This is a genomic window from Mesocricetibacter intestinalis (assembly GCF_004363295.1).
GTDB lineage: Bacteria > Pseudomonadota > Gammaproteobacteria > Enterobacterales > Pasteurellaceae > Mesocricetibacter > Mesocricetibacter intestinalis.
On record NZ_SNYQ01000005.1, the window covers coordinates 57,672 to 115,342 of the forward strand.

General features: G+C 47.0%; 52 protein-coding genes and 1 other RNA gene (2 of these 53 cut by a window edge). 32 read left to right on the forward strand and 21 right to left on the reverse strand.

Annotation, left to right across the window (positions count from 1 at the left end):
- Nucleotides 1–113, forward strand: partial view of a ClpXP protease specificity-enhancing factor gene (locus EDC45_RS07130; protein ID WP_133544928.1) — the 3' portion only. The gene continues 355 nt to the left of window position 1, outside the view; the window shows 113 of its 468 coding nt (coding positions 356–468); the start codon falls outside the window, past its left edge; it ends in the stop codon at nt 111–113.
- A gap of 132 nt (nt 114–245) precedes the next feature.
- Here EDC45_RS07130 and moeB read toward each other — a convergent pair whose 3' ends face one another.
- Both moeB and moeA read right to left on the reverse strand, forming a co-directional pair.
- Complete coding sequence (moeB, locus tag EDC45_RS07135) at nt 246–971, reverse strand: molybdopterin-synthase adenylyltransferase MoeB (protein WP_133544930.1); 726 nt, start codon at nt 969–971, stop codon at nt 246–248.
- A gap of 2 nt (nt 972–973) precedes the next feature.
- Nucleotides 974–2,203, reverse strand: a complete 1,230-nt coding sequence (moeA, locus tag EDC45_RS07140; RefSeq protein WP_133544932.1) for a molybdopterin molybdotransferase MoeA — start codon at nt 2,201–2,203, stop codon at nt 974–976.
- A 212-nt stretch (nt 2,204–2,415) separates the two neighbouring features.
- On the opposite strand from moeA, the gene bioD reads away from it, so the two are divergent.
- Nucleotides 2,416–3,150: a dethiobiotin synthase gene (gene bioD / locus EDC45_RS07145; RefSeq protein WP_133544934.1), complete on the forward strand. Its 735-nt coding sequence runs from the start codon at nt 2,416–2,418 to the stop codon at nt 3,148–3,150.
- A gap of 85 nt (nt 3,151–3,235) precedes the next feature.
- Here the strand turns inward: bioD and EDC45_RS07150 are convergent, their stop codons facing one another.
- On the reverse strand, nt 3,236–3,559 hold the full coding sequence (locus EDC45_RS07150; protein WP_133544936.1) for an HI1450 family dsDNA-mimic protein: 324 nt from the start codon (nt 3,557–3,559) through the stop codon (nt 3,236–3,238).
- Between the two features lie 314 nt (nt 3,560–3,873).
- On the opposite strand from EDC45_RS07150, the gene dapD reads away from it, so the two are divergent.
- From dapD to EDC45_RS07170, 4 genes are all read left to right on the forward strand, one after another.
- The gene (gene dapD, locus EDC45_RS07155) at nt 3,874–4,701 is read left to right on the forward strand and encodes a 2,3,4,5-tetrahydropyridine-2,6-dicarboxylate N-succinyltransferase (RefSeq protein ID WP_133544938.1); all 828 of its coding nucleotides are present in this window, start codon (nt 3,874–3,876) and stop codon (nt 4,699–4,701) included.
- Nucleotides 4,702–4,973: 272 nt separating this feature from the next.
- Nucleotides 4,974–5,630, forward strand: a complete 657-nt coding sequence (locus EDC45_RS07160; protein ID WP_133544940.1) for a hypothetical protein — start codon at nt 4,974–4,976, stop codon at nt 5,628–5,630.
- Nucleotides 5,631–5,731: 101 nt separating this feature from the next.
- Nucleotides 5,732–5,998, forward strand: coding sequence for a YcgL domain-containing protein (locus EDC45_RS07165; protein ID WP_133544942.1), 267 nt, complete (start codon nt 5,732–5,734; stop codon nt 5,996–5,998).
- Nucleotides 5,999–6,162: 164 nt separating this feature from the next.
- Nucleotides 6,163–7,377, forward strand: coding sequence for an aromatic amino acid transporter (locus tag EDC45_RS07170; RefSeq protein WP_133544944.1), 1,215 nt, complete (start codon nt 6,163–6,165; stop codon nt 7,375–7,377).
- 35 nt (nt 7,378–7,412) lie between these two features.
- Here the strand turns inward: EDC45_RS07170 and EDC45_RS07175 are convergent, their stop codons facing one another.
- Nucleotides 7,413–8,324: an AraC family transcriptional regulator gene (locus EDC45_RS07175; protein WP_133544946.1), complete on the reverse strand. Its 912-nt coding sequence runs from the start codon at nt 8,322–8,324 to the stop codon at nt 7,413–7,415.
- A 54-nt stretch (nt 8,325–8,378) separates the two neighbouring features.
- Nucleotides 8,379–9,005: a DUF417 family protein gene (locus EDC45_RS07180; RefSeq protein ID WP_133544948.1), complete on the reverse strand. Its 627-nt coding sequence runs from the start codon at nt 9,003–9,005 to the stop codon at nt 8,379–8,381.
- Between the two features lie 375 nt (nt 9,006–9,380).
- Between EDC45_RS07180 and EDC45_RS07185 the strand changes: the two genes are divergently transcribed.
- From EDC45_RS07185 to torD, 6 genes are all read left to right on the forward strand, one after another.
- Nucleotides 9,381–10,697, forward strand: a complete 1,317-nt coding sequence (locus tag EDC45_RS07185; protein ID WP_133544950.1) for an FAD-containing oxidoreductase — start codon at nt 9,381–9,383, stop codon at nt 10,695–10,697.
- Between the two features lie 140 nt (nt 10,698–10,837).
- Nucleotides 10,838–11,299, forward strand: coding sequence for a DUF411 domain-containing protein (locus tag EDC45_RS07190; protein WP_133544952.1), 462 nt, complete (start codon nt 10,838–10,840; stop codon nt 11,297–11,299).
- Nucleotides 11,299–12,849 carry a multicopper oxidase CueO gene (gene cueO, locus EDC45_RS07195; protein WP_133544954.1) on the forward strand — a complete coding sequence of 517 codons (1,551 nt, stop codon included), beginning with the start codon at nt 11,299–11,301 and terminating at the stop codon, nt 12,847–12,849. The genes EDC45_RS07190 and cueO overlap by 1 nt, the downstream gene beginning before the upstream one ends.
- A gap of 378 nt (nt 12,850–13,227) precedes the next feature.
- Entirely contained in the window at nt 13,228–13,839 is a 612-nt protein-coding gene (locus EDC45_RS07200; RefSeq protein ID WP_133544956.1) for a pentahemic C cytochrome, read from the forward strand.
- Nucleotides 13,840–13,987: 148 nt separating this feature from the next.
- Complete coding sequence (gene torA / locus EDC45_RS07205) at nt 13,988–16,456, forward strand: trimethylamine-N-oxide reductase TorA (protein WP_133544958.1); 2,469 nt, start codon at nt 13,988–13,990, stop codon at nt 16,454–16,456.
- Nucleotides 16,456–17,040: a molecular chaperone TorD gene (gene torD, locus EDC45_RS07210; RefSeq protein ID WP_133544960.1), complete on the forward strand. Its 585-nt coding sequence runs from the start codon at nt 16,456–16,458 to the stop codon at nt 17,038–17,040. Before torA ends, torD begins: the two co-directional genes overlap by 1 nt.
- Nucleotides 17,041–17,081: 41 nt before the next feature.
- On the opposite strand, the gene EDC45_RS07215 is transcribed toward torD, so the two are convergent.
- From EDC45_RS07215 to tesB, 6 genes are all read right to left on the reverse strand, one after another.
- Nucleotides 17,082–17,921, reverse strand: a complete 840-nt coding sequence (locus EDC45_RS07215; RefSeq protein ID WP_133544962.1) for an ATP-grasp domain-containing protein — start codon at nt 17,919–17,921, stop codon at nt 17,082–17,084.
- A gap of 49 nt (nt 17,922–17,970) precedes the next feature.
- Nucleotides 17,971–18,405, reverse strand: a complete 435-nt coding sequence (locus tag EDC45_RS07220) for a pseudoazurin (RefSeq protein ID WP_133544964.1) — start codon at nt 18,403–18,405, stop codon at nt 17,971–17,973.
- On the reverse strand, nt 18,402–19,196 hold the full coding sequence (locus tag EDC45_RS07225; protein WP_133544966.1) for an ABC transporter ATP-binding protein: 795 nt from the start codon (nt 19,194–19,196) through the stop codon (nt 18,402–18,404). The genes EDC45_RS07220 and EDC45_RS07225 overlap by 4 nt, the downstream gene beginning before the upstream one ends.
- Nucleotides 19,197–19,200: 4 nt before the next feature.
- Entirely contained in the window at nt 19,201–20,241 is a 1,041-nt protein-coding gene (locus EDC45_RS07230; protein ID WP_133544968.1) for a FecCD family ABC transporter permease, read from the reverse strand.
- Entirely contained in the window at nt 20,241–21,356 is a 1,116-nt protein-coding gene (locus EDC45_RS07235) for an ABC transporter substrate-binding protein (protein ID WP_133544970.1), read from the reverse strand. The genes EDC45_RS07230 and EDC45_RS07235 overlap by 1 nt, the downstream gene beginning before the upstream one ends.
- A gap of 234 nt (nt 21,357–21,590) precedes the next feature.
- The gene (gene tesB / locus EDC45_RS07240; RefSeq protein WP_133544972.1) at nt 21,591–22,454 is read right to left on the reverse strand and encodes an acyl-CoA thioesterase II; all 864 of its coding nucleotides are present in this window, start codon (nt 22,452–22,454) and stop codon (nt 21,591–21,593) included.
- A gap of 133 nt (nt 22,455–22,587) precedes the next feature.
- Here tesB and ffs point away from each other — a divergent pair.
- Nucleotides 22,588–22,686: signal recognition particle sRNA small type (ffs, locus tag EDC45_RS07245), an RNA gene on the forward strand.
- A 33-nt stretch (nt 22,687–22,719) separates the two neighbouring features.
- Here the strand turns inward: ffs and cydC are convergent.
- From cydC to EDC45_RS07270, 5 genes are all read right to left on the reverse strand, one after another.
- Entirely contained in the window at nt 22,720–24,468 is a 1,749-nt protein-coding gene (gene cydC / locus EDC45_RS07250; protein WP_133544974.1) for a heme ABC transporter ATP-binding protein/permease CydC, read from the reverse strand.
- On the reverse strand, nt 24,468–26,231 hold the full coding sequence (cydD, locus tag EDC45_RS07255) for a heme ABC transporter permease/ATP-binding protein CydD (RefSeq protein WP_133544976.1): 1,764 nt from the start codon (nt 26,229–26,231) through the stop codon (nt 24,468–24,470). The genes cydC and cydD overlap by 1 nt, the downstream gene beginning before the upstream one ends.
- An 86-nt stretch (nt 26,232–26,317) precedes the next feature.
- Nucleotides 26,318–27,280 carry a thioredoxin-disulfide reductase gene (trxB, locus tag EDC45_RS07260; protein WP_133544978.1) on the reverse strand — a complete coding sequence of 321 codons (963 nt, stop codon included), beginning with the start codon at nt 27,278–27,280 and terminating at the stop codon, nt 26,318–26,320.
- A gap of 77 nt (nt 27,281–27,357) precedes the next feature.
- Complete coding sequence (locus EDC45_RS07265; protein WP_133544980.1) at nt 27,358–28,215, reverse strand: thioredoxin family protein; 858 nt, start codon at nt 28,213–28,215, stop codon at nt 27,358–27,360.
- Nucleotides 28,216–28,319: 104 nt separating this feature from the next.
- Nucleotides 28,320–29,678, reverse strand: a complete 1,359-nt coding sequence (locus EDC45_RS07270) for an MFS transporter (RefSeq protein ID WP_133544982.1) — start codon at nt 29,676–29,678, stop codon at nt 28,320–28,322.
- 283 nt (nt 29,679–29,961) lie between these two features.
- On the opposite strand from EDC45_RS07270, the gene EDC45_RS07275 reads away from it, so the two are divergent.
- From EDC45_RS07275 to dapB, 18 genes are all read left to right on the forward strand, one after another.
- A complete protein-coding gene (locus EDC45_RS07275) occupies nt 29,962–31,185 on the forward strand; it encodes an ABC transporter substrate-binding protein (protein ID WP_133544984.1) in 1,224 nt (407 codons plus the stop codon).
- A 2-nt stretch (nt 31,186–31,187) separates the two neighbouring features.
- A complete protein-coding gene (locus EDC45_RS07280) occupies nt 31,188–33,095 on the forward strand; it encodes an ATP-binding protein (protein WP_133544986.1) in 1,908 nt (635 codons plus the stop codon).
- 2 nt (nt 33,096–33,097) lie between these two features.
- Nucleotides 33,098–34,345 (forward strand): sigma-54-dependent transcriptional regulator, encoded by a 1,248-nt coding sequence (locus EDC45_RS07285; protein ID WP_133544988.1) that lies wholly within the window; start codon nt 33,098–33,100, stop codon nt 34,343–34,345.
- A 313-nt stretch (nt 34,346–34,658) separates the two neighbouring features.
- Nucleotides 34,659–37,193, forward strand: coding sequence for a CRISPR-associated helicase Cas3' (cas3, locus tag EDC45_RS07290; protein WP_133544990.1), 2,535 nt, complete (start codon nt 34,659–34,661; stop codon nt 37,191–37,193).
- A gap of 10 nt (nt 37,194–37,203) precedes the next feature.
- The gene (cas5c, locus tag EDC45_RS07295; protein WP_133544992.1) at nt 37,204–37,941 is read left to right on the forward strand and encodes a type I-C CRISPR-associated protein Cas5c; all 738 of its coding nucleotides are present in this window, start codon (nt 37,204–37,206) and stop codon (nt 37,939–37,941) included.
- Nucleotides 37,938–39,998 carry a type I-C CRISPR-associated protein Cas8c/Csd1 gene (gene cas8c / locus EDC45_RS07300; protein ID WP_133544994.1) on the forward strand — a complete coding sequence of 687 codons (2,061 nt, stop codon included), beginning with the start codon at nt 37,938–37,940 and terminating at the stop codon, nt 39,996–39,998. The genes cas5c and cas8c overlap by 4 nt, the downstream gene beginning before the upstream one ends.
- Nucleotides 39,999–40,023: 25 nt before the next feature.
- On the forward strand, nt 40,024–40,872 hold the full coding sequence (cas7c, locus tag EDC45_RS07305; RefSeq protein WP_133544996.1) for a type I-C CRISPR-associated protein Cas7/Csd2: 849 nt from the start codon (nt 40,024–40,026) through the stop codon (nt 40,870–40,872).
- Nucleotides 40,873–41,541 (forward strand): CRISPR-associated protein Cas4, encoded by a 669-nt coding sequence (gene cas4 / locus EDC45_RS07310; RefSeq protein WP_243728776.1) that lies wholly within the window; start codon nt 40,873–40,875, stop codon nt 41,539–41,541.
- Between the two features lie 17 nt (nt 41,542–41,558).
- The gene (locus EDC45_RS07315; RefSeq protein ID WP_208107256.1) at nt 41,559–42,104 is read left to right on the forward strand and encodes a DUF1643 domain-containing protein; all 546 of its coding nucleotides are present in this window, start codon (nt 41,559–41,561) and stop codon (nt 42,102–42,104) included.
- Complete coding sequence (cas1c, locus tag EDC45_RS07320) at nt 42,104–43,117, forward strand: type I-C CRISPR-associated endonuclease Cas1c (protein ID WP_133544998.1); 1,014 nt, start codon at nt 42,104–42,106, stop codon at nt 43,115–43,117. The genes EDC45_RS07315 and cas1c overlap by 1 nt, the downstream gene beginning before the upstream one ends.
- Nucleotides 43,118–43,165: 48 nt before the next feature.
- Nucleotides 43,166–43,459, forward strand: a complete 294-nt coding sequence (gene cas2, locus EDC45_RS07325; protein WP_133545000.1) for a CRISPR-associated endonuclease Cas2 — start codon at nt 43,166–43,168, stop codon at nt 43,457–43,459.
- A gap of 1,817 nt (nt 43,460–45,276) precedes the next feature.
- Nucleotides 45,277–46,359, forward strand: a complete 1,083-nt coding sequence (gene selD, locus EDC45_RS07330) for a selenide, water dikinase SelD (RefSeq protein WP_133545002.1) — start codon at nt 45,277–45,279, stop codon at nt 46,357–46,359.
- A gap of 184 nt (nt 46,360–46,543) precedes the next feature.
- The gene (gene ribH, locus EDC45_RS07335; RefSeq protein WP_133545004.1) at nt 46,544–47,017 is read left to right on the forward strand and encodes a 6,7-dimethyl-8-ribityllumazine synthase; all 474 of its coding nucleotides are present in this window, start codon (nt 46,544–46,546) and stop codon (nt 47,015–47,017) included.
- Nucleotides 47,018–47,029: 12 nt separating this feature from the next.
- Complete coding sequence (nusB, locus tag EDC45_RS07340) at nt 47,030–47,467, forward strand: transcription antitermination factor NusB (RefSeq protein ID WP_133545006.1); 438 nt, start codon at nt 47,030–47,032, stop codon at nt 47,465–47,467.
- 15 nt (nt 47,468–47,482) lie between these two features.
- On the forward strand, nt 47,483–48,481 hold the full coding sequence (gene thiL, locus EDC45_RS07345) for a thiamine-phosphate kinase (RefSeq protein ID WP_133545008.1): 999 nt from the start codon (nt 47,483–47,485) through the stop codon (nt 48,479–48,481).
- Nucleotides 48,482–48,490: 9 nt separating this feature from the next.
- Complete coding sequence (locus tag EDC45_RS07350; RefSeq protein WP_133545009.1) at nt 48,491–48,988, forward strand: phosphatidylglycerophosphatase A family protein; 498 nt, start codon at nt 48,491–48,493, stop codon at nt 48,986–48,988.
- A gap of 24 nt (nt 48,989–49,012) precedes the next feature.
- Nucleotides 49,013–49,645: a homoserine/threonine efflux transporter gene (locus tag EDC45_RS07355; RefSeq protein ID WP_133545010.1), complete on the forward strand. Its 633-nt coding sequence runs from the start codon at nt 49,013–49,015 to the stop codon at nt 49,643–49,645.
- A gap of 18 nt (nt 49,646–49,663) precedes the next feature.
- The gene (gene dapB, locus EDC45_RS07360) at nt 49,664–50,476 is read left to right on the forward strand and encodes a 4-hydroxy-tetrahydrodipicolinate reductase (protein ID WP_133545011.1); all 813 of its coding nucleotides are present in this window, start codon (nt 49,664–49,666) and stop codon (nt 50,474–50,476) included.
- 95 nt (nt 50,477–50,571) lie between these two features.
- Here the strand turns inward: dapB and yfaE are convergent, their stop codons facing one another.
- The 5 genes from yfaE to EDC45_RS07385 form a co-directional block, all read right to left on the reverse strand.
- Nucleotides 50,572–50,829: a class I ribonucleotide reductase maintenance protein YfaE gene (yfaE, locus tag EDC45_RS07365; RefSeq protein ID WP_133545012.1), complete on the reverse strand. Its 258-nt coding sequence runs from the start codon at nt 50,827–50,829 to the stop codon at nt 50,572–50,574.
- Nucleotides 50,830–50,899: 70 nt separating this feature from the next.
- Nucleotides 50,900–52,030, reverse strand: a complete 1,131-nt coding sequence (nrdB, locus tag EDC45_RS07370) for a class Ia ribonucleoside-diphosphate reductase subunit beta (RefSeq protein ID WP_133545013.1) — start codon at nt 52,028–52,030, stop codon at nt 50,900–50,902.
- A 296-nt stretch (nt 52,031–52,326) separates the two neighbouring features.
- Nucleotides 52,327–54,597 carry a class 1a ribonucleoside-diphosphate reductase subunit alpha gene (gene nrdA, locus EDC45_RS07375; RefSeq protein ID WP_133545014.1) on the reverse strand — a complete coding sequence of 757 codons (2,271 nt, stop codon included), beginning with the start codon at nt 54,595–54,597 and terminating at the stop codon, nt 52,327–52,329.
- A gap of 393 nt (nt 54,598–54,990) precedes the next feature.
- Nucleotides 54,991–56,370: a DegQ family serine endoprotease gene (locus EDC45_RS07380; RefSeq protein ID WP_133545016.1), complete on the reverse strand. Its 1,380-nt coding sequence runs from the start codon at nt 56,368–56,370 to the stop codon at nt 54,991–54,993.
- A gap of 174 nt (nt 56,371–56,544) precedes the next feature.
- Complete coding sequence (locus EDC45_RS07385) at nt 56,545–56,973, reverse strand: Z-ring associated ZapG family protein (protein WP_133545018.1); 429 nt, start codon at nt 56,971–56,973, stop codon at nt 56,545–56,547.
- Nucleotides 56,974–57,296: 323 nt separating this feature from the next.
- Between EDC45_RS07385 and rplM the strand changes: the two genes are divergently transcribed.
- Nucleotides 57,297–57,671, forward strand: partial view of a 50S ribosomal protein L13 gene (gene rplM, locus EDC45_RS07390; RefSeq protein ID WP_133545020.1) — the 5' portion only. It continues 54 nt past the right edge of the window; only the first 375 of its 429 coding nucleotides appear in the window; its start codon is at nt 57,297–57,299; its stop codon lies beyond the right edge, outside the window.

Here is a 57,671-nt window from a genome sequence, read left to right on the forward strand (position 1 = left end):
AGCCATTAGGATTTGAAAATATTACGAATAAGAAAACTTCCGCCTCCAAACCAACAGCGGCTAAAGGGACGACGGAAGCTAAATCCGCTTCTCATTTGCGCATTATTAAGTAAGCAAATCATCAGATACAAAAATGCGATATCATCGGGATATCGCATTTTTTTTGCGGTGTTCCGGGTGGGGAAAAGAGCGGTGGTTTGGCGCCAACTTTTTCCTTTCAGCCAAGGGAGATCCGCTGTAACCATCTATCCCGGGGGTAATTTAATTTCCCGGAAGCTCATATTCATCCCATCGATCATCAGTAAACGTCCGCATAAATTCTCACCGATTTTTAACCGCACTTTGATTGCCTCCAAAGCTTGAATGGAACCGACGATACCCACAATCGGCGAGAGTACGCCCGCCTCCACGCAGCTTAAAACGTTTTCACCGAATAGACGGCTTAGGCTGGCATAGGTGGGGGTTCCCTGCGCATAAGTGAAAACCGAAACCTGCCCCTCCATGCGAATAGCGGCTCCGGAAATCAGAGGAACCTTGGTTTGTTGACAGACTTGATCCAGCTGATTACGGGTTTCCACATTATCAGTGCAATCCAATACCACATTCACCCGGCCGATTATTTCGGTAAGTTCCGGAGCGGATAAATGGCGGTTGATCGGTTGAAGCTCAATATGCGGGTTTAAGGCACGCAGAGAAATTGCCGCGGATTCCACTTTCGGCATATCCAGGCGGCTGTCATTATGTAATACCTGGCGCTGTAGGTTTGAGAGGGAAACCTTATCAAAATCCAGCAGAATCAGCCGGCCGATCCCCGCCGCCGCCAGGTATTGTGCGGCGGCACAGCCCAACCCGCCTAAGCCGACAATCAGCATTGTGCTGTCTTTTAGTGTTTCCTGCCCTTCAAAATCCACGCTTTTCAGAATAATTTGGCGGTTGTAGCGCAACTCTTCCTGATAGGTTAATTCGCTCATACTTAATCCAATAATTGATTAAAAGGCTCAATGGTTACCTCTTCGCCTGCGGCGACATTGCCTCGCTCGCGTCCCAGCACGATAAAGCAGTTACTGTGCATAAAGGCGGAAAATAAATGGGAACCTTGCTGTCCTACGGCACGGACTTCAATTTGTCCTTGCTCGTTACATTGATAATAGCCGCGCTGGAAATCCAAACGGCCGGGGCTTTTTTTCAGTGGACTGAGGCTTCGGGCGGAAAGCCGCTGCGGGCGGCGGTAGCTGCTATGGCCGCTCAGTTTGGCAATGGCCGGGCATACCAGCTGATAAAAGGTAACCAGGGCAGAAACCGGATTGCCTGGTAAACCGCAGAACCAGGCCTGTTGTAATTTTCCGAAAGCAAAGGGTTTACCCGGTTTTATCGCCAGGCGCCAAAAATCTATTCGTCCCAGTTTTTCCAGTACGGTTCTGGTAAAATCCGCTTCGCCTACGGATACGCCGCCGCTACTGATAACTAAATCCGCTTGGGCTTGGGCCTGAGTAAATACCTGTTCAAATTCGGCCGGGTTATCGGCCAAAATACCGAAATCCAGAATTTCACAATTGAGTTTTTCCAGCATCAGTCTGATGCAGAAGCGATTGGTATCGTAAATCTGACCCGCTTCCAACGGCATTCCGACCGGTACCAGTTCATCACCGCTGGATAGCAGAGCCACCTTCAGACGTGGGAAAACCGCCACCCGAGCAATCCCCAAAGAAGCCAGTAGCGGCAGGGAAACGGCGTTCAGGCGCGTCCCGCGCTGCAATACGATAGCACCTTTTTTAATATCTTCGCCGATACGGCGGATATTTTGTCCGGCTTTAGGTAAGGCGGCAAAGGTCAGGCTGCCGTCTTCATTGACACAAACATCTTCCTGCATGACTACCGCATCGGCACCCTCCGGAATCATGGCGCCGGTCATAATTCTGATTGCGCTTAGGGGCGGCCAATGTCCCTTGAAGGGGGCGCCGGCAAATGACTTTCCGGCCAGCGGAAGCTTAAGGGATTGAGCCAGATCCGACAGGCGCACCGCATAGCCGTCCATCGCGGAATTGTCAAAGGAAGGTACGTTAATCGGTGAAATAATATCTTCCGCACAAATGCGATTTTGCGCCTCCGTTAGGGCGAGGATCTCGGCATTTGCCGGATCGGGACAAGGCAATGAGCGGACTAAGTTATCCAGGGCCTGCTCAAAGGAAAGTAAGTTATGCATGGAATCTCCTTTAGGAGTAGAAAATAAGTTTCGGAATAAGGGAAAGGGCTGCGCTCGGTTAATTTACGCCGGTAACGCCGCTGTTTCGTTATCGTTAAATATTCGGCGCTAAGTATATATAAATTTCCGGCGAATTACCAAAAACTTGCGTTAGCTCAATGTGTACGAGGGGAAAATATTTTAGACTTCACAAACTTTAAGGAGAGAATTTTATGAGTGCTTTTTTTGTTACCGGTACCGATACCAGTGTAGGGAAAACCGTGAGTTGCCGGGCCATTATTCAAGCGATGCAGAACGCCGGTATAAAGATCGTGGGCTATAAGCCGATTGCCTGCGGGCAAGATGAGCCTGTTTATGTCGATGTGCTTGAAGAACAGCAAGACGATTATGGTAAAGCGGATAATCGCGATGTGTTAGTACTGCTTAATTCGAGCAACGAAAAAGTAACTTATCAGGATATTAACAGCTATACCTTTGATCATACGATGCCGATGCTGAGTATGGGGAATAATGCGGCGCGGATTCGTATTGAGAAAATCAACGGCGATTTAAAGCGTTTGACCTCCGCTTACCAATCCGTTCTGGTAGAGGGATCCTTCGGCTGGCTGACTCCCATGAATAAGGATTATACCTTTGCCGAGTGGGTGGCTGCGCAGAATATGCCGGTGGTTCTGGTGGTGGGCATTAAAGAGGGCTGTATTAATCATGCCTTGCTCAGCGTACAGTCTATTGAGAATATGGGACTACCGCTGCTCGGTTGGGTGGCAAACCGGATAAACCCGGGATTAAGCCATTATTCGCAGATTATTGAAGAACTCAGCATGAGAATAGATGCGCCGCTACTGGGACAGATTCCCTATCTGCATAAACCTGAAGAGCAGGATTTGGCCCGTTATATCACGGATATCGAGCGCTTAACCTATATGAAAACGGAATTGTTAAAATAAGCCGATATTCCGGCAGCCCGCTCGATTACAGCCTTCGCTCCTTATTTTTACCGAGCGGAGCATAAAAGAGCGGTGCTTTTTATCGCTATTTTTTCCAGATAATATGATATTCGCGCTCTTCTTCCCGGTGGGAAATTAAGAATTTAGCGAAAATATCGTCCATTTGATCCTGCTCGTTGACCAGTCCAATCCAGACTTCCGCATATTCCTGCGGATCGATTAGCACACCGATTTCCTGATCCCAGTCATCGGCGGTTTCCACCAGTTCTACCGCACCATTTTGTTCAAACTGAAGATTGAACAGCAGAATATCGGCGGGATCCAGATTTTCCGGTGCCATTTCAAGAAAAATATCATAAGCGATATCGATCGCCGTATCAGGGTTGAGTTTTTGCTTAGAATCGGTCATTGTTTCGTGTTAAATAAGTAAAGGAATCGGCATCATAACTTAAAACCGTCCCTAATAAAACTTTTTCCGGGCTTGAATGGGGATTAATCCGCAAAGGGAAGCGGGCGGATTAAGTCTTCGGGGACTTTAATTATCCGAAAGTGCGGTGGAAAAGAAAGGATTTTTTATTTCATACCTATTATCACGAATCAAAGGAAGGAAAGCGAAGGGGAAAATCTCGCGCGGCGCCCATCGGGCAGAAAACAGATGAGTTTTTATCGAATTTATGATAAAACTACTAGCGTTTTTTTATTTAATATAGGAATGAAACTTATATGTCAGATTTACAATCAATCATTGAAGCGGCATTCGAACGTCGCGCCGAAATTACCCCTAAAAATGTGGATACCGAAACCAAAGCGGCTATTGAACAGGTAATTGAAGGGCTGGATAGCGGTAAATATCGTGTGGCGGAAAAAATTAACGGTGATTGGGTTACCCATCAATGGTTGAAGAAAGCCGTATTATTATCCTTCCGTATTAATGACAACCACCTAATTGCCGGTGCGGAAACCAATTATTACGATAAAGTTGCGATGAAATTTGCCGATTATGACGAAGCCCGTTTCCAGCGGGAAGGGTTTCGCGTAGTTCCTCCGGCGGCGGTACGTAAGGGTGCCTATATTGCTAAAAATACCGTATTGATGCCTTCCTATGTGAATATCGGTGCTTATGTAGACGAAGGTACTATGGTAGATACCTGGGCAACAGTAGGATCATGTGCGCAAATCGGTAAGAACGTTCATTTATCCGGCGGTGTAGGTATTGGCGGCGTACTGGAACCCTTACAGGCCAACCCGACCATTATCGGCGATAATTGCTTTATCGGCGCCCGCTCCGAAGTGGTGGAAGGGGTGATCGTCGAAGACGGTTGTGTAATTTCCATGGGCGTGTTTATCGGCCAATCGACCAAAATTTATGATCGTGAAACCGGCGAAATTTTTTACGGTCGCGTACCTGCAGGTTCCGTTGTGGTTTCAGGCTCATTACCTTCAAAAGACGGAAAATACAGTCTTTATTGCGCGGTGATCGTGAAAAAAGTCGATGCGAAAACTCTGGGTAAAGTGGGCATTAACGAATTATTGCGTAGTATTGAGGAATAAGGGGATTAACAGGCTAAATTCCATCTAGGCGGTGAATTTACGCCTGTTTGATCTTTATGCGTTTAAAATCAATCGTTCTCTGTAATATAGATTGAAAATCAATGGGTTAAATAATGTGTAAGCCTATTCTGCGGTTTTTTGTAAGGATTTATCGTTAAAAGTAAATAAAAAATGATTCCTTTTAATGGCGTCTTAGCATAAACTTAGCCCGCCGAACACATTAGTTGTTTTAGCATTTTCATATTTATACATTACTCATTTAGGAGCAACCAATGAAAAAATCAGTATTAGCAGCATTAGTGTTAGGAACAACATTAGCATTGACTGCATGTGATCAAGCCAAAGAGCAAACATCTCAGAAAGTTGAAGAAGCAAAAGCAAGTGTCGCTAAAGCGCAGGATGCGGTTGCTGATGCAGCGAAAGATGTTAAAGACGCCACTGTGGAAAAAGCAAAAGAAATGAAAGACGCTACTGTGGCTAAAGCGGAAGAATTAAAACAAGCCGCTTCCGAAAAAGCAGCGGAAGCTAAAGAAGCTGCGGTAGAAGCAAAAGATGCGGCAGCAGCGAAAGCGGAAGAATTAAAACAGGCCGCTTCCGAAAAAGCGGCGGAAGCTAAAGAAGCTGCAGTAGAAGCGAAAGATGCGGCAGCAGCTAAAATGGAAGAGCTAAAACAGTCCGCTTCCGAAAAAGCGGCGGAAGCTAAAGAAGCTGCGGTAGAAGCGAAAGATGCGGCAGCAGCTAAAATGGAAGAGTTAAAACAGTCCGCTTCCGAAAAAGCGGCGGAAACTAAAGAAGCTGCGGTAGAAACTAAAGATGCAGCAGCTGAGAAAGCGGCTGAAGTCAGAGACGCGGCGGCAGAAAAAGTAAGCCAAGCAGCTGATGCGGTTTCTGAAAAAGCGCAGGAAGTAAAAGAAGAAGCTGCTAAATAATAGGAGCGGATTAGGTTTTACTTAGTCCTTATCTTCCAAACGCACGACCGCCTTAATTAACAGGCGGTCGTTTTTTATTGTAAGGAATGAGAGAAAAAGCGATGTTATGCGCAATTTATAAAAGCAAGAAAAAGGCCGGAGCTTATTTATACGTTCCGCAGCGAGATAATTTTGAAGAGGTGCCTGAAAGCCTGATGCAGGCTTTCGGTCGTCCGTATTTCGTTATGTTGTTTAATTTAGCCGGGCATAAACAACTGATTCGCATCAGCAATCGAGAGGTTATGGAACGGCTGCGGGAACAGGGCTTTTACCTGCAGTTGCCGCAACAGGAGGACGGTTTGTTCAATTCCTTAACCGCCATTCGCTGATTTTAGAAAAAGTGAGTTTTCCGAAAAGCGTATCGGAACGATGGTGGGAAGGTTCCAATCGCCTATTTTTTGTAAATAATTAGAAACAGGCGTAAAAATAAAATTACATTCAGTAAAAAATAAGCTACAATGCCGGAACCTTTAATTGTAAGTTGAGGAAGACTATGAATAAGACCTTAGGCAGCACCTTAATCGTTGCGGGCACCACTATCGGCGGAGGTATGCTTGCCATGCCTTTAACTTCCGCCGGCATCGGTTTCGGTTTTACCGTATTTTTACTGATTGCATTATGGCTATTGCTTTCTTTTGCCGCTCTGTTGTTTGTGGAACTGTATCAAAATGCCGAGGCGGATGCGGGTATCGGCACCCTGGCGGAAAAATACTACGGCACCTTCGGTCGGGTACTCGCCACGGCGGTATTATTGATTTTTTTATATGCGCTGGTCGCCGCCTATGTCGCGGGCGGAAGCTCCCTGCTTTCCGTGCTGCTACCGACCATTCAAGATAAGCAGACCACTTCCCGGGTCGCCGGCGTGCTATTCACCTTGTTTTTCGGTTCCTTTATCGTGTTGGGAACCAGCAGCGTAGATAAAGCCAATCGTATTCTTTTCTTTACAAAATTTCTGTTTTTTATTTTGGTGCTGTTTTTATTATTACCAAAGGTTCAGGTGGATAATTTGTTTGAAATGCCGATTGATAATGCACTTATTATTGCGGCAAGCCCGATTTTCTTTACCGCCTTCGGCTTTCACGGTTCTATTCCGAGCTTGAATAAATATCTGGACGGAAATATCGGCGCCTTGCGGATTTCCATTCTGGCGGGCAGCCTAATCCCTTTAATCGCCTATATTATTTGGCAGTTGGCCACTCACGGCGTACTTAGTCAGGGAGCGTTTCTGGAAATTCTGAAACAGGATCCGACCCTGAACGGCCTGATTACCGCAACCAGTGCGATTACCGGCAGTGAATATATAGGTGTTGCGGTACGTATTTTCTCTGCATTGGCATTGATCACTTCCTTTCTGGGAGTGGCGCTCGGCTTATTCGAATGTTTGGAAGACTTACTGAAACGGGTGCATTTGCCTACCAACAGAATCTCTCTCGGCATTCTAACCTTTTTACCGCCGATGTTGTTCGCATTGTTCTATCCGGAAGGATTTATTCTCGCTTTAGGTTATGCGGGACAAATGTTTGCCTTTTATGCCATTGTGTTGCCGATAGCCATGGTCTGGAAATTGCGTCGGCAATATCCGGATCTGCCTTACCGGGTTATGGGCGGTAAACCAATGTTGGTTGCCGTGCTGATTATCGGTATCGGCATTGTTATGGTTCCTTTCTTGGTTCAGGCGGGTTATCTGCCGGGCGTATTCAGCGGATAACCTCGGTATTTGTGAGGTTAGCGCCGAATTCCCACTTATTCGCTTTCCTCCGGCTGCTGTTTACGGTATTGGCCGGGGGTGAGCTGATAATACTTTTTGAAGGCTTTGCCGAAATTGGTTTCGGATTGAAATCCGCAGTTTAATGCGATTGCCAGAATGGACTGTTGGGAATGGCGCAGTAAACGAGCCGCTTTTTGCAAACGGATATGATTGACAAAACCATGGGGGCTGATCCCTATTTGCTGGCTGAAAAGGCGCATTAGCTGCGCTCTGGAAACGCCGGCAGTTTGACAAAGCGCGGCGATATTCCAGTTTTTTTCCGGATTGCCGATAACGGCGGAAATTACATTAGATAATCGTTTATCGCGTAAGCCGTTGAGCAGACCGTTGAGTTGGGCTTTATCCTGTTTCAGGTAGGTTCGGATCAATAAGGTTAGCAGTACGCTGAGCAGGGCATCGGTAATATTAGCGGAACCGAGCTGCGCGCTTAGGGCTTCCTTTTTCAGTATATTAAGCAGGGGTTGTAATGCGGCTTCCTGCAAATTCAATACCACCACTTCCGGCAGATTATTAAAGAGTTCGGAGTTTTTATCGTAGCTGAAGTTGGCGCAGAATAGGCTAATATCCGGTGTGCCGTAACCGGTTTTTTTTAGCGTGAAGGCGCCGTTGGCAAGGATTTCCGGCGGTGAAGCCTGATGATAGCCGGGGCGATGACTAAGGCTATGCCCTAATGAACGCGGAAAAAACACTATATCGCCGCTTTTTAGGCGCAGGGGTTTTTCCACACCGTCCATTTGCAGATAACCGTTACCCTGGGAAACGATATGCACCATTCCTTGGGCAAAGCGCTGTTCATGGCGGATATACCAAGCCTCTTGCAACAGACATTGCACATTGATGCTGCCTGATATCTGAGCAAGACGAATAAGATTATCAAGAATATCCATAGCTTGTATCTCATAAAAAAACAGGGAGCGAACCCCCTGTTATCGGTTGTATTCTTATCCGACGGATTTTCTGGCCAGAATTCGGTTTGCACATTCCGCCGCTGCGGTTAAGCCGCCCGCCATCATAATAATATCCTTGATAATCAAGCGCCCGGCAGCGGAAAGGTAAGGAAAGCCGTAATTTGGCGTCGGCAGATCACCGCCTAAATTGGGCACCCAGGTTTCGGGCGTGGTTATCAGGAAGGAAAGTGTAACTATAGACATACCAAAGGTCAATAATCCTCCGATTAGGCCGATATTAGGATTCCAGATCCCCATAAGCGTCAGAATGCCGATACTTACAATGACTACCCCCAGACCGTAAGAGAAGGTATAGGTTCCGTTTTGTTTATGCCAGTCGATATTTTTCTGCACCATTTTACCTTCGGGATTTTTATGTAAAACGTACTCTTTCACCATTTCACCCTTTTCATTCGGTGCATATTTATCGCTGTTATTATAAAAAAAGCTCATAAAAGGACTGTTGGCCACAAAGTGAGCGATACCGTCGGCTTCGTACTGAAAGGCCTTTAAGCCTCCGATCCAGGCCATTACGATAAAAATGGCGATACGGATAAAATTAATAAAATTACGTTGCCAAGGCGCGATAATCCGGGCGATAAATTCCAGTAAAGCTTGCATAGATGACTCCTTAAATTAATGATATGACGAATTCAACGAATTCAACATGATTCTAAGGGAATCCTCTTGTCGCCATTGGATAATTCGTATCAATTTCTCCATAAATCCGCTCATTGAAAGAGAAAGAATTTAAACCGAGTTAAATTTTGAGCGGGTATCGGCTTTGGGGGCTAAAAGTGCGGTCAAAAAATCGATATTTTTATTTATTGCGATATTTTTAGCTTATGAGCAAATCAAATTTTTTAGCGTAATACTAGAGTATTTTAATGAAAAAATGAGATCTTTTAACGGATTTAACCCTATAAAAATCTCTATAATAAGAGGGTATGAGTTCGAACATGAGCTAATTTTGTTCCAGTTTAAGAGGAAAATAATATGCAGCATTATGATTTAATCGTAATTGGTTTCGGTAAGGCCGGAAAAACCCTGGCGGCTAAGTTGGGTTCTCAGGGAAAAAAGGTGGCGATTATCGAAAAAAGCGACAAGATGTACGGCGGAACCTGTATTAATATCGGTTGTATTCCGACCAAAACCTTAATTGTTGCGGCGGAGCGGGGAGATGACTTTTCCACCGCCATGGCGACCAAAAACCAGGTAACCGACAGACTGCGCAATAAAAATTTGGCCGCATTCAGCGCTCATGCCGATGTTTATACCGCACAGGCCCGTTTTATCAGTAATAAAATCATTGAAATCAGCGCCGCAAACGGTGAGCGCAAACAGCTTGAAGGCGAAATTATCCTGATTAATACCGGAGCGGTTTCCGTTCAGTTGCCCATTGAAGGATTGGCGACGAGCAAAAACGTATTTGACAGCACCGGCATTCAGCAATTGAGCGAACAACCGAAGCGGTTGGGGATTATCGGTGGCGGTAATATCGGACTGGAATTTGCCGGCCTCTATGCCAGACTCGGCTCAGAGGTGAGAGTGTTTGATCCGAACCCGCGTATTTTAATGCGTGAAGAAGAAAAATTTTCGGCGTTGGCTCAGGAATATATGAGCCAGCAAAAGGTGAATTTCGAGTTGAACAGCCGTGTTCAGAAGGTCTTTAATCGGGGCGAGCAAGTGGTGGTGCAAACCGAAGAGGCGGAATTTACCTTTGATGCGCTTTTGTACGCCACCGGGCGTAAACCGAACACTGCGGATTTAGGCTTGGAAAATACCGAGATAAAATTAACTCACAGAGGAGCCATCGAGGTTAATGAATTTTGTGAAAGCTCGGTAAAAAACGTTTTTGCCGCCGGTGATGTCAACGGAGGCTTACAGTTTACCTATGTATCCTTAGACGATTTCCGCATCATCTCTAATTATCTGCAGGGTAAAACCGATTATTCCCTCAAACAGCGTCAAAACGTACCCTATACTTTATTTATGGATCCGCCTTTCTCGCGGGTTGGACTGAATGAAGATGAGGCGAAAAAAGCGGGTATTAATTATGCGAGTAAGGAAATCCCATTGGCGGCCATGCCGCGCGCCCATGTTAACGGCGATTTGCGGGGGCTGTTTAAAGTGCTGGTGGATCCGGAAAGCAAACGGATTTTAGGGGCGACCTTGTTCGGAGCGGAATCCGCCGAGTTAATCAATCTGATTACCTTGGCGATGAATTGCGATATTCCCTACACTCGACTGCAAAGCCAGATTTTCACCCATCCGACCATGGCGGAAAACTTTAACGATTTATTTGCTATTTAATGCGGCTGCTTTAAGCGGCCTTTAAAGACAAACAACAGAATTAAGCCGGCGGGCATTTCAGATTCTTTAAATTACGCCTTGACTCTCACCTTAGGGCAAGGTTTATCTTAAGCACAATTTATTTGTATTAAGGAGAGAATATGAAATTGCCCGCTGAATTTTTATCTAAAACCGGTCTGCTCTGCAGCTTATTGTTCGCTGCGACGGTACAGGCCGCACAGGTTGAGCTTTGGAAGGATCCGAATTGCGGTTGCTGCTTGGAATGGGCAAAGCATATGGAACAAAACGGCTTTGAAGTAAAGATACATAATAGCGGCAATGAGGAACAGCGAGCGGCCTTAGGAATAACCCCTAAATATGGTTCCTGCCATACGGCGACCGTTGAAGGCTACGCATTGGAAGGTCATGTACCTGCGGCGGAAGTTAAGCGTTTATTACGGGAAAAACCCGATGCGTTGGGACTGGCGGTGCCGGCAATGCCGGTGGGGTCGCCGGGCATGGATAACCCTTATTATCAGGGACGTCAAGACCCTTATGAGGTACTCTTGTTGCAGAAAGACGGCTCCAGTTCGGTTTATCAGTCCTATCCGGAGAAAAAATAATGCAACGTCGTGATTTTATTAAATATTCCGCCGCTTTCGCCGCCGCTTCCGGATTACCGTTATTTTCCGCTCCGCTGTTTGCGCGCGAGCGTGCCTTATTACCTATTCCCCCGTTATTAGAAGCGGATGCGGCGGGAAATATCAATCTTTCGATTCAGGCGGGCCTATCCGCTTTTTTAGCCGGCAAACAAACGCCGACCTGGGGTTATAACGGCGCCTTACTTGGCCCTGCGCTTAAAGCCAAGGCCGGTCAGAATTTAAGGGTGATGATTAATAATCGTCTGGATCAACCTTCTACCTTGCACTGGCACGGCTTAGAAATCGGCGGTGAAGCGGACGGCGGGCCGCAGGCGGTGATTGCGCCTCAGCAGCAGCGGGAAGTGAAGTTCAGGGTTGATCAGGCGGCGGCAACCTGTTGGTTTCACCCGCATACCCATCATCAAACCGGTTATCAGGTCGCTATGGGGCTGGGCGGTTTATTTATTATTGAAGACGAATTCAGCCGCGGGCTTAAGTTGCCGGAGCGGTGGGGAATAGATGATGTTCCGCTGATCTTGCAAGATAAGCGCTTTGATCCGCAGGGAAACATCGACTATAAGTTGGACGTAATGACGGCGGCGGTCGGCTGGTTCGGCGATGTGATGCTGACCAACGGCAGCCTCTATCCTAAACATATTGCACCTAAGGGATGGTTGCGTTTACGCCTGCTAAACGGTTGCAACGCCCGCTCCTTACGTCTGGCCGCCAGCGACGGCCGGCCCATATATGTAATTGCAGGCGACGGCGGTTTTCTGCCCGAACCTGTTGCGGTGCAGGAACTTTCGCTGCTTATGGGCGAACGCTTTGAGGTACTGCTCGATTGTTCCGACGGCAAAGCCTTTGATTTGCTCAGCTTACCGGTTCATCAAATGGGGATGAATATGGCGCCTTTTGATCAACCTCTTGCGCTGTTAAGTATCGAAACCGGGCTAATGCCGGGGACGGGCCGCTTGCCGGACAGCTTGATTAGCCTACCGCCGTTGCCGGTAACGGATAATCTGCCGGTTCGCCACCTGAAGCTAGAGATGGATCAAAAACTGGATCACCAGGGTATGATGGCGCTAATGGCTCGCTATGGTCAACAAGCCATGCAGCAGGGGCATCATATGCACCATATGCATCATATGCAGGGACAAGATGCCATGGCAACGGAAGAGGTGCAGATTATGGGCGCCAACCGTATTAACGGACAAAGTTTTTCTATGCATGAACCGATGTTTGATGTGAAAGTGGGACAATATGAAAAATGGATTATTTCCGGTACCGGCGATATGATGCTGCATCCTTTCCATATTCATGGCACTCAGTTCCGTATTTTGACGGAAAACGGGCAAACACCTTTGCCCCATCGTCGCGGTCGCAAGGATATCGTTAAGGTGGAGGGCGGTGTCAGCGAGGTTCTGGTGCAGTTTAAGCATAAAGCGGATAAGGCCAACGCTTATATGGCTCATTGTCATTTACTCGAGCATGAAGATACGGGAATGATGATGTCCTTTACCGTGAGTAAATAGTCTACGGCAGTTTAGTAATAGGGGCGGTAAATCCGGTGAGAGGGTTTATCGCCTCAAAAGTGCGGTCATTTTACACCGAGTTTTTTTATCCGTTTTTGTCAATTCCCGCTCAATACTTACAATTCATACTGGCAACGATTTTTCCCCGCTTATCTGCCGAATTTTATATCCGAGCGGATTTTTTCCGCTCCGGTTTGCCTTTGATAAAAGGAAAGGGATAAAAAGCATTTTTTGTAAGGTTATCCGCCGAATTATCTGTTAGAATAATTCTCATTACGGAAACTGATAGATGTCATATTCCGAGGCCGGAGCGAATATTCGGAATAAGGATTTAGACCGGAAGCTCCCCCTTATTTCCTTGATTATTTAGGTTTGTTTATGGTGAAAAAATTTTCTGTCGTATTGGGGCTGATCGTCTTTTTTATTTCTTACGCTCAGGCATCGCAGCAGGAGCAGCTTTACTCTTTTGAGCCCGTCGAATTATTTGCCGATAAAAATTTAACCCAGCCTGTGGGGCGACTTGAAGCCGGGGCGCCGATTCGAATATTACAATCTGTAGCGGAGGCAGAGCAGGTGGAAATTACCGCCTGGCGCAAAACAAAAGGGTTCGGCCGAATTTGGTATCATGATTTTGCTAAACAGATTACGAATGCGGTTTTCACTAAGGAATTTATGCGCGATAAGGCGCAATATCAGATTCTGGAAAGCCGAGAAGATCCTCTAACCGGCTTGCAGTGGCAGAAGGTGCGGCTATCGGTTTGGATGGCTAAAACCGATGTCAGCAATGATCTCGGCAGCTTCTGGCAAGAAACCCAACAAAGTTTTAAAAGCGAGTGCAGCGTCTGCCACAAACAAAGAGATCCTAAAATGCATGATGCCAATGAATGGATCGCCGTTTTTAACGGGATGGTAGGATTTACCGATCTGGATGAAGAAGATGCCAAAAAAGTGTTACGTTATTTACAGATGAATGCTTCCGATGCGCAATAAAAAGGTTCCGCACCCGTACGCGAAAAATCTATAACTTATGCCGCCGGGGGGATTTGGCCGCTTGAGGAAGGTGGCGAATAAGGGGATCTATTTTTGATTTCAGCCGGAATAAATTTTACCCGCCGGCGCTATATATAAGGAAAATATTATGCACCAATCACGCCGCCGTTTTTTAAAAAATATCAGTTTGATGGCAACCGCCGTCGCAATCCCTGATTTTCTTGTTGCACGTAAAGCATTTGCCGAGAGTCCGAGGGAAGAGTGGAAAATTTCCGGCTCACATTGGGGAGCAATCCGGGCTAAGATTGTGAACGGGCGGATTGCGGAAATTAAGCCCTTTGAATACGATAAATACCCGACGGAAATGATTAAGGGAATTAAAGGGCTGATTTACAGCGAAGCGCGAATCCGTTATCCGATGGTACGTCTGGATTGGCTGAAGAATCGCCACAATAGCGATAAAACCCGGCGCGGAGATAACCGCTTTGTCCGTGTCAGTTGGGACGAAGCCCTAGATTTGTTCTATCAGGAACTGGAGCGCATTCAACAGAATTACGGCCCTTGGGCGTTACATCTCGGCAATGTGGGCTGGCGTTCCACCGGTCAGCTGCACAGCTGCGGTAATCATATGCTGCGAGCCATAGGAATGCACGGACATAGTGTGGGAACCTTGGGCGATTATTCCACCGGCGCGGGGCAAACCATTCTTCCTTATGTTTTGGGGTCTACCGAGGTGTATTCGCAGGGAACTTCTTGGGAAATTATTCTGCGCGAAAGCCAAAATATTATTTTCTGGGCGACGGATCCCGTGAAAAATCTACAAGTAGGTTGGAATTGCGAAACCCATGAGGCCTATGCCTATATGGAACAGCTGAAACAAAAAGTAGCGGCCAAAGAAATTAATGTGATTTCCATCGATCCGGTGCAAAGTAAAACCCAAAACTACCTGGGGTGCGAACAGCTTTATATTAACCCTCAGACCGATGTAGCCTTTATGCTGGCAATCGCCCATACGCTGTATAAGGAAAACCTCTACGATAAAGAATTTATTGATGTCTATACCCTTGGCTTCGAGAAGTTTGTGCCTTATCTGTTGGGTGAAACCGAAGATAAAGTGGAGAAAACGGCGGAGTGGGCGGAGAAAATCTGCGGCGTTCAAGCGGATAAAATTCGTGAATTTGCCCGTATGCTGGCAGGAAAACGTACTCAACTGATTTTCGGCTGGGCGATTCAGCGTCAGCAACATGGCGAACAGCCGTATTGGATGGGGGCGGTACTGGCATCGATGCTCGGTCAAATCGGTTTGCCGGGCGGCGGGATCAGCTATGCGCACCATTATAGTTCTATCGGGGTGCCTGAATCCGGCGCTTCTATGCCGGGCGCTTTCCCGTCCAATATCGACGAAGGGCAGGAACCTAAGTATAACAATAAGGATTACCGGGGATATTCGGAAGCCATTCCGGTGGCTCGTGCTACAGATTCTTTGCTGCATAGCGGGGAGACAATTAATTATAACGGTAGAAAAATCCGATATGCCCCTTACCGCATGGCGGTTTTTTCCGGTTGTAACCAGTGGCACCGTCAATCGGATCATAATAAGATGAAACTTGCTTTCCGCGCTCTGGAAACCGTGGTTTCGATTAACTATAGCTGGACGGCGACCTGTCGTTTCTCGGATATAGTATTGCCGGCCTGTACTCCTTTTGAACGGAACGATATCGATGCCTACGGTTCCTATAGCAACCGCGGTGTGATTGCGATGCAGCAACTGGTCGAACCCTTATATGAATCCCGTTCCGACTTTGAAATTTTCAAAGGCCTGTGCCGTCGCTTCGGTAAAGAACAGGAATATTGCCGAGGCATGAATGAAATGCAATGGCTGGAAAAATTATATAACGACTGCCGGCGTGAAAATCGCGCGAAAAAATTCGATATGCCGGAATTTGCCGAGTTCTGGCGCAAGGGGTACGTTTTATTTCCGGCGGGCCGACCTTGGGTACGCCATGCGGACTTTCGCGAAGATCCGGAATTACACGCCCTTGGCACCCCTTCCGGTTTTATTGAGATTTTCAGTCAAAAGATCGCTTCTTATGCCTATCAGGATTGTAAAGGACATCCGATGTGGTTTGAGAAAGCCGAACGCTCTCATGGCGGGCCGAAATCGGATAAGTTTCCTTTCTGGTTGCAGTCCGTCCATCCGGATAAGCGCTTGCACTCTCAGCTTTGCGAATCTAAAGAATTAAGAGAAAGTTACAGTGTTCAGGGGCGTGAACCGCTTTATATGAATCCGCAAGATGCCCAGGCTCTTGGTATCCGGGACGGTGATCTGGTGCGTGTTTTCAATGACCGGGGACAACTGCTCGCCGGTGCCGTTTTATCGGATAATTTTGCCCGCGGCGTAGTGCGTTTGCAGGAGGGCGCCTGGTATTCGCCGGCGGATGAAACTGTGGGCGCCATAGATACTTACGGCGATCCTAATACGCTGACGTTGGATATCGGCAGTTCCGAATTGGCACAGGCGGTGTGTGTAAGCACCTGTTTGGTGAAGGTCGAAAAATTTAGCGGTACGGCGCCGCAGCCGAACGGATTTAACGGCCCGGTGGAGGTCGCGCGTTAATGGAAGGGCTTAGTATCCGCGAGCGGAGTTTTATTTATACTTGGTTTGTCAGCCTGCTCGGACGGGAACTGTCCGAATCTCAGCTGCAACAAATAAAATCCGGTGTTTTCGAACCGCTCTTTACGTTTATGCAAGAATTAGGCTTTCAGGAAAAAATACAAAGCCTGCAGCAAGCATTTGATGCCTGTATGGCATTGGAATATCCGCATCTTGAGCTGGCGGCGGATTATGCCCAGTTGTTTTTACTGGAAGGCGAGCTCAGCGCCTTACCTTATGCTTCGGCCTATTTAACGGAGGCGGAAACGGAATCTCATCTTAAGGGGCTGGAACATTATTTGCTTAAGTTGGAACTGATGCCGAATAGGGAATATCATGAGCCCGTCGATCATCTCTGTATTTATTTGGAAGTATTGATTCATTTACTGGAAAGGGACGAGCAGGAAGCCCGCCGCTTTGCCGAAGACTATATTTTCAGCTGGTTACCGACCTTGGTAGGCAAACTGAATGAAAAAAAACGCAAGAATAGCTTTTATGCGCTGTTAGTTAACCTGTTGTTTGATTTTATCCGCAGGGATCTTTCCTGAATTAGCCGCTTATTACAATCGGGGGCGGGAAGCCCCCTTATTTAGTTTGTGTTCAGGGCTTCTAGAATGGCATCGGCGAATCTTGCCGTAGCCCCCGAATCCGTGTGTAAATACAGCGCAGGCTCGATCAGTTCGAGTTCATTTAACACGAAATCTTCTCCGATTAGGGTAGCGTCAACTCTTGCGTAGAAGGGGATTTCAGCTAACTGCCGCAATACCTGCTCGGCTTGGGCGATAATAGCCGCTTGCGGCCGGACAGGTATAATTTGTACGCCATAGGCGGAATTGGCGCGGAAGTCTCCTTGTTTAGGCAAGCGGCAAACTCCGTGGCTGAATTTTCCGCGTAGAAAGATCAGACTGGTTTCTCCGTTTTGGGCGACTTCAGGCATATAGGGCTGAATAATCACTCCCTGCGGATAAGTGCTCAGATCCTGTGGCAATTCCTCTGCCTGTAAGCGGATAACCCCTTTGCCGCTTTGCCCGATGGCGGGTTTCAGAACGATATCATGCCAGCCGCGGGCAGCCACTTTTTCGCGGAGGCGGGGAGCTTCCCCTTTTATACTTAGGCTCGGAATAATAGAAATACCTTTAGTTTGCAGATCGCACAAATAGTTTTTATTCATATTCCAGCGCATCATTTCCGGCGGATTCAGAAAACGGCATCCCCGCGCCGCCAGCCTTTCAATCCAGTTTTCAAATTGCTGCGGCTGTTCGGCGTAATCCCAAGCGCATAGGGGCAGGATAGCTTCGGCTTGCGTTACTTTCTGCCAGGGTTCGAAACTGCAATTCAGGCCCTTTTGACGTAATAACTCCGCTAGAGGGCGCAGATTTTCCGGTGCTTCGGGATAAAGGTTGCAGGTCGTGATAACAAGGTGTTGCATAGGTGCTTTAATAGGTTGCCCCTTCCGGAGAGGAAGGGGATAAGTTGAATTATTGAACCTGCTCCATATATTCGGCCAGGCGTCCTTTATTTTCCGTAGCGCGTTTTTCCAGTTTATCCACTTCTTTCTGGGCGGCTTCTTTATTGACCGCATTGCCCACTTGAATAATCCCGCTCATATTCATCATGCGATGCGGCGGGCAAATATAAACGTACAGTCCTTCTTTATTTAGGGTAAGGGTAAATTCTTCGTCTTCTTTCGATAGGAATTTATCCACGCCTTCGGGCAAGGCTCTGCTTTGTACCCAATGGCCTTTATGGGTCGGTTTAAAGGTTACGGTATCGCCGATTTCCGCTTTCAGATAACCGGGTTCGAAAACCATACTGCCGTCTTTACCGTTATTCAGCATTTTCACTTCATGATTAGCCGCAAAGGCGGAAGCCGAACATACAATTAATGCGGCGCTTAATAGGATTTTTTTCATGCTTTATTCTCCCTTGGATTTTGCTTATAGGATTTGCGCAGCGGGCGGATAACCGGCGAGCCGTTGCAATCATATAAAATTTCAATATCTACTTTGTACAGTTTGCTGATCAGTTCCGGCTGCAATACTTGTCGGGCCGGTCCCAATCCCTGTATTTTGCCTTCTCCGAGCAGGATAATGCAATCGGAAAATTGAGCGGCAAGGCTAAGATCATGCAATACCATTAAAGTGATCAGATTATTGCGGCGAGTATAATCGCAAACATGTTCCAGCAGGTTGATCTGATGGTGCATATCCAATGCGCTGACCGGTTCGTCCAACATCAGCATTTGCGGGTTGCGCAGCAACACCTGAGCAAACATTACCATCTGGCGCTGACCGCCGCTCAGACGCATTACGTCCTTATGGGCCAAATGGGCGATATTCAGTTTTTCCATCATCTCGGCGGCTTCGCGCAGCAGTTCATCCCCCACATGCATATGTAATGCGTCCAGCCGACCGAGTAAAATTACTTCAAGTGCGGTTAGAGAGGCCTCGACTTGGGTATCCTGCGGCATATAGCCGATACGTTTACGCCAGCTCAATAACGAACGCCGGCTCAGTAATTCCGTACCGTAATAAATATGCCCCTGATAGGCTACCTCGCCAAAAATCGTCTTAAGCATAGAGGATTTGCCGGCTCCGTTAGGACCCAGAATAGAATAAATTTTTCCCTGTTCCAGATTAAGATTAATGCGATCCGCTACTTTTTGAGTACCGCGTTGAATGGTTAAATTTTCTAAGCGTAACATTTGGTTATCCCCGTTTACTCAGCACAATCCAGAAGAAGAAAGGGACACCGACAAAGGAGGTAATAATACCTACCGGGAAAAGTGCGCCCGGAATAATAATCTTTGAAAGTACCGAAGCGATGGATAAAAATGCCGCTCCCACCAGCATTGCACCGGGCAGGAAAAAACGCTGATCTTCGCCCAGCAGCATTCGCGCCACATGGGGCGCTACCAGCCCGATAAAGCCGATAATACCAACAAAACTGATTGCCGTTGCGGTCATTACGGCGACGATAATCAGGGTTTTCAAACGCAGCAGTTGCAGGTTGATTCCCAGGCTGAGAGCACGTTCTTCGCCCAGGCGAAGTGCGGTCAGTTTCCATACGTCTTTAGATAATAAAAAGACGCTGATACTGGTAACCACCGCAGCAATAATTAAATGCTCCCAGGTGGATTTGGTTAAGCTACCGAATAGCCAGAACAGAATCTGCTGTGAAATTTCCGGAGCGGCGATAAACTGAATCAGGGAAAGCATGGACTGGAACAGGAACAGTAGAGCGATTCCCACCAATACCAGCATAGCGGAACTGAAACGCCGCATGGAAGCGAATACAAATAAAATGGCGGAGGCCAAAATGGTCATGACAAAGGCGCCGGCGGGTACTGCAAAGGCGGAAGGTAAACCGAAGCCGCCGAAGGCAATTACTGCGGAAGCGCCTAAGCCTGCCGCCGCTGCCAGACCGAGGGTATAGGGGCTGGCCATGGGGTTATTCAGCAGGGTTTGAATTTCCGCCCCGCCCACACCCAGTGCAGCCCCGACCACTAACGCCATTAGCGCCATGGGTAAACGCAGATCATAGACGATAACGCTAGTGGTGGTTTCCACATCGTCTAAACGCAACAAAGCGCGGACCACTTCTTCCAGCGGCAACATGGAAGGGCCGGTAACTATATCAAATACCAGCCCGATAATACTCAGGGCTAGAAAACCTATAACCACGAGCCAGCGTTTACGCTCTAGCGCACGCTGGCTGCGGATAATATGTTCGACTTTTGCGGAAGCCATTATTTATTCTCTGGATAGAGATAGAAGGTACCTTGCGGAACAATCGGCAGGTTTTTGCGATAGAATTCCTCGTAGGTTTTAGTCGGATCTAAGTCGGCGAATAGTTCCGGATAAACGGCTTTCGCAACGAACTGAATGGAAGCGCTGTCGGAAAGGGTACGGGAATTGGCATGGTAGGCGCCGTATAGACGATTGGATTTAATCGCCGGCAGTTCGGACCAACCCGGACGAGCTTTGAAGCCCTTCAGGCGTTTTTCCGCTTCCGATTCTTCGATATTAAAGCCCATTACCATGGCTTCCGGATTTTTCTTTAGTTCGGTTTCGCGCCCGGTAATAATTACTACATCAGGCTTGGCGGCCAATACCAGTTCCGGATTAATCGGGCTGTAGAATTCTACCGCATTTTTGGCGATATTATCCGCACCGATCAGATTCAGCATGGAACCCCACATACTTTTACCGAAGGTAAAACTGAACTCTTTCGGCCCTTTGTTACCGAATTCCACATAGACTTTCGGTTTCGGCGGATTGGCTTTCGCAATGCGATCCTGAATGTCTTTCACAACCGCTTTATATTCTTCATTCAGCTGTTTAGCTTTCTCTTCATTGCCGGTTAGCACGCCGATAATTTCTGTGGATTTTACATGTTTATCCAGGGTTTGAGCCAGATAATCGATGACCACAACGGGAATACCCGCAGTTTCCAGAGGCTCAAGATCGGAATCCAACGCCTGATATTGCCAGTCGGACAGTACCACCAGATCCGGTTTTAAGGCCAGAATTTTTTCGATGGAGAAGGTACCGACTTCCACTTCACCCACATCTTCCAGTTGGTTCAGGCGCGGAACGGCTTTACTGAAGGCTTCCCAGCTGGTGGGCGCCCAGTCGCTCCATACCGCTTTGGAAAAGCCGACGATATTATCAAAGGATTTCACTCCGGCGATCGCCATATAATCTTGATAGTTAAAGGCGAGTACCACACGTTTGGCCGGAACATCAACGGTTACCGTACGATCGATAACATCGGTTAATTCCACTTTTTTAGCCAGTGCGGAGGTGCTGAAAGCAAGCAGAGAGGCAAGGGCAAGAGCGCCGAGTTTAAATTGTTTTGGCATATTGGAGATTCCTTTTTAAAATGAGAATGATTCTTTGTTATGCTAAAAAATTAAAAGAGCTTTGGCAAGTGGGATATAAGATGAAATGGGAAAATTAGCTTGATATAAATCAGAAAATACATAGATTTAGGTCTCTAGCGGCCGGTTTTCGGGCGCTTTGCACCTTAATTCGTGCCGAAGCCGTCCTCCTCATAAGGTAAAGTGCGGTTCTTTCGGCACGGATTTTCGCGGCGCTTAGCTCTGCTTGAAACGGATTAATCCTTCCTGTTGGGTCGTAGCGATCAACCGCCCTTGGCTGTCGAAAATTTGCCCGCGCGATAAGCCTCTGCCGCCATAAGCGTTATTGCTTTCAATGGCATAAAGCAGCCATTGATTTAAATCGAAAGGGCGGTGAAACCAGATACTGTGGTCAATGGTCGCAACCTTTAATCCGGGTTGCAGAAATCCGGTGGCATGGGGATGCAGTGCGGTCAGCAGCGGATGAAAATCCGAAAAGTAAGCCAGCAGGCACTGAGCGATAGCCGGCGAAGAGGGTACCCGACCTTTAGCTTTTACCCAGATATATTGTTGCGGCGGCAGTTTCAGCCCTTGCAACGGGTTGTTTATATATTTGGTGCGGATATCAAAAGGGCGCTCGGCAGTGAATTTACTGCGCAGCGGTTCGGGAATATGGGCGGCCAGTTTATTGATCATCTGGCTTTCCGCAATAAAGCTGTCGGGAGCGCCCATATCGGGCATACTTGCCTGATGCTCAAAACCTTGCTCTTGTTTCTGAAAGGAAGCGGTAATATGGCAGATGGCTTCGTTATGCTGAATGGCTTTGACTCTCAGCGCACTGAAACTTTTGCCTTCGCGTAGAATTTCAACATCATAAATAATAGGGTGATGGCTGTCGCCGGGAGATAGAAAATAAGCATGGCAGGAATGCAGGCTTCGTTCCTGCGGCGCCACCTGAATAGCGGCGGAAAGCGCCTGGGCAACCACCTGTCCGCCGAATACCTGAGGAAGTCCGATATCCTGGCTATCGCCGCGAAACAGCATTTTATCCAGCCGTTCCAGTTGCAACAGATTAATTAAATTTTGTAATACTTCAGACATATATTCACCTTATTTATTTAGCCGGCTGCATAATCTTTGCACGTTTAAACCCCAACCGAGGATAAAGATTTGCAATCTTGCACGCCTTATAGCATAATCCGGTCGTTGGTTTTTCGCCAACTCAATGGAAACCTTTTCGGTCCCTCGCAATGGTGTCCGGTTTACCCGGTCAGGTTCGGAAGAAAGCAGCCAAAGTCGGAATTTCCGTGTGCCGAGATTCAGCCGGGAAGGTTTCCACCCTCACTTTTCCACAAACTTCCTCCGCTTAAATTCTTTCCGTCAAAGCTTTAAATACGCCCTGCGGTTTTGCTCGCAAATGTTCATAGCTGCCTTGTTCGATTAGTTTGGCTTCATCAATAATCATAATTCGATCGAATTGTTCGATTTGCGATAATCTATGGGTAATCATCACTAAGGTTTTATCCCGGCAATGGGCAAAGATCAGTTTTAGCATCTTATATTCGGTTTCCCGATCCAAACCTTCGGTGGGTTCGTCCAATAGCAGAATAGGGGAGGAATTGAGCAAAATACGCGCTAATCCCAAACGGCGGCGTTCACCGCCGGAAAGCGGACGTCCGCCGTCGCCGAGCCATAGATCCAGCCCCTCATCGGCGATTAAATGAGATAATCCCGTTTGTTCCAGCACTTGATACATGGTCTGTTCTTGAATAGGCGCTTGGGCGGCAATTTGCAGGTTGTTGCGCAGGGTATCGCTGAAAATATGTACCCGCTGGCTGAGCAGGCCGATTTGGCTGCGTAAAAAAGCTTCGCTGTAAGCGCAGAGCGGTTGTCCCGCCAGTAAAATTTCGCCTTGATTAGGGTCGTAATTTCTAACCAGAAGTTGCAGAATGCTGGACTTACCGCTGCCGGTTTTACCCAGAACGGCAATTTTTTCACCCTTGTTAATTTCCAGATTCAGTTCCTTGACTGCCGCCGCGGTATGACCCGGATAACAAAATGTTACACCCTGTAACTGTATTAATACGGGCGAATTTCGGGTATGTTCCCGGTTCTGAGAAAGAGCGGTCAGATTTCCATCGAATTTTACTAATGGCGCTTGTTGTTCCAGTTCGTTTAAACGCTGCGCCGAGGCAACGATTTGGCCGATATGCAGAAAGGCCGCACCGATAGGCATTAAAATTTCAAAGGCGGATAGGGCGGCGAAAGTAAATAAAGCGATAAATGCGGCTTTATATTCGCCGGATCCCAGTTCTGCATCTGCCGCAAACCATAGGGTGAGAGCCAGCATCAGACCGTTGGCAAACAGCAAGATAGCACTGGATAATCCGGATAAATTGGCCTCCTGCCGCTGATAGGATTGCCATTCCTTTTCCGTTTGTTGCAGGCGGGATTTAAGCTTATCTTCCGCATTAAACAGCACCAGTTCGGCCTGAGACTGAATAAATTCGATAAAACCGGTGCGGTAGTCGGAACGGGAACGGGTTAGGCGGTCGCCGAAAGCGGTACCCAAACGGTAAAAAACCGTGGGAATCACCATTAGCAGTAATAGCAGACTAAGGCTGATAAACAGCGCCAGGGGAAGATGAATAAAGGCCAGTCCGATACCTATGCAGGCGATCACCGTAAGCGCGCTGAAAAAAGGTGCAATCAGGCGTAAATAAAGGGTATCCAGGGTATCTACGTCGGCCACCAAACGGTTGAGCAGATCGGCATTACGGTAGCGGTTTAATACCGCCGGGCTAAGGGGAATTATTTTGCTGAAAATGCGTACCCGCAGCTTGGCTAAAATGCGAAAAGTGGCATCATGAGTAACTATTTTTTCAAAATAGCGGGCGACGGTTCTGCCGATGGCCAGCCCGCGTACGCTGGCCGAAGGATAAAAGAAGTTAAACAGGCTGCCGATACCGGCGATCGCCGTCGCCGCCAGAAACCAACCGGATAAGGTCAGCAAGCCGATACTGGAGGCTAGTCCGGCAATCATCAGCACAATACCGAAAATAAGCGGGAAACGGGCGTGGTTAAATAGTTTCAGATAAGGAAGCAGAGAACGCATTAATTAATATCCTGTACTCGTTGTGCCAGCAGTTCGGCAAAAAAACCTTGTTGTTTTAATTGATCGAAATTACCTTGTTGAAGGATTTCGCCCTGTCGCATAACCAAAATCTGATCACTATGTTTCAGATCTTCAATTCGGTGGGTAACCATTAAAGTGGTACTGTTCTCGCCGATTTGATTTAGCGCCTGCAATACCTGATTTTCCGAACGGGCGTCCAGACTGGCGGTAGGCTCGTCCAGTAGCAGTAAGCGTCCATTGCGCAGCAGGGCGCGGGCAATGGCAAGACGCTGTGCCTGACCCACGGAAAGTCCTATGCCGCCTTCTTGAATCTGATAGTCGAGCCCCAATTTATCGGTAAACTCCCGCGCGTTGGCGCGGGTAAGCGCTTGCTCTATTTGCTCTTCGTCCGGATTAATATCGCCGAGCAATAGATTATCACGGATTGTTCCCTGCAATAACAGCGGGTTTTGCCCTACCCAGGCAATATGGCGGCGCCATTGTTCCGGGTTAAGCTGTTGCAGTTCCTCACCGTTTACCTTTAGGCTGCCCTGATAAGGGAGAAAGCCGAGTAACAGATTTATCAGCGAACTTTTACCGGCCCCGCTTTGCCCGACCAGCGCAGTATGGCTGCCCGCCGGCAAGCAAAAGTTTAAGGCTTTGGTAAGCGGGCTTCCTTGGCTTGATAGCACCACCAGATTTTCCGCTTTTATTTCTATGTGATGCTGTAGGGTCGGGGGAACCTCCGCACCGCCTTGTTCCAGGGGAGAATCCTGTTCCAGAAAATCGACAATGGCATCCGCCGCACCTATAGCGGCCGCACGATCATGGTAATAGGTACCGAGATCGCGCAGCGGCTGGTAGAATTCCGGAGCCAGAATCAGGCAGAAGAAACCCGCAAACAGGGTTACCGAAGTGCCGTAGGAACCAAAATTCATCTGACCGAGAAAACTGAAGCCGAAATATACCGCCATAATCGCAATGGAAATCGCAGTGAAAAACTCCAATACGGCGGAAGAAAGAAAGGCGACTTTCAATACGTCCATGGTGGTTTTGCGATAATCTTCCGTGCTTTTTTCAATATGCCGGGTTTGCGCTTCGGTTTGGTTAAACAAACGCAGGGTTTCCAGACCGCTCAGACGATCTAAAAACTGCGCGCTTAAACGGGCTAGGGTCGCCATATTTTTTTGGCTGCTGTCAGCAGCGGCAATACCGACCAGAATCATAAAAATCGGTACCAGCGGTGCGGTAAGCATTAGGATCAAACCCGCCGCCCAGTTAATTGGAAACACGGCGATGAGAATCACCAAGGGTGTAATGACCGAAAGCAGCTGCTGCGGTAGGTAACGGGCATAGAAATTATGCAGATTTTCCACCTGTTCCAGCATAATGCTAGCCCAGCTCCCCGCCGGCTGATTTTGTACCGCCGCCGGGCCGATACGCTGAATCTTAGCTAAGATTTGACGGCGTAGGATATTGCGCAGTTGACGGCCGCAGTTAAAGCCGATTCTTTCTCGCTGCCATAGGATTAGAGCGCGCAATCCGAAACCCGCCATCAGCCCGATAAAATAAGGCAGCAGGGCATTGCGATCGGCATCGCTCATAATCAGTTCATGTAATAATTTTGCCAGCAGCCAGGTTTGTGCAACCAGGATAAGAGATGAGGCGGCGGCAAGTAAAATATTTAGGCGGAATAAAGGGTTAATCGGCGTTTGTTGCTCTTTTAGCCAGCGGAACAGGTATTTCTGACGGGATTTTTGCATAATATCTTCGATATATTGATTCAGGAATTGAGCGCAAAAGAAAAGTAACGGCACGAAAACGGATTTTCGTGCCGATTAAAGCTTGTTTAGCGTTGAGCGTCCAGTGCGTCCAAATAACGTTCGGCATCCAGCGCCGCCATACAACCGGTACCGGCCGAAGTAATCGCTTGGCGGTAGTTGTGATCCATAACGTCGCCGGCGGCGAACACGCCTTCCACCGAAGTGGCGGTGGCATTTCCCTCCAGACCGGATTTAACTAGGATATAGCCGTTATTCAGCACCAGCTGATCACGGAAGATTTCAGTATTGGGTGCATGACCGATGGCAATAAATACTCCGTCCAGTTTGAGTTCTTCCGTTTGAGCGGAACGGGTATCTTTTAGGCGCAGACCGGTAACCCCGGCGTTATCGCCCAATACTTCTTCTAAAGTGCGGTCGGTATGCAGGATAATTTTTCCTTCTTCCACTTTTTTGTATAGGCGATCGATTAGAATTTTTTCCGCTCGGAAGCTGTCGCGACGGTGGATAAGATGTATTTCGGAGGCGATATTGGCCAGATACAGGGCTTCTTCCACCGCAGTATTGCCGCCGCCGATAACGGCGACCGGTTTATTACGGTAGAAAAAACCGTCGCAGGTGGCGCAGGCGGATACGCCGCGCCCTTTGTATTCTTCTTCGGAAGCCAGGCCCAGATAGCGTGCGGAAGCACCGGTTGCGATAATTAGAGCGTCGCAGCTGAAGGTCTGCATATCGCCGTACAGTTTAAACGGACGGCTGGACAGATCCACTCGGTTGATATGATCGAAAATAATCTCAGTTTCGAATTTTTCCGCATGTTGCAGCATCCGCTGCATTAATTCCGGCCCGGTGGTGTCGGAAAAATCTCCCGGCCAGTTTTCAATTTCCGTGGTGGTGGTGAGCTGACCACCCTGCTGCAATCCCGTAACCAATACCGGTTTCAGATTGGCTCGAGCGGCGTAAATAGCCGCGGTATAACCGGCGGGACCGGAGCCTAAGATAAGTAATTTGCTGTGTTTGATATCCGACATGATAATCCTTTTTATCGCCGCACGCGGCTGCGTTGCGGGCTATACTGAGTAGTGGCGCTTATTATAGGGCGTTATAGTTAGTACAACAAGGAGTAAAGTAAGCGCCGGTATTTGTTGGTTACCGGGTCGTTGTTGCCGATAGCGGAAAGTATGGATAAAAACTGTTGTTTTACTTCGCCGTTTTGCGCGTTCAGATCCTGCTTTAAAAGGGAGAATAATAAATCCAGCGCTTCCTCGTTACGGTTGGCCTGATGTAATTGAATCGCCAGTTTCAGGGCGATTTCCGGGCTTGGTTTTTTAGCATAATCCTGTTGCAATTGCTGGATTTCAGGGGTATCCGCGGCTTTAATTAACAATTCGATTTGTGCTTGCAGTCCCTGCCAACGGCTGTCCCGATCCTGTAGGGGTATTTTCTGCAGAATTTCGGTGGCGGGTTCGGTTTTCTGCATGGCAATATAGGTTTCCGCATACAGCAGGGCGATATCGCTGTTTTTATGATCGGAAAGCTCCCAGGCTTCTTTCAGCAACGGCAGAGCGGCATCGTAATTTTCCGCCTGTAGGTAATCCAGGGCAAGGTTATATTTAATTTCTTCCTCTTTCGGTAGAATTTGGCTTAACCGCTGTTTTAGCTGTTCGGCCGGGAGTTCCCCTTGGAAAGCATCTACCGCTTGCGCTTCCTTGAACAAATAAGTGGTCGGTAGGCTATTGATCCGAAATTGCATGGCGATCATACGTTCGTTTTCGCAGTTGACTTTCGCCAGGATAAACTGTCCCTGATATTGCTGCGCATAGTTGCTTAAAAGTGCGGTGAATTCGGTGGAAGTTTTATCACCCGGCGCATAAAAAACCAGAACCAGCGGGGTTTGCAGGGAGAGCTGCAAGGTTTCATTCAGATTTTGTTCGTTAATTTCAATAATATTTTCTGTTGCGTTCATAAAAATCTCTTTTGTAGCGGCTGAAGAATGGGAGCGATTGTAACAAAAAAATACGGAGAATTTCAAAATTCTCCGTATTCGTTAATTGCCTGATCCCTTAAGGATTAATTATTTTCAGCGGCTTGCAGACGTTTTTTCTTCTCAATTCGCATCACGCCCAAATGGGTCATGTAGCAGCAGAAGATACAACCGGCGACGGCAAATAACAGCAGGTAGAATCCTGCGTCCCAACCGAAACGTTCGGCCAGGATACCGAATAATGCGGTTCCGGAGAAACTGCCGAGCACATAGCTTAACAAGCCGCGTAAACCTGTTGCCGAACCCGCCGCAAAGGAAGGTACCAGTTCGATGGTTTGTAGGGAGGAAAGGAACATCGGAACATAGATTAAACAACCGATAACCCCAGCCCCTATAGTAACTGTCAACAGATCGCTGCCGCCCCAGTAAGCGAACATCGCCGCTCCGACCCCGATTAAGGTGATGATGGCCAGCGGCATACGGCGCCCTTTAAAGTATGTATCGGTCAGCCATCCGGCCAATAAGGTGGAAGGAATGGCCGCCCATTCGAAGATGGCGAATGCGGCGGACATTTCACCCTTGGTGAAACCTTTTGTTTCCAACAGGTATAAAGGCAACCAGGTGAGTACGCCGAAACGGATCATATAGGTGAAGACATCGATAAAGGATACGAACCAGACGTTGATATCTTTCATAATATAGTCGCGAAAGATTTCCCAAGTGGTCAGATTAACGTTTTCCTCTTTGGTTACGATCAGTTCTTCTTGTTCCGTTCCCAGAATTTTACTGGTTGGCGGTAAGCCTTCATTATAGGTACGTCCGGTACCGAACAGATAGAAGATCAGGGCGACGATCGCGGCGATAGCGGTAGGCACCACAAAATGCGCGCTTTGCCAATGTTCATTTCCCAGCCAGGCGATACTGGCGCCGGCGATAGGAGCAACCAAACCGCCGCCCACATTGTGCGAGATATTAAACATGGCGGTGGTTACGCCGCGAGATTTACGCGGGAACCAGCTTGCCAGTACCACATAGGCCGGCCCGGCGCCCATTCCTTGGAAGATCCCGTTCAGAATACAGAGGAATAGGAAAGCCCAGAAAGAAGCGCTGAATCCCATCATTAGGTTGACCAGTGCGGACATCAGCAGACCGAAAATCATAAAATGCTTCGGATTGGATTTGTCGGCAAAAGCGGACATAAATCCCTTACTGACACCATAAACGATTAGCATAGTACCGGAAATAAACCCGATATCTTTTTTACTGAAACCGAATTCACTGATTAATTCGGGTGAAGAGAGCAAAAAGTTGTTACGCAGAATATAGTAGGCGGCATAGCCGATAAAAATACCGAATAAAGCATGCCATCTTAAACGATTGTAACGTTCTCTGATTTCCGTTTCCGGAACCGGCGCACCGGGATTGGAGCGTAAAAATGAAATCATAATTAGTTCTCATGGGTTAGGTTAAATTACAGTGAAATATTTCTTAAAGAAGAAATTCGAAGCTATGTTAATATGCCCGTAATAAAATTCAATTCATTGAAAAATAAGTTAAAACTGACGCAATTCAGCTTTTTTTGAGTCGCAAATGACACATTTTTGCCGATTTTTTTCGCGCTTTTGCGGAAAGACGGGGAATTGAGGCAAAAGCAGGCTATTTGCGCCATAAGCAGATTAAATACTTTTTCTGAATTTGTGATTTAGATCACAATTTAAAGAGGTGAAGATGAAAGTAACAGGGTTGATTAAATGGTTTTTATGTGCGGTTTGGACGACGGCTTATGCCGCACCGCAGGAATTGGTGGTGGCGACTACTTTTTCACCGGACACGGCGAATAATATTATTCAGCGCTGGCAAATGGAATTTCCCGAGCGCAAAGTCCGTTTGATTAACCGAACTTCGGCTTCGTTGGAGCGCTTGCTTAATCAACGCAATATGGAACGTATCGATTTAATTTTAAGCTCGTCGCCTTTTTTATTTCAGGCTTTGCAGGATAAGCGCCAGTTGGCGGAATTACCTGCGGAGTTGCAAAATACCAGCGATCTGATTCCCCCGGCATTAAGAAGCACGACCACGACACCGGCATTTTCCGGTTACGGGATTCTGTACAATAAAAAGCTATTGCAGGAGCGCCATTTGCCTTTACCTACGGATTGGCACAGTCTGTTTCAGCCGGGTTATTATAACGGCTTGTTGATGACATCGCCTTCCCGTTCGGGAACCAATCATATTATGTTGGAAATGTTATTGCAGCAAAAAGGCTGGCAACGAGGCTGGGCGACTATCTTGAATCTGGGGGCGAATCTGTCGGTGATTTCCTCGCGTAGTTTTAATGTTGCCGACCGTATTAAAATGGGCGGTGCCGTGGCGGGTATCAGTATCGACTCCTATGGGGGCAATGCGGATAGCGAATTAGGTTTTGTTTATTTTCCCACCTCCGTCGCTTCGCCCACATTTATCGCCGTGCATAAAGACAGCTTGCAGCCCCGTGCCGCCGCAGAATTAATCGCTTTTCTGCAAAGTCCCAAAGGGCAAAAGATTGTAGCGGCGCCGAATATCGCTAAATTTCCGATCCAGGGGCTGGCGCCGGGTAATATTCTTTATCCGCAGCAACAAAAGCTCTTGGCGCAACCGCCGTTGGATCACGAATTGTTGTTGTCGCGTCAGCAGGTGGTGGAACGTTTATTTGATACGGCGGTTACCTTCAGATTAACTCAGCTGAAAGAAGTGTGGGGTTTAATTTACCAGAAGGAACAAAAAACTTCGCAAAAATTAACCGCACTTCGGCAGCTGCTGCTCGAGGTTCCGATTACGGAAGAACAGCTCCGAGATCCCCTTTATTTAAAGCGTTTCAGCCAGGATAAAAATTTTGCCTCGGAACAGGAACAGCAATGGTCCGAGTTTTTTCGCCGTCGCCTCAGCCTTGTGCTAAGCGGTTTGGGAGAATAGCAATGAACGGTAAAAAAAGAATTACCCATATTTTAAGATACGCTTTTGCGGTAGGGTTGTTTTTTACTTTTCTGATCGGGGTTGTCAGCCTGCTTTCATGGTATCAGCAAACCAAACAGGTGAATTATATTCTGCAGGATTACTTTCCGAAAACGAATTTAATTTTAAAGTTGGAAGAGGATATTAACGGCTTTATCAGCGAACTGGATCGCTTTGCCTTGATTAAAAATAATTCTGCCCGACAGCAGGCATTTAAACAGCTTAATTTGCAGTTGTCCGATATAGAAAATCTGATTGCACGCTTATCCGATGCGGAATACGCACGTATTTTTCCTGAAAATCTGAATGGGTTAAGGGAACTGGTGGATAATATTAATCGCAATATTCTGCACGCTTTGCAGCTCGAACAGGAAAGACAGGCGCTCATTACCAAAATACAATGGCAGCATGATGATTTTAATAATGAATTTATTGCGTTATTACAAGAACTTAATTGGCAGCAAGTAAATTTTTCCGAACAAAGCCGATATGCCGGAAATCGCCTATGGGTAACCTTACAGAATGAATTGCAGACCCTTTATTCTCTGGCCAAAACGGAAGAACAGATAAAGAGCGAATTGTTGCAGTTTTTGTATCAATCGGATCAATCGAACAAAGATAAAGAATATGAGAAAAGCAAGCGCCTGATCCGCATGTTGTACCCGCACAATATGCCGGCGGCCCGCGCCAGCATAGTCCCCTTGCAACAAATGATCGAATCTATGGTCGCGATGCTTGATTCCGACGAGGGGATTGATAATCTGGTCGCCAATTTTCGTCGCTATCAGGCTTCGGTACTGGAAACAAAAGTAAACAAGGATAAACGTCTGGAATCCCTTAAACAGGTAACGGATAAACTATTTGCCAAATACACTACAAAATTTACCCGCTTAAATCAGCAACTGGAAAAACAGACTCGGTTGAGCGGTTTGATTATCGGGGGGATCTTGATTCTTTCCTTAGCGTTTATCTGGGGATTTAATCGCTTTTACATCAAACTGAATCTAACCCGCAGATTCGAACAACTGATTGATTCGGTAAAAAGATTAAACCGCGGCGACGAGGAGCTTGCCCTTAACTTTGAAGGTAAGGATGAAATTTCGCAACTGAATAAATTATTGCAATCCCATTCCGAGCTGATTAAAGAACGGCAGCGAATTGAAGAAAACCTGCGCAATACCCAAAACGAACTGATTCAGACCGCAAAATTTGCAGTTGTAGGGCAGACCATGACCACCTTGGCTCATGAAATTAATCAGCCCTTAAATGCCATTTCCATTTATCTGTTCGGCTTAAAAAAATTTATACAGGGACAGGATTATTCCAATGCGCTGGATTATACGGATAAAATCACCCGCCTGAGTAACAGAATCGGCAATATTATTAAAGGATTGCGCCAGTTTAGCAAGCGTCATGATCAGCGAGAGCTGGAACAGGTGGATATCGCCGAGGCGGTGAATGAAGCCTGGGCATTGTTGGAATTTCGTCATCGTCCTTTGCGGGCGCAGCTAAGTTTGAAGGGCAATGGAATGGTAGCGGCAAATAAAGGATTGTTGGAACAGATCCTGGTGAATCTGTTTACCAATTCGTTGGAAGCCTGCCGCAACACCCCGAAAATCCATATAGAGGTTATAAGGGACGAAACTTCCGTCAGCATAAGGATTAAAGATAACGGAGAGGGATGGGGAACGGAATCCGTCGATAAATTATTACAGCCGTTTTATACCAATAAAAACGTTGGGTTAGGCTTGGGGTTAACCATTTGTCAGCGTATTATGCAGCAGTTTGGCGGACGGCTTTTCCTCGCTTCGGATTTAACTAAAAGTGCGGTGGTTATTTTGAATTTTCCGTACCTCAATTCACAGGAATAATTATGGCAGAGAAAGAGCAGATATTTTTAGTCGATGATGATCAGGACGTATTGGATGCCTACTGCGCCTTGTTGGAAATGGAAGGCTATGCGCCCCAAGCTTTTACCGATCCGCAACAGGCGCTTGATGCCCTAGAGCCGGACTGGCCGGGCGTAGTGGTCAGCGATATCTATATGCCGGTCTTATCGGGCTGGCAGTTATTACAAGATATTCGGGATAAGGATAAACATTTACCGGTGATTCTGATTACAGGTCATGGCGATGTACCCATGGCCATAGAAGCGATGCAACAGGGCGCCTTTTATTTTATTGAAAAGCCCGTTGAACCGGAGCGACTGTTAACCCAAATCCGCCAGGCTTTGCTGCAACGGCGCCGCTATTTATCCCTTAAAAGCTCGCAGCAACAGGAACTGGAATTACAATTTATCGGGCGCAGCAGCTGGATTAAGCAGTTAAGAGCCTATTTACAGCAGCTGGCGGAAACGGATCTACCGGTATTTATTTTCGGCCAGCCCGGTAGCGGTAGAAGCTTAACCGCCCGTTATCTGTATAAATTATCTCAGCCCCGTTTCAGCACCTGTAAAACTCTGGAACTGCTCTCCGATTATGATGATGAACAGTTACAGCAATATTTGGCGGGTTTAGCCGAAGGTGTGCTGATTATTAAAAATATTGAACATCTGAGCGAAGCGGCGCAAAAAGTGCTGACCCAATATATTCATTACGCCGATTCCAAACTACGGATTATCGCCCTCAGCCGCTATTCCCCTCAGCAATTGCTGACGGAATCCAAATTGCTGCCGGAACTGTTCTATGCTTTTTCCCTAACCTGCATAGAATGTATTCCCTTGTCCCGTCGTCCCGCAGATATCGAAGTATTGTTCCGGCATTATCTGGAATTAACCTGCCGCAAGTTGAATAAACGCAAGCCCCAGATTAACGCCGATTTTATTAAAAAACTTACGGCTCAACCCTGGCCGGGCAACATTACCCAACTGATTCATACCGCCGAACTCTATGCCGTGGGCGTGCGAGTACGCAACGAAGATCTGCATTTTATCCCGGAACGACAGGACGGCCTGTCGCTGGATAACCGCATTGATGAATACGAGAAAAAAGTCATTACCGATGTACTGGATATGTTTCAGGGCAAAATTAACGACGCAGCGGCCTATTTACAGATCCCGCGCAAAAAATTGTATTTAAGAATGAAAAAATACGCCCTGAATAAAGCGGATTATAAAGAGTAAAAGACAACACCGACAAAATACAAGAGTAGAATAAATTTACGGACGCCCAATGCGTCCGTATTTTTTTGTCGAAAAAATTTTATAAATCGCACATAACACAAAAAAACTTATCAATTTTTGACCGCACTTTTAGCTAACTGCACCTAACGCGCCGATATGGAAGAAAAATATTTTTAAATACAACCGGCCTATATTAAAAAATTTGAACTCGCTCAAATACTTAATAAAAAAGTTAGGGTAGAATTTGTTTGTAGGCCTAGAACATTGTTCAGATTGATGAATAAATTTATGACAACCGGTTAATGGATAACTAATGAAAACAAAAACTTTTATCGCACATATTCGTAAAACGGATAAAGCGGAACAATCCGTTGCCATCCATCTTACCGAAACCGCCGCGATTGCCCGCGAATTGGCGACTAAGCTGGATTTGCCCGAAGCGGGCGAGTTGCTTGGCTTGATGCACGACTTTGGCAAATATTCCAAGAAATTTCAAAAAAGAATACATAAGAATAATGGTTTGGAATTTTATGATTTTGATGAAGATGCTGGCACTGATGATCACGACACCAATAAACCAGACCACTCGACAGCAGGGGCTCAATGGATTTACCGCCGTCTGAAAAAGTTTGGCGCGCAAAACGGCATCGGCGAATTGGTCGGGCAGATACTGGGCTTGTGCATTGCCTCGCATCACGGCGTTGGGTTGATTGACTGCTTAAACTCCGAAGGCGAAGCGGTTTGGTTGAAGCGTTTTCAAAGAGATGATGTGCTCACGCATTTGGCCGAATGTGAGCAAAATGCCGATGAAACAATCAAGCGGCAGGCGGATGGTTTGGCAGATAAGGCTTTGATTGACCAAGTGATGAATGTGCTCAAACCCATTGTGCGGCCAATGGTTGATTCTTTTCAGAAGGAGCGTCCGGCAGGAAAGATTAAAACTTCTCATAAAATTGAAGAATTCTATCTGGGCTGTCTAACCCGCTTTTTATTCAGCTGCCTGATTGATGCCGATCGCATCAACAGTGCGGATTTTGAACGCGAAGCGCAAAAGGATTTACGCCGCTTGACTCAAAAGCCGAATTGGCAGGAAGTGATAGAGAAGCTCGAAATCCATTTAGCCGATTTTGAGATTCGTTACCCGATTGACCAAATCCGCCGTGATATATCCGATGCCTGTCTGCAACGAGCCGCCGATCCTCAGGGAATTTACACCCTTAGCGTGCCGACCGGCGGCGGCAAAACGCTGGCGAGCCTGCGCTATGCCTTGCATCATGCACAAAAGCACAATCTTGACCGCATTATCTACATCATTCCTTATACTTCCATTATTGACCAAAATGCCGAATCGGTACGCAAGATTTATTGTTTAAACCCAAAAGATAATGGCGATTCGTGCCGCGTATGTTCGGAATGTCAAAAATGGGTGTTGGAACACCATTCCAACCTTGAGCCCGAAAAACAAAACTGGCAAGACAAGTTACTTTCCGAAAACTGGGATAAGCCGATTGTGTTTACCACCATGGTGCAGTTTCTCGATGCCTGGTTCGGCGGTGGCACGCGTGGTGCGCGTCATATCCACCCGATGACCAAGAGCGTGCTGATTTTTGACGAAATCCAAACTCTGCCGGTGAAATGCGTGCATTTGTTCTGTAACACATTGAATTGGTTAGCTAAATTCGGTAAATCCAGTGCCATATTATGCACTGCTACCCAGCCGTTGCTCAATAAGCTGCCCAAATCGGAATTCGGCGAGTTAAAGTTAGCGGAAAATGCCGAGATTATGGGAGACGAGCAAGAAAAAAGAAAGCTGTTCGACGATTTATCGCGCGTGGAAATCCTCTATCAACCCAAAGCCGGCGGTTGGTCGGTAGAGGAAGCGGGCGGGTTTCTATTGGAACAGTATCAAGCTTTCTCAAGCTGTCTATTTATTGTAAATACAAAAGAATGGGCTAAAGATTTGTATCAATACTGCCAAAAGCAAAACGTATCATCTGAAGCCTTGTTTCATCTCAGCACCAACCAATGTTCGGCACACCGTAAAATCATTTTTGATGAAATCAAAGGCCGTCTGAAAAACAAACAGCCCGTGATTTGCATCAGCACCCAGTTAATCGAAGCCGGTGTGGATATTTCCATGGCTTGTGTGATTCGGGCTTTGGGGGGATTGGATTCTATTGCCCAAGCGGCGGGGCGTTGTAATCGTCATGGTGAAAAAGAAGGTAAAGGGCAGGTTTATGTACTGAATTTACAAGAGACTAATTTAGCACGGATATTGCCCGATATTTATCAAGGTCAAGTCCATGCTGAACGCATATTGCGCGAATTTGCCGGACAGGATATTTTACAACCTACCGCCATGCAGCGATATTTCCAATATTATTTTTACAATCGCAGCGGTGAGATGAGCTATGCGGTTAAAGACAGCGCTTCAGGTAGTCTACTGGATTGGCTTTCCGACAATTCTTCAAATGTTTATGCGGCGAAAAACAATCGAAGAAGTAAGCCGTTTCCGCTCTTGATGCAGTCATTCAAAAGCGCGGGACAGGCTTTCCAAGCCATTGATGCGCCGACCCGTGCCCTGATTGTGCCATACGGCGAAGGCAGGGAGTTGATTGCTTCGCTTTGCGGAGAATGGGAACCAAAAAAAATGTACTGCAAATTGGCAAAGGCACAACGGTATAGTGTGAACGTTTTTCCAAATGTGTGGAAACAACTGGAAGCACAGCAAGCCCTGCAAGAAGTGCAAGCAGGTTCGGGTATTTACTATTTGAAAGATGGGCATTACACCGATGAATACGGCTTGTCGGTTGATAAAGTCGGTATTATGCCTACATATAATTTTTAGAAGGAGCAATATGAACAGCACAATTACTTTCCGCGTTTGGGGACGGCAGGCGTTGTTTACTGACCCGGTTACTAAAATAGGCGGAGAAAAATTCAGCTATCAAGTGCCGACCTATGAGGCGATAAAAGGTATTTTGAAAAGCATTTACTGGAAACCCACACTGATTTGGCATATCGATAAAATTCGGGTAATGAAACCGATTCGTACCCAGAGTAAATCCACCAAACCTTTGGATTGGAACGGTGGCAATACGCTGGCGATTTACACCTTTCTGCAAGATGTAGAATACCAGGTACAGGCGCATTTTACCTGGAACGAATATTGGGATGAGCTGAAAAACGACCGTAATTTAGGCAAACATATGGCTATTGCGGAAAGAATGCTGGAACGTGGCGGGCGGCAGGATATTTTCTTGGGTACGCGCGATTGTCAAGGCTATGTGGAGCCGTGCGAGTTCGGTAGCCCAAGTCGAGACGGCAAAGCCGGCTTTTACGATGACATCGATAATCTCGATTTCGGGCTAATGTTTCACAGCTTTGGCTATCCCGAAGAAACGGGTAAACACGAATTAATTAGCCGTTTTTGGCAGGCCAATATGCAGTATGGCGTGATTGAATTCCCAAGCGTAAACGATAATACAGGCCGTCTGAAAACCCGCTTTATTCGCAACATGCAGCCTGAAAAACCATTCAAACGCGGCGAAAACGTGAAGCCTGTGGAAGATGAAGCCAAGGAGTTGGGATTATGAGTTGGATGCAGAAATTGTATCGGACGTATAACGAAGTTGAGAAAAGCGCCGATTTGTCAGATTTAGATAAAGCAAACCTTGCGCCGTTATGGCATAGCCCACAGACTGCACATATCAACATTACATTAGATGGTGATGGAAATTTTATTTCTGCAAGAGTATTAAGCGATAAACCTATTGTGATGTTGCCTGTAACTGAAAATTCTGAAGGGCGTACAAGTGGTCTAGCTCCACACGCTTTGGCAGATAGCTTGCAGTATATTGCTAAGGATTTGAGACTTACCTATACCGCAGAAATAACGAAAGAAGTAGAAGGGAAAAACGGAAAAAGGAAAACAGTTAAAGAGAAAAAAGAAGATTTTATTTTTAATCTCTATTCCGAACAGCTAGATAAATGGTGTACCTATACGGATAATTCTAAAATTTTGGCTATACAAAAATATGTGCATAAAGGCAATGTTTTAGCAGATTTGATTAAAGCCAAGGTTGTTCCAACAAACGAGCAAGGAGATTTGTTAGATAACTGGATTGAAAAAGAAAATCAAGGGCATCCCAAGCCTGAACTATTCAACGTACTAGCTAAAGAGAAAGGTAAATTTGAAATACGTAAAGCGCTTGTTATTTGGTCAGTTGAGCTTCCCAATGATTTAACACCTGAAACATGGAAGGATAAAGCCATTCAACAAAGTTGGGGAGAATATTATCAAAGCACATTGGATAGCCAATTTTGTATGATGATAGGCGAAGAACAGAAGATACGTGAAAGCCACCCGGCCAAACTAACCTATACAGGTGATAAAGCCAAGTTGATTTCTGCAAACGATAAAGATGGCTATACCTTTAGAGGTCGTTTTGAAACAGCTAATCAGGCAAGCAGTATTTCTGCGGAAGTTTCCCATAAATCACATGCAGCATTGCGCTGGCTGATTGGCCGTCAAGGCATCCGCAACGGCGATCAAGTTACCGTTGCATGGGCGATCAGCGGCAAAGAAATCCCTTCGCCGATGCAAGATACGTTCGAGGAAATCGACTGGGACAATCTGGATACTAGCGCGGTTGAAGAAGCCGAAGCCAATATGCCGTCTGAAAACGAAACCGGTGTCGACTGGTCAGTTAATATCGGGCAGCAAGCCGCCGCTATTATTAAAAAGAAACTGCACGGCTACAAAAAAGAGCTGAAAGAGCATGAGCAGATTTCACTGTTGATGCTGGATTCCGCTACGCCGGGTCGCATGGCATTGAGCTATTACCAAGAGTTTCTGCCCGTTGATTATTTTGCTAATCTGGATGCGTGGATAGACCATTTTTCTTGGTATCAACGCCACAGCATAGAAAAGCCGAAGGGTAAAAAAACAGATAAGCAAACCCTTTGGGCATTCGTGCCGCCGTCGCCGGCTGCCATCGGCTATGCCGTTTACGGACAGGCATTGAGCGATACCCTGAAAAAACAGCTCTATGCCCGCCTGCTGCCAGTGATTGCCGGCGGAAAAAATGTACTGATTCCTTATGATTTGGTGCAACAGAGTTTTCAGACGGCCTGCAATCCCAACGGCAGCGAACATTGGGAATGGGAACGCAACATCGGCGTCGCCTGTGCCTTATACAAAGGCTGGCGCGCCCGTCATCAAAATCCATCACAACGGAGAACTTACTCTATGAGTTTAGATATGGAAAACCGCTCACGCGATTATTTGTACGGTAGACTGCTGGCTATCGCCGAAAACATTGAATCCTACGCACTTTATTTAGCGGAGGAAAAACGTGCCACTACTGCCGAGCGTTATATGCAGCGCTTTGCTGAACACCCATTCAGCACTTGGCGCAATATTGAACTGGCGTTGAAACCCTATCAAGACCGCTTGCGCAGTCGTGGCAAAGATACGGGCACGCAAGCCATCGGCGAAATTATGGAGCTGTTCCAAAGCAATGATTTTATCTGCGACGACAAATTAAGCGGCGAGTTTCTTCTTGGTTATCATTGCCAAAAAATGGAAATCAACCGCCAAATTGTCGAGCGCAAAGCTGCCAAGCAAAAGAAAACCGAAACCGCTAAATAACCCAAAACATTGAAAGGAAAACAACATGAGCTTAACCAAAAAAATCGACTTTGCCCTGATTCTTAAAGTTACCAACGCCAATCCCAACGGTGACCCCTTAAACGGCAACCGCCCGCGCGCCGACTTCCAAGGCTTCGGCGAAATGACAGATGTATGCCTGAAACGCAAAATCCGTGATCGCCTGCAAGACAGCGGCGAAAGTATTTTCGTACAGTCCGACGAAAAGAAAACCGACGGCATGACCAGCCTTGCCAATCGCGCCAAAGACAAAGAAGTTGGCTTGGGGGCAGACGCATTTAATGCCAAAAAAGCCAATAAAGACCAAACCACCAAACAAGCTTGTGAAAAATGGCTGGACGTGCGCAGTTTCGGTCAAGTATTCGCCTTCGGCAAAAGCGATGAAGGCGCAGGCGTATCGATTGCTGTACGCGGCCCTGTAACTATCCAATCGGCATTCAGCGTCGAGCCGGTCAATATCACCAGCACGCAAATCACTAAAAGCGTGAGCGGTGAAGACCCTAAGGAAGGTAAAAATAAAAGTTCCGACACCATGGGCATGAAACACCGCGTGGATAGCGGCATTTACGTCGCCTTCGGCGCCATGTCGCCGCAGCTTGCCGAACGCACTGGCTTTTCTGACACCGATGCCGACAAAATCAAAACCGTGTTAACCAAACTGTTTGAAGGCGATGCCTCATCCGCCCGCCCCGAAGGCAGCATGCAAGTGCTGAAACTGATTTGGTGGGAACACAACTGCAAAGCAGGGCAATATTCATCCGCCAAAGTGCATGGCAGCCTGAAAGTCAATGCAGACGGCAGTTATGAATTAAATAATTTCGACGGCTTGGTTCCTGCCGAGATTGACGGCTTCTAAATGGCGGGAGATTTACAAAATTCCGCAGCAAACCCACTGCTTGCAGGCGCGGGGGAACGGGATTTGCCCACTGTTTCCCTCTCCGCATTGCAACACTACGCCTTCTGCCCGCGCCAATGCGCGTTGATTCACAACGAGCAGGCGTGGGTGGAGAACTACCTCACCGCGCAGGGGCGTTCGCTACACGAGCTGGTGGATTCGGGCGAGCCGGAAACACGCAAAGGTGTGCGCTTCGAGCGCAGCGTGCATGTGTCGGCGCAGCGGTTGGGCATCAGCGGCATTGTCGATATGGTTGAACATGATTTGGTTTCAGGCAGCCTGAAACCGGTGGAATATAAACGCGGCAAGCCAAAGCCCGAGCCGTTCGACGAAATCCAGCTTTGCGCGCAGGCGCTGTGTTTGGAAGAAATGACCGGGCAAACCATCGCTGAGGGCGCGCTGTGGTATATGCAAACTCGCCACCGCGTGCTGGTGGTGTTTTCAGACGGCCTTAGAGCGCAAACGCTGGCCGTTATCGCCCAAGTGCGCGAACTCTTGGCAAGCGGGCAAACCCCGCCGCCGGTGTACGGCAAACGCTGCAAAGCCTGCTCGCTGGTGGAAATTTGCCAGCCGAAGTTGTTGGAGAAGGATAGGTCGGCGAGGTATGTGGAGGGGTTGTTTGGGGAGTGAGAGTTTTAAATCAATATATGGCAGTGAAATTTATGGAATACAATATAGACGTATACGAAATTGATGAAACCAATAAATATCGTTTTGCTCTTGGTAGTTTATCAGAGAAAACTTTATTTGTTTTTGGTGTAAATCCAAGTACAGCAGATGACAAAAAACCTGATAACACAATTAAAAAGGTGATGGGGTTTGCAGAAAAGAATGGATATAAAAGTTTTATGATGCTTAATTTATATCCACAAAGAGCTACTAACCCCAATAAATTATCAAATGAAATAGATAGAATGATGATGAATAAAAATCTCGAAGTTATTTTGCACCTTCTATCTTTAAAAAAAGAAGCTGATATTTTATTGGCTTGGGGTGGATTGATATTTTCCCGTTCATATTTGCCTTTATGTTTGAAAGAAATTTACCAGTCCATTAAAGATTATTCGTTAAATTTTTATAGGATTGGTGATTTTTTAAAATCTGGACAGCCACGACATCCTTTGTATGCAGGATATAAACAAGAGTTTCAAGTAGTAGATATGGATAAATATTTGCAGGAATTTAACATCTGATGCGCAAACTGCAAAATACGCTGTATATCACCACGCAGGGCAGTTATCTGCATAAGGAGCGGGAAACGCTGGTGGTGGAGCAGGATAAGAAGAAAGTGGCGCAGTTGCCGGTGCATTCCATCGGGCATATTTTTTGTTTCGGCAATGTGCTGGTGTCGCCGTTTTTGATGGGGTTTTGTGGCGAAAACAATGTGAATCTGGCATTTTTTAGCGAAAACGGACATTTTTTAGGGCGGTTGCAGGGGCGGCAAAGCGGTAATGTTTTATTACGACGGGCACAGTATAAACAATCTGAACAAAATCCCATGCCTATTGCGCGCAATATTATTGCTGCCAAAATTCAAGCGTCTAAACGAGTTCTACAGCGGCAAATCCGCAATTATGGCGATAATCAGGCTATTCAATCGGCAATCAAAGCATTAAATAGTTCATTAATTCAGCTTAAGCGGGCGGATAATTTGGAACGGGTTCGAGGTATTGAAGGTGATGCGGCGGCACGTTATTTTGCTGTGTTTGGGCTGTTAATAAAAGAGAGTAGCGGTTTTCGGTTTGACGGCCGTAACCGCCGCCCGCCAAGAGATGGTGTTAACGCATTGTTATCGTTTTTATATAGCATTTTGGGCAAAGACATCAGTGGCGCACTGCAAGGCGTGGGTTTGGACCCGCAAGTGGGGTTTCTACACGCCGATCGCCCAGGGCGCGATAGTCTTGCTCAGGATATTCTGGAAGAATTTCGTGCCTGGTGGGCGGATAGAATGGTGTTATCCCTAATAAACCGAGGGCAAATTAAACCTCAGGATTTTACTTTTGAAGCGGGCGGCGCCGTAAATATGAAAGAGGATGTACGCAAATTACTGTTCCGAACCTTACAAGAGAAAAAGCAGGAAAAAGTCCGTCATCCGTTTTTAGATGAAGAAGTAGAAATAGGCTTATTGCCCTATATTCAAGCAATGTTGCTAGCACGGCATTTGCGAGGGGACTTAGCGGAATATCCGCCATTTTTGATGCGCTAAGGCTAAAGTGCGGTCTAAATTTTTATATTTTTTAAGGAGTAAGCCCCGATGCTAATGTTGATTACCTATGACGTATCCTCTACAAGCGAAGGTGCCGAACGTCGCCTGCGACAAATCGCTAAACATTGTTTGGATTATGGTATACGTGCACAATATTCTGTTTTTGAATGTGATGTTACGCCTGATCAATGGGTGGTATTAAAAGATAAATTGTTAAAGACCTATGATCCCGATTGCGACAGCTTACGTTTCTATCATTTGGGTAGCAAATGGCGTAGTAAAGTGGAACATCACGGAGCAAAACCCGCAGTGGATATATTTAAAGATATATTGATTTTGTAAATCGCTAACCTATGGTTATCATTAAAAAGCCGGTAGGTTAGCGATGGTAAAAAGTTCTTTAACAATCAGGATATTATAAAAATTTAGTATAGTAATATGCCTATGCTATACTGCTTATCACTTCCTATATTTAGGGTTAGCGAATCAGGGGCGATAAAGCCTGATAGCATAAGGCTTTAAAATATAGGGAGCAGCCGCCTTCGGGCGGCTGTGTGTTGAAACAGCTGCGTAAGTAATAGCACGACACAATCCATTTGCAGCCGCCTTCGGGCGGCTGTGTGTTGAAACAGCCTCGAAATGAGCGGAAAGCTGATGGTGGAGGCAGCCGCCTTCGGGCGGCTGTGTGTTGAAACCTCCGAATATTAAAACCCAACTGGCGATGATGTTGCAGCCGCCTTCGGGCGGCTGTGTGTTGAAACGTCATTAGTCATATCTTTGCAACTGGATTTATTGACGCAGCCGCCTTCGGGCGGCTGTGTGTTGAAACACATCTGAGCGGGTCAGTGCACGGTAGCTATTTAGCAGCCGCCTTCGGGCGGCTGTGTGTTGAAACTGATAAAAGAATTAAATCTGAAATTGATGGTTTGCAGCCGCCTTCGGGCGGCTGTGTGTTGAAACGGATAACCGCGGCTTTGAGGCGGATATGTTAGAGTGCAGCCGCCTTCGGGCGGCTGTGTGTTGAAACATCTTCATCTTCAAAGACTTCTTCTTGAATTTCTCGCAGCCGCCTTCGGGCGGCTGTGTGTTGAAACACTCACAAAATAAGCACACAGCGCATTACGACTGGCAGCTGCCTTCGTGCAGCTATGTGTTGAAACACTATTTCGGCTCATAGATAATGCGCATCGGAAAGCAGCTGCCTTCGCGCAGCTGTGTGTTGAAACGCAAAGAACAGAAAAAAATGCTCCATTTTTGCAATAGCAGCTGCCTTCGCGCAGCTGTGTGTTGAAACAAGCCCTCCTACCGGAAATTTGTCAGGGGGAAGGCAGCTGCCTTCGCGCAGCTGTGTGTTGAAACCCGGACGATGAGACTTACATTGAGGCAAAAAAAGCAGCTGCCTTCGCGCAGCTGTGTGTTGAAACTGGTGGAGTTGATTTGATTGTAGGTGTCAACGATGCAGCTGCCTTCGCGCAGCTGTGTGTTGAAACCATGTATCCCTGGTAAACTGGCCTACGCCAATCGGCAGCCGCCTTCGGGCGGCTGTGTGTTGAAACTCGTTCTATTCGTTCATACATCTTACGGGCAAGGCAGCTGCCTTCGGGCGGCTGTGTGTTGAAACTGCCGCTATTTCCGCATCGATTAAATCTTGCGTGCAGCTGCCTTCGCGTAGCTGTGTGTTGAAACACCCCGTGCATCGAGCAATAAGGCGACCAACTCACGCAGTTGCCTTCGCGCAGATGTGTGTTGAAACTGTAGTGGGTAAGCCAACCATTGCTCAAACCATGCAGCTGCCTTTGCGCAGCTGTGTGTTGAAACCTGGTCGCAATTAAGCAAAGAGATTCATGCTGCGCAGCTGCCTTCGGGCGGCTGTGTGTTGAAACTGGTTGTCGGTTTAGGCGTGCGTTATATGCTTGGGCAGCCGCCTTCGCGCAGCTGTGTATTGAAACAAGTGTTTTGCAAATTTAAGGGCTACTGAGTATAAACCAAACCTTAACCTCGCCGCTTATTTATAACCCCTTATACGTTGTTATGCCTTTTTCGCTTAAATTAAAATAAAGCGGAATTTGTAATAGTTAAAAATCATAAATTTTTGACCGCACTTTGGTTGAAAGCGCGTTATAATTCAGAGGTGATTTCTAAGCAGACAGGAGTAAGCGATGTCCGATGTAAATAATCTTCAGAAAGCATTAAATGACACGGTGGCGGATACGGTGCGGTTGACACAGTATAGCCACGGTGCCGGTTGCGGCTGTAAAATTTCGCCGAAGGTACTGGAACGGATTCTGCATACGGAAATGGAAAAATTTGCCGATCCCCATTTGCTGGTGGGTAACGAAACCAAAGATGATGCGGCGGTTTATGATATAGGTCAGGGAATCGGGATTATCAGCACCACCGATTTTTTTATGCCGATCGTGGACGATCCCTTTGATTTCGGGCGTATTGCGGCAACAAATGCGATCAGCGATATTTTTGCTATGGGTGGTAAACCCATTATGGCGATTGCGATTTTAGGTTTTCCGATTAAATTGTTGCCGCCGGAAGTGGCGCAGCGTATTGTGGACGGCGGTCGCTTTGCCTGTCAGCAGGCGGGAATATCCCTTGCCGGCGGACATTCCATCGATGCGCCGGAACCGATTTTCGGGTTGGCGGTAACAGGTATTATCAGCACCGATAAAGTGAAGAAAAATGCTTCTGCGCAGGCGGGTTGTAAGCTGTATCTGACCAAACCTTTAGGAATCGGGGTATTAACCACGGCGGAAAAACAGGGTAAATTAAAAGCGGAACATCGCGGTTTGGCGACTGAAACCATGTGTCAAATGAACAGCATAGGTACGGCATTTGCCGAGATTGAGGGCGTAACGGCGATGACCGATGTTACGGGCTTCGGTTTATTAGGACATTTAAGCGAAATTTGCGAAGGCTCAGATTTAATCGCTGAGGTTTATTTTGATAAAATAAAAACCCTGGACGGCGTACTGTACTATATTGAAAAGGGCTGTCAGCCGGGCGGAACCAAGCGTAATTTCGATAGCTACGGTCATAAAATCGCTCCGCTGACCGATCTTCAGAAAGCGGTACTTTGCGATCCGCAAACTTCCGGCGGCTTACTAATTGCGGTAACGGCGGAGGGCGAAGCTCAGGTGATGCAAACCGCGCAAAATGCCGGAATTCAGCTGTATGAAGTGGGGGCGTTGCGGCAAAAAACGGATGAAGATTATCTGATCCGAGTGATTTAAGGACTAACGAACCTCGCCCCGTTTAATAGCGGGGCGTTTTTGATCTATGATTTTTATTTTTAATACGGAACCACTGAGAAAAGTGGGGCGACGCTGAGAAATCTTATCGCCCCTTACTGAAAAATTTCGATTTCTATGCTAGAATTGCCGCCCGATTATTCCGTTTATTTTGATAGGAAAAAATATGAAAGTATTAGAAGGCGTATTAGCCGCACCGAATGCAAGAATTGCCGTTGTTGTGGCGCGTTTTAACAGTTTTATTAATGACAGTCTGGTGGACGGCGCTATTGATGCGTTGAAACGGGTCGGTCAGGTGAAAGATGAAAATATTACCCTGGTACGAGTACCGGGCGCTTATGAATTACCTTTAGCGGTACGTCGTTTGGCGGACAGCAAGCAATATGATGCGATCGTCGCTTTGGGCACCGTTATTCGCGGCGGTACGGCGCATTTTGAATATGTCGCCGGCGAAGCGAGCAGCGGTTTGGGCCAGGTAGCGATGCAGGCCGAAATTCCGGTGGCATTCGGCGTACTCACCACCGAAAATATTGAACAGGCGATTGAACGTGCCGGTACCAAAGCGGGTAATAAAGGGGCCGAAGCCGCTTTAGTCGCTCTGGAAATGGTAAATTTGCTGGCACAGATTAAATCGGCTTAATAGTGGTAGTCTATGACAGAACAAGTAAAAAAAGTAAAAAGAACCTCTTCGCGTCGACGGGCGAGAGAATGCGCGGTACAGGCATTGTATTCCTGGTATATATCTAAAAATCCGGTGGAAATGGTTGAATTGGCCTTTATTACCGATCAGGATATGGAAGGGGTGGATATGGCGTATTTCCGCAAACTTTTCCGTCAGACCGCGGAGCATGCGGAAGATATCGATGGAACCATGGCGTCTTTTCTCGACCGCAGCACCGATGAGCTGGATCCTATTGAACGGGCTATTCTGCGCCTGGCTACCTATGAACTGAAATATGAAGCCGATGTGCCTTATAAAGTGGTGATTAACGAAGCCATTGAAGTGGCCAAAACCTTTGGTGCGGAAGAAAGCCACAAATATATTAACGGTGTGCTGGATAAAATCGCACCGGCCTTATCCCGTAAGTAAGGAACGGTGAAGGCTATGAGTGAGGGCGAATTTGATTTAATCCGGCGTTATTTTTCGACGGCCGGCAAGGCTTCCCGAGCGGAAGTTATTCTTTCCATCGGCGATGACTGCGCCCTCACCAAACTCCAACCCCATCAAACCTTGGCGATTACCACCGATACCATGGTGGAAAATTCCCATTTCTATCCCGATATAGCTCCCTATGATCTCGCCTATAAAGCGGTAGCCACCAATTTAAGCGATCTTGCTGCAATGGGTGCCGAGCCGGCTTGGATTTCTCTGGCGCTCACTTTGCCGAGGGTCGATTCCTCTTGGTTGAGCGAGTTTAGTCGCGGCTTATTCGATATTCTTGATCGTTATAATGTCGCCCTAATCGGCGGCGATACCACTCAGGGTAAACTGACAACGGTAACCATTACCGCTCAGGGGATTTTAAATCAGGATTATGCTTTGCGTCGCGATCAGGCTCAGGTCGGAGATTTCATTTATGTATCCGGTACTCTGGGGGACGGGTTAGCGGGATTCCATCTTTTGCGCGCCATGCAGCAGGGGGAAAAAAGGGCACTTGATTCCGACCGGGATTTTTTAATTCGACGCAATTTTCACCCTCAACCTCGGGTTGAACTGGGCCTCTGCCTGGCACGGCATCGGTTGGCAAATGCCGCTATTGATTTATCCGATGGATTAGGCGGTGATCTCGGTCATATTTTGGCTCGTAGCAGAGTAAGCGCAGAAATTGATTTGGATCAGTTGCCGCTGTCCGAGCCTTTGTTGCGCCTATACGGACGCGAACAGGCGGAATTACTGGGCATACAGGGCGGCGAGGATTACGAACTCTGCTTTACCGTATCTCCTTCTCGACAAGCGGAATTGGATCGGCATCTGGCGCAATTACAGGTGCCTTATCGCCGTATCGGTCGTATCCTGCCGGCCCATTCATCACCAGAAATTACTTTTATACGTGGTGGTAAAAGGCTTGATATAGAAGTTACCGGGTTCGAACATTTCAAATAGGACATAATTATGACTGATCATCAGAATCCGTTGCGCCGACTGAGCTTGCGCAATCCCGTGCATTTTCTTGCTCTGGGATTGGGCTCGGGGCTGATTTCTCCGGCACCGGGAACTTGGGGCAGTCTGGCCGGCTTGGTGATCGGCGCTTTATTACTGTCCTGTCTGGGGCAAAATCTATTCCTGATTTTGACCGCACTTTGTTTTGTGCTGGGTTGTTATCTCTGTCAGAAAACCGCCGATGATATGGGCGTACATGATCATGGGGCGATTGTTTGGGACGAGTTCGTCGGTATCTTTCTGGTACTCAGTGCCTTGCCCGAGCTTAGCCCTTTATGGTTGGCACTCGGCTTTATTCTGTTTCGTTTATTTGATATTACCAAGCCTTATCCGATTCGCTATTTCGACCGTAAATTAAGAAGCGGCTTCGGGATTATGATTGATGACCTATTAGCGGCCTGCTTCAGCATTGTCCCGATCGTAATTTTGCGCCTGCTGATTAGCGCCTGAGGTTCCTATGTTTAAGAAGGTTCTATGTTTAATCTGATTATTCTTCATTTTTTCGGTTTGGTAACTCCCGGCCCGGACTTTTTCTACGTAAGCCGTATGGCTGCGAGTAATTCGCGTCGCAATGCCGTTTGCGGGATTATCGGTATTACGCTGGGCGTCGCTTTCTGGGCGGCGGCGGCAATGTTGGGTTTAGCCCTTCTGTTCGCAACCACCCCTCTACTGCACGGCATCATTATGCTGCTCGGCGGCGGCTACCTTGCTTATTTAGGTCTTTCCGTATTAAGGAGTCGGAATACCACTACATTGGAGCAGCTTTCCGAGGGCGATTTAAATCGTACAAGCAGCATCCGCAAGGAAATTCTAAAAGGCTTGTTGGTGAATTTATCCAATGCTAAGGCGATTATTTATTTTGCCAGTGTAATGTCCTTGGTATTGGTGAATATCAGCGGACTCTGGCAGATACTGACGGCATTTTTAATTATCGTAACGGAAACCTTTGTTTATTTTTATTTAATCTCGGTTTTCTTTTCGCGCCCTTTTGCCAAACGCTTTTATTTACGTTATAACCGCTATATTGATATTGCCGCAGGTGTGATTTTTCTGCTTTTCGGCCTGTTTTTGGCCTATAGCGGTGTAATTGAAATATTTAATCGATAATACAGGAAGGACAAAATTATGACATTAAAGGTAGCTATTGTAGGTGCGGGTGGCAGAATGGGGCGCCAGCTGATTCAGGCGTTGCAACAAAGCGAAGGGGTAATGCTAGGAGCGGCGTTCGAACGTAAAGGCTCGACTCTGATCGGCGCCGATGCGGGGGAATTAGCCGGTATCGGCCATCTGGGAATTGCGGTGGAGGATGAGCTGGCAAAGGGGAAAGAGCGTTTTGATTTGCTAATTGATTTTACCCGCCCGGAAGGAACTTTGGAACATCTGCGCTTTTGTTGTGAAAACGGCAAAAATATGGTTATCGGCACTACCGGTTTTGATGATGCCGGTAAAGCGGCAATTCAAGCGGCGGCACAACATATTGCCGTTGTTTTTGCCTCCAATTACAGTGTGGGGGTGAATTTGGTGTTTAAATTACTGGAAAAAGCCGCCAAAGTTATGGGGGATTATAGCGATATTGAAATTATTGAAGCCCATCACCGGCATAAAGTAGATGCGCCTTCCGGCACCGCGCTGTCCATGGGAGAGCATATCGCCAAGGTTCTGGGGCGCGATTTGAAAACCCATGGGGTATTTACACGGCAAGGTATCACCGGTGAGCGTAAACGCGAGGATATCGGCTTTGCCACTGTTCGTGGCGGCGACGTGGTGGGCGAACACAGCGTGTGGTTTGCCGATGAGGGGGAGCGGGTGGAAATCGCCCATAAGGCCTCCAGCCGTATGACTTTTGCCAAAGGGGCGGTGCGTGCCGCTCAATGGTTGGCAGGGAAAGAAAAAGGCCTGTTCGATATGACCGATGTACTGGATTTAAATAATCTGTAAGATCGTTGAATATAACCGCCGCCGCGTCTTTTAAGGCGCGGTTTTTTATGGGCATAATAGACAAAGCTGTGGGAATTCCGCCCCTTGCGCCGCCTTTAGAGATCGATTTCCAGATCGCTTTCTAAGCGGCAGCAGCAAGGCAGAATTTCATCTTCCTGTAAAAAAGCCAGGGGCGGCTGCGGGTAGGATACCCGGCCTTTTTTCAGCCTGACCCGACAGGAACCGCAATAGCCGCTGCGGCATTGATATTCATGCTGAATCCCCTGACGTTCTAAATTTTCCAGTAGTGAAAGATCCGCAGGGTTTTCAATGATCCGCCGGCTGCGGATTAAATGCACGAGATAAATCTTCATTAAAAAAGTCGCTAAAAAATAACCGCACTTTTGGGAATAAATCAAAGTGCGGTGGTTTTTAGGCGGATTTTTATAGATCGAAATCGTCGAAGTCTTTTGAATCCAGTTTGGAATCTATCTGACCGACTAAATAAGAGCTGACTTCCACTTCCTGCGGCGCCACCTGCACATTATCGGAAACCAACCAGGCGTTAATCCATGGGATCGGATTGGAACGCGCCTGGAAAGGGAGCGGAAGTCCGACCGCCTGCATACGGATATTGGTGATATATTCCACATATTGCACCAGAATATCCCGGTTCAGCCCGATCATCGAACCGTCTTTAAATAGATAATCCGCCCAGTCTTTTTCCTGTTCCGCCGCAGCGACGAATAAATCATAGGCTTCCTGTTTACATTCTTCGGCGATTTCCGCCATTTCCGGATCGTCCTGTCCGGCCGCCATAATATTTAAAATATGCTGGGTACCGGTTAAATGCAGCGCCTCATCGCGGGCGATAAATTTAATAATTTTCGCATTACCTTCCATAAGACGACGTTCGGCAAAGGCGAAGGAACAGGCGAAGGAAACATAGAAGCGAATGGCTTCCAGAGCGTTAACGCTCATCAGACACAAATAGAGCTGGCGTTTCAGACTGCGCAAGGTTACTTTGCATTCTTTGCCGTCCACTTGGTAGGTGCCTTCACCATATAGGCTGTAAAGCTGGCTATCGCGGATCAAATCGTCATAATAAGCGGAAATATCCCGTGCGCGTTTAATAATTTCTTCGTTGGTAACGATATCGTCAAACACCACGGAAGGATCATTGACGATATTACGGATAATATGGGTATAAGAACGGGAATGAATGGTTTCGCTAAAGGTCCAGGTTTCAATCCAGGTTTCCAGCTCGGGAATAGATACCAACGGCAGCAGCGCGACGTTCGGGCTGCGTCCCTGAATGGAATCCAACAGCGTCTGATATTTCAAGTTACTGATAAAAATATGTTTTTCGTGTTCCGGTAAGGCCGCATAGTCGATACGATCCTGCGACACGTCCACTTCTTCCGGCCGCCAGAAAAACGAAAGTTGTTTTTCAATCAGTTTTTCAAAGGTTTCGTATTTTTGCTGATCGTAACGAGCAACATTGACATTTTGACCGAAGAACATCGGTTCCAACAGCTGGTCGTTTTTATTTTGGGAAAAGGTTGTGTATGCCATCAGGATACCTATAAAAATCAAAAAAACAGGACTGTATTCTACCTTAATTTCACGCTTTTATGAACAGCGAACAAGGCTCTTGTTGATTAAGAATTATTCTCAATAATTAATCAGGATAAATTTTCCTCCTACGAGTAAGGACCGATCGCCTAAATCAAAGGCCGGTAGCGGATTAAACCTGCGCTTTTCGCTAAACTCAGCCTAAAATTATAATAACAATAGGTTAGCAGTCCCTATTTTTCAGTTTCAGGGCGGATATAAATAGGGACGCAATATGCGTCCCTGAGTTTTTAGTTTTAGATCTTACAAGCTCCGCCGGCACAGCCGTCATCAAGATCTTCTTGGGCGTCTTCGGCGCCGTCGCGGGTGTTTTGATAATAGAGCGTTTTCAAGCCGTATTTATAAGCGGTTAGCAGGTCTTTTAGTAAGACTTTCATCGGCACTTTGCCCTCTTCAAAACGCTTCGGATCGTAATTGGTGTTGGCGGAAATCGCCTGATCGACGAATTTCTGCATAATTCCGACTAAATGCAGGTAACCGTCCATATTTGGAATATCCCAGAGTAATTCGTAATTGTCGCCGAGGGTTTCGTAGTCCGGCACCACTTGTTTTAGAATACCGTCCTTAGAGGCTTTTACGCTGACATGGCCGCGCGGCGGTTCGATACCGTTGGTGGCGTTGGAAATTTGCGAGGAAGTTTCCGACGGCATTAAGGCGGTTAGGGTCGAGTTGCGCAGGCCGAATTCTTTGATTTGCGCGCGCAGGCTTTCCCAGTCGTAGTGCAACGGTTCTTGAGTTAAGCTGTCGATATCTTTTTTATAGGTATCTATCGGTAAAATTCCCTGTGCGTAGGTGGTTTCGTTAAAGTAGTCGCAAGGGCCGAGTTCTTTAGCCAGATTCATGGAGGCTTTTAATAAATAATACTGAATCGCTTCAAAGGTGCGGTGGGTCAGATCATTGGCGCTGCCGTCGGAATAGCGTACGCCGTTTTTCGCCAAATAATAAGCATAGTTAATCACACCTATGCCGAGGGAACGGCGTCCCATGGAACCTTTGCGCGCCGCTTTAACCGGGTAGTCCTGATAGTCGAGCAAAGCGTCCAGGCCGCGTACGGCAAGATCGGCCAGTTCTTCCAACTCGTCCAGATTTTCCAGTTTGCCTAAGTTAAAGGCGGATAGAGTACATAGTGCGATTTCACCTTCTTCATCATGGAAATGCTGCAGAGGTTTGGTCGGCAATGCGATTTCCAAGCATAAATTGGATTGACGAACCGGCGCCACGGCAGGATCGAAAGGCGAGTGGGTATTGCAGTGATCCACGTTTTGAATATAAATTCGGCCGGTAGAGGCGCGTTCCTGCATAAGTAGGGAGAATAGTTCCGCCGCTTTTACTTTGCGCTGACGAATATTCGGATCCTGCTCGTATTTGGTATAGAGGCGTTCGAATTCTTCCTGATCGGCAAAAAAGGCGGTATAGAGCCCCGGTACGTCGGAGGGGCTGAATAGGGTGATTTCGCCGTTTTTAATTAAACGCTGATACATTAATTTATTCAGCTGTACGCCGTAATCCATATGACGAACACGGTTATCTTCCACGCCGCGGTTGTTTTTCAGTACCATCAGGCTTTCCACTTCCAGGTGCCAGATTGGGTAGTAAACCGTTGCCGCACCGCCGCGTACGCCGCCTTGAGAGCAGGATTTCACCGCCGTCTGGAAATGTTTATAGAAAGGAATACAGCCGGTATGGAAGGCTTCGCCGTTACGGATCGGGCTGCCGAGGGCGCGAATGGCGCCGGCATTAATGCCGATTCCCGCCCGCTGAGATACGTATTTAACAATGGCGGCGGCGGTGGCGTTAATGGAGTCCAGACTGTCGTCGCACTCGATTAATACGCAGGAACTGAATTGGCGCGTCGGGGTACGCACGCCCGCCATAATAGGTGTAGGCAGGGAGATTTTAAAGGTGGAAGTCGCATTATAAAAACGACGAATATAGTCTAAGCGCGTTTCCGCCGGGTATTGGGAAAACAGGCTGGCGGCAACCAATAAGTACAGGAACTGGGCGGATTCATAGATTTCGCCGGTAACGCGGTTTTGTACCAGATATTTACCTTCAAGCTGTTTTACCGCCGCATAGGAGAATGTCATATCCCGACTGTGTTCCAGATAGGTATCCATTTCATCCCATTCTTCCCGGCTGTAGTCGGTGAGTAAAGCCTGATCGTATTTTCCCATACGCACCAGTTTTTTTACATGTTCGTATAGGCGCGGCGGCTCGAAATGGCCGTAAGCTTTTTTACGCAGGTGGAAAACCGCTAAGCGGGCGGCCAGATATTGGTAATCCGGCGCATCTTTGCTGATGAGATCCGCAGCGGCTTTGATAATGGTCTCATGAATATCGGAAGTACGGATCCCTTCATAGAACTGAATATGGGAACGCAGCTCTACCTGTGATACCGATACGTTTTCCAGCCCCTCGGCCGCCCAAGTGATGACGCGGTGGATTTTATCAAGATTGATAGGCTCCTTATTTCCGTCTCGCTTAGTTACCATCAATGCTTTATTCATAGACATTTCACCCTTAGAAAACACAATATATAGAAGTTATAATTAAATTTGCTACAAGATAGAGGGTTGCGTCGTAAAATTCAAGCGTTAAATTTTTTGTACCTAATATTGACAGTCAATAACTTATTTATAATAAAAGGAAAATAATTTTTCTTGTTATCACCAATAAAAAACCTTCGAAATTTTGGCTGAAAAAGGGAGATGGGCTCCTGAGTGCAGAGGATAAAATTAGCATTTTTTTGAGATCTTATGAGTCGTGGTTGAAAGATCTTGAGTGCTTAAAAGAAAAAGCGAGTTCGCTTATTGCAGATGATAAAGAGCGGATAAAGGTCGGATAACGTGCGGATAAAAAAAGTGCGGTATTTTTTACCGCACTTTTTGCTAAGCGAAGAATTACTGAATTAACAGATAGAAGTTATTGCCGCCGCGCATAATATTCAGCGCTATCACGGAAGGCGCTTCTTTCAGCAGAGCATTCAGCTGTTTGACATTTTCCGTTGTTCGACGGTTGACGCCGACAATAATATCGCCGGCTCTCAAACCGCGCTGTGCGGCAGGGGAGTTTGGACTGACTTTTGTAATCTCCACGCCCTTAAGGCCGTTTTTGTCATAATTATTCAGTATGGCGCCCTGGAGTGCCGGGATTAGGCTTTCGCTCGAAGCGGTTTGGGCATTATCGTCCGATTGTAGGGTTACACTGACGGTTTCCGTTTTACCGTCGCGTAAATAGGTGAGTTTCACTTCTTTACCTGCGCCGGAAGTGGCGATTTTCGCCCGCATTTCGGCAAAGCTGGAAATTTTCTGGCCGTTTAGCGCGATAATCACATCACCGGCTTTAATTCCCGCTTTATCCGCTGCGGAATTCGGAATGACTTCGCTGACAAAAGCGCCTTGTTGGGTATCCACATTAAAGGCCTTGGCTAAATCCGCATTTAATTCGCCGCCTTTAATGCCGAGCATACCGCGGCGCACTTCACCGAATTCGATAATTTGCTGTACCAAATTGTTCGCCATATTGCTCGGAATGGCAAAGGCGATACCGGCATTGGTGCCGCTCGGGGAAATAATCGCCGTATTTATGCCGATTAACTCGCCCTTCAGATTCAGTAAGGGGCCGCCGGAGTTACCGCGGTTAACCGCCGCATCGGTCTGGATATAGTTTTCATAGTTGGCGCTGTCATAACCGGTGGAGCGCCCTAAGGCGGAAACGATCCCGGAGGTAACGGTCTGACCCAAACCGAAAGGATTTCCGATGGCTACGGTAAAATCACCGACGCGTAATTTATCGCTGTCGGCAAATTTAACGGCGGTCAGATTTTTCGGTTTTTCCAGCTGTACCAAGGCTACGTCGGATTGTGCGTCTTTACCTATCACCTTACCTTTAAACTCCCGTCCGTCTTGTAGTTGAACGGTAATTTTATCCGCGCTGTCGATAACATGATTATTGGTTAGCACATAGCCTTTGTCCGCATCAATAATTACACCGGAGCCGATACCTTTAAAGTTACGCGGTGCGGAAGGGCCGCCAAAGAAATCATCACCGAAGAAGAAACGAAATTCTTCCGGAATATTTTGGCTGCGGCTGCTGCTTTGTTGTTTACCTTCCACAGCAATAGATACCACGGCAGGTAATACTTTCTCTAGCATAGGCGCCAGACTGGGTATGTTTTGATTATCAACGGCAACCGGCAATTCGGCCTGGCTGACCAGCGGGGTGGCTAATACGCTTAAACCTAGGGCAATAGCGGTTAGAGCAAAATTTCTTTTTTTCATCTTTTTTCCTTCAGATTAAGAGAATTTAATATGTTGTTAACGTAACCCTATGACAAGGAAAATATGGGAATGTTCAGAAAAATTCAATGCGGACGGGTAACAAAAAATGCGATCGGCGGTTTCCGATCGCATTGACAGAAGAAAAAAATAGCAAGATTAATAACGGGGGAAAGCTTATCTTTCCGCCTTAAGAATGCCGGAAGAACCTTCCGAGTAGTCCCGAGGTTGATCTTCTTTTTTCTGAAGAGCCGGGCTGTCGGCGGCGCTATCCGGGGACTCTTCTTTTTCCTGCGCCGGTTGCACAAACAACAGTTTATCGCTGCTTTCCGGCAACAAACGGGCTGAGGATTGGGCCAGATGGCGATATAATTTCTGATAGTCGTCCGCCATGGTTTTCAATAAGTCGGCGCTTTCGGAAAAATGTTTTTCCAGCTGCTGTTTCTGTGTATCCAGTTGCGCTTTTACTTGTTGTAACTCGGCTTCGGTTTTCACTTGTTTTTTCACCGAGCCCTTGGTCAGGCGTACTATCACATAGCCGATAATCAGCCCGAGCACTAATCCGATAGCGGCGGCTTGCCACATTTGCGTCGTCCATACCTGCATCTATAACTCCTTAGTTATGCCGAATAAAAATATCTTGATTATCATAACCTCAAAAAAATCCGTTGTCTTGCTCGCAATGCGCTTTCTTTGGCGTAGATCACAGATTTATCGGACACGAAGGCTTGATAAAACTTGATTTTTTCAGATAAAAAACTGGCGTTTTGGTTTGCACCTATGTATAATCACGCGACCCTGTGAATGTGTCGGATTCCCACCGCACATTATTTTTATCGGTATCATACTCGAAGGGGTAGCGATGGCGATTAACGGTTGTGTTTAGATATAAACACTGGGTATTAATATTATTATTGGTAATTTAATTAATGAAAACTTTTGTAGCAAAACCGGAAACGGTTAAACGCGACTGGTATGTAGTTGATGCGACAGGTAAAACCTTAGGTCGTTTGGCTACCGAATTAGCCCGCCGCTTACGCGGTAAACATAAAGCCGAATACACTCCGCACGTTGATACCGGCGATTACATCATCGTTATCAATGCGGATAAAATCAGTGTTACCGGCCGTAAAGAAAGCGATAAAATCTATTATTGGCATACGGGCTATGTAGGCGGTATTAAACAGGCGACTTTCGCGGAAATGATTCAACGCCGTCCGGAAGCTGTGATTGAGATTGCAGTTAAAGGTATGTTGCCGAAAGGTCCATTAGGCCGTGCAATGTTCCGTAAATTAAAAGTGTAT

Excerpts from the sequence above, each read along its gene's own strand:
- cas4 (WP_243728776.1), top strand. The coding sequence starts at position 40,873 with ATGGCGGGAGATTTACAAAATTCCGCAGCAAACCCACTGCTTGCAGGC.
- EDC45_RS07265 (WP_133544980.1), bottom strand. The coding sequence starts at position 28,215 with ATGAACGCAACAGAAAATATTATTGAAATTAACGAACAAAATCTGAAT.
- EDC45_RS07150 (WP_133544936.1), bottom strand. The coding sequence starts at position 3,559 with ATGACCGATTCTAAGCAAAAACTCAACCCTGATACGGCGATCGATATC.
- nrdB (WP_133545013.1), bottom strand. The coding sequence starts at position 52,030 with ATGGCATACACAACCTTTTCCCAAAATAAAAACGACCAGCTGTTGGAA.
- yfaE (WP_133545012.1), bottom strand. The coding sequence starts at position 50,829 with ATGAAGATTTATCTCGTGCATTTAATCCGCAGCCGGCGGATCATTGAA.
- EDC45_RS07285 (WP_133544988.1), top strand. The coding sequence starts at position 33,098 with ATGGCAGAGAAAGAGCAGATATTTTTAGTCGATGATGATCAGGACGTA.
- cydC (WP_133544974.1), bottom strand. The coding sequence starts at position 24,468 with ATGCGTTCTCTGCTTCCTTATCTGAAACTATTTAACCACGCCCGTTTC.
- torA (WP_133544958.1), top strand. The coding sequence starts at position 13,988 with ATGCACCAATCACGCCGCCGTTTTTTAAAAAATATCAGTTTGATGGCA.
- EDC45_RS07190 (WP_133544952.1), top strand. The coding sequence starts at position 10,838 with ATGAAATTGCCCGCTGAATTTTTATCTAAAACCGGTCTGCTCTGCAGC.
- cas8c (WP_133544994.1), top strand. The coding sequence starts at position 37,938 with ATGAGTTGGATGCAGAAATTGTATCGGACGTATAACGAAGTTGAGAAA.
- trxB (WP_133544978.1), bottom strand. The coding sequence starts at position 27,280 with ATGTCGGATATCAAACACAGCAAATTACTTATCTTAGGCTCCGGTCCC.
- EDC45_RS07355 (WP_133545010.1), top strand. The coding sequence starts at position 49,013 with ATGTTTAATCTGATTATTCTTCATTTTTTCGGTTTGGTAACTCCCGGC.
- bioD (WP_133544934.1), top strand. The coding sequence starts at position 2,416 with ATGAGTGCTTTTTTTGTTACCGGTACCGATACCAGTGTAGGGAAAACC.
- cas7c (WP_133544996.1), top strand. The coding sequence starts at position 40,024 with ATGAGCTTAACCAAAAAAATCGACTTTGCCCTGATTCTTAAAGTTACC.
- EDC45_RS07270 (WP_133544982.1), bottom strand. The coding sequence starts at position 29,678 with ATGATTTCATTTTTACGCTCCAATCCCGGTGCGCCGGTTCCGGAAACG.
- EDC45_RS07275 (WP_133544984.1), top strand. The coding sequence starts at position 29,962 with ATGAAAGTAACAGGGTTGATTAAATGGTTTTTATGTGCGGTTTGGACG.
- selD (WP_133545002.1), top strand. The coding sequence starts at position 45,277 with ATGTCCGATGTAAATAATCTTCAGAAAGCATTAAATGACACGGTGGCG.
- cas3 (WP_133544990.1), top strand. The coding sequence starts at position 34,659 with ATGAAAACAAAAACTTTTATCGCACATATTCGTAAAACGGATAAAGCG.
- nrdA (WP_133545014.1), bottom strand. The coding sequence starts at position 54,597 with ATGAATAAAGCATTGATGGTAACTAAGCGAGACGGAAATAAGGAGCCT.
- EDC45_RS07380 (WP_133545016.1), bottom strand. The coding sequence starts at position 56,370 with ATGAAAAAAAGAAATTTTGCTCTAACCGCTATTGCCCTAGGTTTAAGC.
- EDC45_RS07200 (WP_133544956.1), top strand. The coding sequence starts at position 13,228 with ATGGTGAAAAAATTTTCTGTCGTATTGGGGCTGATCGTCTTTTTTATT.
- nusB (WP_133545006.1), top strand. The coding sequence starts at position 47,030 with ATGACAGAACAAGTAAAAAAAGTAAAAAGAACCTCTTCGCGTCGACGG.
- moeB (WP_133544930.1), bottom strand. The coding sequence starts at position 971 with ATGAGCGAATTAACCTATCAGGAAGAGTTGCGCTACAACCGCCAAATT.
- tesB (WP_133544972.1), bottom strand. The coding sequence starts at position 22,454 with ATGTCTGAAGTATTACAAAATTTAATTAATCTGTTGCAACTGGAACGG.
- cueO (WP_133544954.1), top strand. The coding sequence starts at position 11,299 with ATGCAACGTCGTGATTTTATTAAATATTCCGCCGCTTTCGCCGCCGCT.
- dapD (WP_133544938.1), top strand. The coding sequence starts at position 3,874 with ATGTCAGATTTACAATCAATCATTGAAGCGGCATTCGAACGTCGCGCC.
- EDC45_RS07175 (WP_133544946.1), bottom strand. The coding sequence starts at position 8,324 with ATGGATATTCTTGATAATCTTATTCGTCTTGCTCAGATATCAGGCAGC.
- EDC45_RS07185 (WP_133544950.1), top strand. The coding sequence starts at position 9,381 with ATGCAGCATTATGATTTAATCGTAATTGGTTTCGGTAAGGCCGGAAAA.
- EDC45_RS07180 (WP_133544948.1), bottom strand. The coding sequence starts at position 9,005 with ATGCAAGCTTTACTGGAATTTATCGCCCGGATTATCGCGCCTTGGCAA.
- EDC45_RS07315 (WP_208107256.1), top strand. The coding sequence starts at position 41,559 with ATGGCAGTGAAATTTATGGAATACAATATAGACGTATACGAAATTGAT.
- EDC45_RS07280 (WP_133544986.1), top strand. The coding sequence starts at position 31,188 with ATGAACGGTAAAAAAAGAATTACCCATATTTTAAGATACGCTTTTGCG.
- EDC45_RS07350 (WP_133545009.1), top strand. The coding sequence starts at position 48,491 with ATGACTGATCATCAGAATCCGTTGCGCCGACTGAGCTTGCGCAATCCC.
- EDC45_RS07215 (WP_133544962.1), bottom strand. The coding sequence starts at position 17,921 with ATGCAACACCTTGTTATCACGACCTGCAACCTTTATCCCGAAGCACCG.
- thiL (WP_133545008.1), top strand. The coding sequence starts at position 47,483 with ATGAGTGAGGGCGAATTTGATTTAATCCGGCGTTATTTTTCGACGGCC.
- dapB (WP_133545011.1), top strand. The coding sequence starts at position 49,664 with ATGACATTAAAGGTAGCTATTGTAGGTGCGGGTGGCAGAATGGGGCGC.
- EDC45_RS07165 (WP_133544942.1), top strand. The coding sequence starts at position 5,732 with ATGTTATGCGCAATTTATAAAAGCAAGAAAAAGGCCGGAGCTTATTTA.
- ribH (WP_133545004.1), top strand. The coding sequence starts at position 46,544 with ATGAAAGTATTAGAAGGCGTATTAGCCGCACCGAATGCAAGAATTGCC.
- EDC45_RS07235 (WP_133544970.1), bottom strand. The coding sequence starts at position 21,356 with ATGCCAAAACAATTTAAACTCGGCGCTCTTGCCCTTGCCTCTCTGCTT.
- EDC45_RS07170 (WP_133544944.1), top strand. The coding sequence starts at position 6,163 with ATGAATAAGACCTTAGGCAGCACCTTAATCGTTGCGGGCACCACTATC.
- EDC45_RS07160 (WP_133544940.1), top strand. The coding sequence starts at position 4,974 with ATGAAAAAATCAGTATTAGCAGCATTAGTGTTAGGAACAACATTAGCA.
- EDC45_RS07225 (WP_133544966.1), bottom strand. The coding sequence starts at position 19,196 with ATGTTACGCTTAGAAAATTTAACCATTCAACGCGGTACTCAAAAAGTA.
- torD (WP_133544960.1), top strand. The coding sequence starts at position 16,456 with ATGGAAGGGCTTAGTATCCGCGAGCGGAGTTTTATTTATACTTGGTTT.
- EDC45_RS07220 (WP_133544964.1), bottom strand. The coding sequence starts at position 18,405 with ATGAAAAAAATCCTATTAAGCGCCGCATTAATTGTATGTTCGGCTTCC.
- EDC45_RS07385 (WP_133545018.1), bottom strand. The coding sequence starts at position 56,973 with ATGCAGGTATGGACGACGCAAATGTGGCAAGCCGCCGCTATCGGATTA.
- cas1c (WP_133544998.1), top strand. The coding sequence starts at position 42,104 with ATGCGCAAACTGCAAAATACGCTGTATATCACCACGCAGGGCAGTTAT.
- EDC45_RS07230 (WP_133544968.1), bottom strand. The coding sequence starts at position 20,241 with ATGGCTTCCGCAAAAGTCGAACATATTATCCGCAGCCAGCGTGCGCTA.
- cas2 (WP_133545000.1), top strand. The coding sequence starts at position 43,166 with ATGCTAATGTTGATTACCTATGACGTATCCTCTACAAGCGAAGGTGCC.
- cas5c (WP_133544992.1), top strand. The coding sequence starts at position 37,204 with ATGAACAGCACAATTACTTTCCGCGTTTGGGGACGGCAGGCGTTGTTT.
- moeA (WP_133544932.1), bottom strand. The coding sequence starts at position 2,203 with ATGCATAACTTACTTTCCTTTGAGCAGGCCCTGGATAACTTAGTCCGC.
- cydD (WP_133544976.1), bottom strand. The coding sequence starts at position 26,231 with ATGCAAAAATCCCGTCAGAAATACCTGTTCCGCTGGCTAAAAGAGCAA.